The following is a 56,742-nucleotide window of genomic DNA, read 5'->3' as shown; positions in this document are numbered from 1 at the left end:
CCAGTGGCACTACGCCTTCACCAACACATTCCCGGAGGAGGAGTCCCGGGCGCTGTACGAGCGGTACGCGATCCCGGCCTCCGGCGCCATCTTCTGGGACAGCGCCCTGGCCACGCTGCGCCCCGGACACCAGAGCACGTACGTCGACTACCACAACGACGCCCGCGCACCCTTGCTGTTCATCTCCGGCGAGAAGGACCATCTGATGCCGCCGAAGGTGCAGCAGTCCAACGCCCGGCACTACAAGTCGAACACGGTCACCGAGATCCGGGAGTTCGCGGGAATGCCGCATCTGCTGCCCGCGGCCCCCGGCTGGGAGGAGGTCGCCGACCACGCCCTGGACTGGGCGCTGGCACAGGCCCGCTAGACCGTCACGCCGGGGCGGCAGGGCCTTGCCGCCCCGGCACGGGAAGGAGTTCGTGCATGACCGAGGTCCGCATCACCCACATCGGCGGTCCGACGGCGATGATCGAGGCGGCCGGCTGGCGGCTGCTGACGGACCCGACGTTCGACCCGCCCGGCCGCCGCTACTCCTTCGGCTGGGGCACCTCGTCCCGGAAGACCGCGGGCCCGGCCGTCGACGCCGCCGGACTCCCGCCGCTGGACGCCGTACTCCTCACCCACGATCACCACGCCGACAACCTGGACACGGCCGGACGGTCCCTGCTGCCCACCGCCGGCCTGGTCCTCACCACCCCGGCGGGCGCCCGCCGCCTCGGCGGCAACGCCCGTGGCCTCGTCCCGTGGACGACCCGGCGGCTGGAGCACCCGGACCGCCCCACGATCGAGGTCACCGCCACCCCCGCCCGCCACGGCCCGCCCCTGTCCCGCCCGGTCGTCGGCGATGTCACGGGCTTCGCGCTGCGCTGGGCGGGCCAGCGGCACGGCGCGCTGTGGATCTCCGGGGACACGGTCCTGTACGACGGTGTCCGCGAGGTGGGCCGGCGCCTGGACGTGGGCACGGCGCTCCTGCACCTGGGCGGCGTGCGCTTCCCGGTGACCGGCCCGCTGCGCTACACGCTCACCACGCCGAGAGCGGTGGACCTGTGCCGCGTCCTCCGCCCCCGGACAGCCCTGCCCGTCCACTACGAGGGCTGGTCCCACTTCCACGAGGGCCGCCGCACGGTCGAGGCCGAACTGGCGAAGGCCCCCGCCGACATCCGCGCACGCTTCCACTGGCTTCCGGTCGGCTCGGCCGCGGAGATCCAGGTCTGACGGCGTCCGCGGACCGCCTGCCACCTGCTGTGCCGACGGACTATTCTCCTACCGCACGAGCACGTCGGGGGCGGGGGACGCATGAGGTTCGTCTTTGTTCACGGGACCGGTGTCCGTCGGGAGCGGTTCGACGAACTGTTCCGGCAGGTCGAGGCCGGGTTGCTGATGCGGTTCCCGGAGGCGGAGGTCGAACCCTGCTACTGGGGAACCGAGTTCGGTGCCACGCTCCATGCCGGGGGCGCGTCCGTGCCGGGCCTGCGGCCCCTCGCGGCGGCGGACGTCGAGGACGATCCCGAGACCGCCGAGTGGCTGCTGCTCCTCACCGATCCGCTCTGCGAACTGAGGGTGCTGGCCGAACTCGGCGGCGGGAGCGGCGAGGACGACGAGGACGACGGCGCCGAGGTGTTCCGGCTGCCGGGACTGCGGTCCGCCGGTGAGGCGGTGCGGGACTGTCTGGGCGAACTGCCCCGCGACCTCGATCCCGGCGACGAACTCGCCGTACTGCTGCGGGAGACCGGGCTGGCCGACGGCTACCGGTACGCCCTGGACACCGTGGCGGACTCCGACGAGTTCCACGACGCGGTGCTCGCCGCCGAGGACGACGCGACGGCCGCCGAACTCGTCCGGCTCACCGGCCGGGCCGTCGTCGCGGTGCTGCTCTCCGAGGCCCGGGACACCACCCTGTGCACCGGGGACGAGCGGGACAAGCTCGTCGACGTGCTGGGCGACCGCCTGGGCGGCATCGGCCGCGGGGTACTGACGCGCACGGCGGGCGTGCTGTTCAAGCTGGCGCAGCGGCTGACGCCGCAATCCGTGCTGGACGGCAAGCGGGGCGAGGTCACCTCCGACAAGGCGTCCGAGATCGGCGACATCCTGCGCTACCAGGCCCGCGGCGAGCATCTGCGCGCCCACCTGGAGAAGGTGATCGGCCGGAGCCCGGAACCCCCCGTCCTCATCGGCCACAGCCTCGGCGGCATCGCCCTGGTCGACACCCTCGCCCTGGCGGCCCGGCGCCAACCACCGCTGCCGGTACGCCTGTTGGTCACGGTGGGCTCCCAGGCCCCGTTCCTGCACGAACTCGGCGCCCTCGCCGGACTGGAGCCGGGAGCGGCACTGCCCTCCGGCTTCCCCCCGTGGCTGAACATCTACGACCGCAGGGATCTGCTGTCCTACCTCGCCGAGCCCGTCTTCCCGGACGACGCCCGGGTCACCGACCACGAGGTCCGGAGCCGCCAGCCCTTTCCCCTCTCGCACAGCGCCTACTGGCGACTCCAGCCGGTCTTCGAGCGCATCGCGCAGGCGCTGCGGTGACGGCCCCGCCCCTCGCCGCCGAGCCACCGATCGCCCCGGAGCGCACCTTCGCCCTCGTCGTCGGCATCGAGTCCTACGAGATCAACACCGGCCTGGACCTGTCCGGCCCGGCCCGCGACGCCGTCCGCTTCGCCGACTGGCTCACCGGCACGGCCGGCGTCCCGCAGGACAACTTACGGCTGCTGCTGTCGCCGCTGGCCGGGAACCAGGCCGGCACGGCGGCGAAACCGGCCACGGGCAAGAACGTCATGGACGCACTCTTCGAGGACCTGCCGCGGTGTGACGGTGACCTGCTGTGGATCTACTGGGCGGGACACGGCTTCCTCGACCCCCAGCACCAACTGCTGCTCCCCTACGCCGACGCCACGGCCGGTGCCACCACCCCTCTCAACCTCACCTCGGCGCTGCACTGGTGGCGGTCCAGCAGAGTGCGCCGGGGGCGCTTCCGTCACCTCGTCGCCATCGGCGATGCCTGCCGGATCGACACGCGGCAGGCCAAGCTGGATTTCGTGAAGGTCGAATACCCGGTCGGCCTGCCGACGCCCCAGCGCGAGCAGTTCGTGCTGTATGCGGCACGGCCGGGCGAGACAGCGCGGAACCTCACGGAACTACAGGCCGGACTGTTCACGGACACGCTGCTCAAGCGCCTGGAGGACCGGTCGGCGGCGGAAGCGGTCCGGGATCTCGTCGGCATCGCCCAGGCCGTACAGGGCGACTTCGCCATGATGAAGGCGAACGGCACAGCGTGGCAGGAGCCGCAGTTCGAGATCGCCAGGTCCTGGGACGGATCGCCCCTGTACGGGGACCACTGGACGGACTCCACGGCACCTGTCGGCGCGCCCGCCCTCGACCACACCGCCTGGAAGGAACTCGGGCAGGTGCTGACCGGCTGTCAGACACCCTCGTACACCTACGAGGCCTACCGCTGGGCCTTCGAGGTGACCGGCTGCGTCCCGCCCGCCGAGCACAAGCTGCCGTCACCGCACCTCACGGAGATCGTGCGCGACCTCGACCACCGCCAGGGAACGAGCCGCGCCGTCCCGCTCGCGCTGCCGTTCATCCAGCACCTGGCGTCCCGCTCCCGGCGCCCCGAGTGGGCGGCGGACGCGCAGGCATGGGTCGACCGCACTCTTGAGCGCCTCGGCGCGGACCCCCTTCCTCCCGCTCCCCCGCAACCCGCCGAACGGCCCGCGCTGCACATCCGCCTCACCCCCGACGGCGACGACGACTTCTGGCTCCAACTGTGGTCGTACCAGGATCGTTTCGAGAACGTGGGCGACTACGAGGAGCCGATGGGGCTGGCAGCCGTACGCACCGTCCTCGGCAACCACCTGCTGGCCCACCGTGCGTCCATGCCGCAGCGGATCGAGTTCCACGTCCCGTACGAGCTGCTGGAGGAACCGTTCGAGACCTGGCAGGTCCCCACCGGACGCGGTGACCGCACCACACCGCTCGGCTGCCGGTACGAGGTCGTGCTGCGCTGCCCGGAGGAGCGCCTGGGACTGGCCGAGGACCCGTGGCGGACTAAATGGGAGTGGTACGAGACCCATGGCGGCCGGCACCCGGACGCCGTGCACGAGGTCGGTGACGCGGATGTGGCCGAGGGCCTCGCCGACGAACTGCAACTGGACGCGTCGCCGGTCTGCGTACTGGCCGACGTGACCGGCCCCCTGGTCATGGACGCACTGGGTGCGGTACTCGACGGCGGCATACCCATCGCCGTCTGGCCCCGCTCCTCCCCCGCCCCGGACGAATCCCTTCGCAAGGCGCTGGGCGCGGAGGAGCCGGACGTGCTCGATGTGGCGGCACTGCCGGACGCGCTCAGGCGCCTGCGCGTCAAGCGCCGCCCGCTCGCCCTGCTCTGGGACGACCCCGGGCGCGTTCCGGCGAGGCGGTCGCTGTCCTCATGAACCGGTCGTCGAGCCAGCAGTCGAATCAGTTGCCGTCGAGAGGAAGTCGGATGGAAGCCGCCAAGGACTGGTGGGTCTACCGGGGCACGGGCACGGTCGAGGACAAGCGCGCCCGTCTCGACGAACACCGTCCACCGTGGCGGGAGTTCAAGGGCGAGCCCGATCCCGAGTACACCCCGCCCACCACCTCCGGACCCGCGTGGACGGAGACGTACGAGCGCGGCGACGGATACGTTCCTGACGAGAGCGAGGTGGACGCGGTCAACACGGCGCTGTATCTGCGTCGACCGCTGCTCGTCACCGGCAAACCCGGGGTCGGCAAGTCGACCCTCGCGCACAGCATCGCCGCGGACCTGGAACTCGGCCCCGTACTGCACTGGCCGGTGACGAGCCGGAGTTCCCTGCGGGACGGGCTCTACCAGTACGACGCGATCGGGCGGCTGCACGACGCGAACCTGCGGCACCTGGAATCCGGCCGGGGCAACCCGGGCCGCCGTGAGCCGGGCCACCGGCCCCGCTCCTCGGGCAGCACCATCGCACCGTATCTGCGCCTCGGGCCGCTCGGCACCGCGCTGCTGCCGCAGGAGCGGCCCCGGGTGCTGCTCGTCGACGAGATCGACAAGAGCGACATCGATCTGCCGGGCGACCTGCTCACCGTCTTCGAGGAGGGCTCCTTCGAGATCCCCGAGCTGGCCCGGATCGCCGCCCGGCAGCCCCGGGTCAGGGTCGGCACCCAGGACGGTCCGGAGACGCGGGTCGGCATCGACGGCGGGCGCGTCCAGTGCCGCGCCTTCCCGATCGTCGTCCTCACCAGCAACGGCGAGCGCGACTTCCCGCCGCCCTTCCTGCGCCGCTGCATCCGGCTGCATGTGGAGCCGCCCGGCGAGGACAAGCTGACGCGGATCGTCCGCAAGCGGCTCAAGCTCGACGAGTCGACGGGTGAGGACCGCTACCAGGACCTCATCGAGGACTTCATCGCCCGCCGGACAGAGGGCGATCTGGCCACCGACCAGCTCCTCAACGCCGTACAGCTCCGGCTGAACGGCGCGTGGTCCGCTCCGGAGGAGCGCACTGGCTTCCTGAACACCGTGCTGCAACGGCTGACGGGGCCGCTGGCGTGATCGAGGATCTGTTCCGCGCTCTGAACGAGTCCGGCGAGAGAGCCGGACCCGAGGAGCTGGCGGACATCCTCTGGCTGGCGGCGCGCATCGGTGGCCCGGGAGTCCCGGACGTACGGGCCCTGCCGGACGCCGACGAAGAGCCCTTCGATGCCCCGCCGCTGCCCGAGCCCCCCACGACAGGTCCGGGCGGGGCGGCTGCCGAGCCGACCCAGGAGTTCTACAACGCCGCCGATGTGACGGACGCGCCCGGTCCGTCGCGCGACGGCATCGACCTGGTCCGCGTCCGCCGCGCCGCGTCGCTGCGGGATCCGCTGGCCCTGATGCGGGCGTTGCGTCCGCTGGGCCGGAGCACGGGCCGAGGGGAGACCGACTGCCACGACGTCGATCTGGAACTCGACGAGGAACTGACTGTCCGCCGAACCGTCGAACAGCGCCTGCCCGTCCCGGTGTTGCGCCCGCGCCGAGGCCGCTGGCTGGACCTCGCGCTGGTGGTGGACGCCCACCACTCGATGCTGCTCTGGCATGACCTGGTGGCCGAACTGCGGCGGGTGTTCGTACAGACGGGCATCTTCCGGGATGTCCGCACCTGGTATCTGCGCGGCACGGACCCGGACGCCGGTGACCCACTGTCCGTCTCCCGCACCCCGGCCGGTGAGTGCCGCAGTGTGCAGGAGGTGTCCGACCCGTCCGGTCACCGGCTGGTCCTGGTGGTCACGGACACGGTGGCAAGCGGCTGGGCCGGGGCCGAGGTCGCGCGGATGCTGCGGCAGTGGTCCACCCACGGTCCGGTGGCGCTGCTCAATGTGCTGCCGCGCCGGCTGTGGGACCGGGGCGCGGTGCGCCCCCGGGCGGTCCTGGTCCGTTCGGTCGGACCCGCCGCACCGAACACCTCCTGGCGGCAGGGCCCGGCCACGCGCAGCCGCCGCCGACGGCACCCCGTGCAGGAGGGCATCGCGGTTCCGGTGGTGGAGGCCGGGGCCGCGTCGGTGTCGGTCCTGGCGAAGCTGGTGGCGGGGAACGGGCAGTGGATGCGGGTGCAGTGCCTGTCGGTCCCCCGGGTTCCGGAGGAGTTCACGTCACGTGAACGGCGTGCAGGGGAGACCGAGGAGGTCGACGACGTCCTCAGGCGGTTCAGGGCCGGGGCATCACCGGTCGCCCAGCGCCTGGCCGGCTACCTGTCCGCCGTACCCCTCAGCCTCCCGGTCATGAACCTCGTCCGCCAGATCATGCTGCCGGAATCGGAGCACGGGCATCTGGCGGAGGTGGCGCTGGGTGGTCTCCTCACCTCATGGGCCCGGGAGGACACCACCGACCCGGACAGCGTTCCGTTCGACTTCCGGCCCGGGGTTCGGGCGGCCCTGCTCGGTGGGCAGCGGCGGGATGCCATCACCTCGGTGCAGGAGGTCGTGCGGCGGGAGATGGGGGCCGGGGTCAGTGAGCGGGGGGCCAGCAGCGGGGGTGACTTTCTCGCGGGGCGCGGTTCGGTGGGTGCCGGCGGCAACCGGGGGGTTGTCGAGGGGGCTTCACCGTTTGCGGCGCGAGTGGAGGCGGGAGAGGCGGGGCAGGCGGCCGAGCCGCGGTGGCATCGGATCGCGGACCTGGTGCGGGAGGTTCCGACCCTGCCGAACTATGTCGTGCGGGACCTGGATGAGCGGCTTCGCGAGGTGATCTCGCGGGCGATGGAGGGGCACAGCTCGTTCACGGTGCTGGTCGGCGAGCCCGGCGCGGGAAAGACGACGGCGATTCTGCGGGCGGTTGCCGCGTTGCCGGACGACTGGACGTGGTGGGAGCCGCGAGACGTGGCGGAACTGAACGCGCGGGTAGCCCAGTTGCCCCCTCGCTCCGTCGTGCTGCTCGACCGCTTCCCCCTCCTCGCGTCTGCCTACGCCCTGCCCCACTCGGCATCGGGACCGATCGTGGTCTTCGGTGAAACCACCGCCGCAGACCTGGAGTTGCCGCCCGCGGACAGCGGCGTCGACGTAGTACGCGTTCCCACCTGGAGCGCGGACTCCGAGACCCTGCGGCGGATCGAAGTGGCACCGCCGGTCGCCCGAGCCCTGCTCCGGGCGGCGCTGGACATCAGACGGCTGGGCCATGACCCGGACCTGAGGCGCGAGTTGCTGACGGCCGCGACGGAGGTCTATCTCCCCGAGTACGGACGGGAGGAATTGACCCCCGAGGCGATGTCGGCAGCCCTCACCTATGTGTGCCAACCCGTGGCGGGCGAACCGCTGATCATGCTCCGGACCTCACGCAGGGAGGCCTGGTACCGACTCAGTCACTTCATGGAAGACGTCGACCGGGTGGAGGTGCCGTCCATTCACCCGCCGGAGCAACTCTGGGGGGTGCTGGCGCGCTTCGCCGACCGTGACTCCCTTCCCGCACTGGCGGAGGCCGCTCGGGAGAGAGGTCTGGCCGAAGTGGGCCGGTACCTGGACAACTCCTTCGCGTTCCACGACATTTCCCCGGACTCGATTGCCGTCATCCGAGAGCTCATCAAGGACGTCGAGCAACGGCTGGTTCGTGTCTCGACCCAGAGCGGAAACCCGGTCGGCTCGGGAATCCGCCTGTCGGACGACGGGCTGGTGGTGACGGCGTTTACGCGGCCCTCCGGCGCGACCCGGGACGAGCCCTTGCGTGTGTGGCCCTATCACGGCGACTTCGTCGTGGCTGCGCGGCTCCTGCGCCCGGCCACGGAGACAGCTCTGTCCTACCTGCACATGAACCCCCGCGCGGCACTGCCGAGCGTGACGCCGGTGCCTGCCGCCTCCTCACCGGCAGCCGGAGAGCAGGTCCTGGTCGTCGGCCTCGACGGCGAGCGAGGCACCGAACTGACGGTGCTCCGCTGCCGGGTCACCGACGCCACCGCGTACGACTTCTCCCTGACACCCGTCGTCTCCGCGCTGTGGCCCACTCCTGGGGCAGCCGTCGTCAATCTGTACGGGACGGTGATCGGGGCGGTGTCGTTCGCCCACGAGCCATTGACGCTCATGGCCACGCGGATCACGTTCCCCGCGATCCCCGTCGTACCCACGTCCGAGCAGTCATCGCCCCCAGGTCTCATCGACCCACCTCGCTCTCGTGCCGTACTCATCGGAGCCGACAGCTACGAAGACCTCCCGGACCTTCCGGGCGCGGCGGATCCTGTGTTCAGTTTGGCGTCCGCCTTGGGGTCCGACGACGAGGACGGGATCTTCGCCGCCCGGAATATCAGAGTCGCTTGGAACGACTTGGTCGAGACACTCGATGTCCCACTCGCCGAAAGGGCCATGCAGGCCGAGCACACCTTCCTGATGTACTACACGGGCCATGTTCTGGAAACGACCGACGACGCCTTCCTCACCTTTCCCGACACCCGTGGCGAACGCATCCCGACAACCGCCCTCTCGATCAGGCGGCTTCGTTCCCTCCTGGACGAAAGCCCGGCCCAGTTCAAGGTGCTCCTCCTCGATGCCGACACCCACGACCCGGACCGCATTTGGTCCTGGTTCGCACCTCGCGTCAGCCCAGGTGGAAGCTGGGCGCTGCTGACCAAACGACAGCGCTCCGGGCAGACACCTCATGCCTTCACCCGCGAGATCACCAGCACCCTCACCAGGGGCATCCCCGGGGGCCCCGAATTCCTGAGCCTGGTCGACATCGCCAACCACGGCCGGGGAAGCATCTCGATCTACCGGCACTACGCCGCCGACGACCCCGTCCTCCTCGTGCGAAACCCCGCCTTCACCCCGCACACCGCCGGCGAGCAGGAAGGCACCGTCAAGTGGTTCAACTCGGAGAAGGGCTACGGCTTCATCACCCTGGACAACGGCCGCGACGTCTTCGTCCACTACTCCGTGATCGACATGCGCGGCTACCGCACACTGGACGAGGGCCAACGGGTCCGCCTCAGCGTCACCGACAGCGCGAAGGGGCCGCAGGCCGCGAACGTTCGCCCCACCCCCTCTGACCCCTGAGCCGGTGATCGTCACAGACTCACGTCGCGGTACGTCGGCCTCCCGTCGACAACGGTGAGCCGCACCGGCAGGTCCGGCAGATCGGTGGCGTCCACAGTGAGCGGATCCGCCGCGAGGACAGTCAGGTCAGCCCGGTACCCGACCTGAATCCGCCCGGCCTCCTTCTCCTCGCCCGCCGCCCAAGCCGCATTCACCGTCATCCCCTGAAGCGCCTCAAGCCCACTGAGCGCCTGCTCCGCCCCATGCGGCGCCCCCGTCAGATCCCGAGTCGGTCGCCGATGCCGCGCCCCGGCCATCACACCCAGCGGCGGACAGGGAGCGATCGGCCAGTCGGAGCCGAGGACCAGCCGCAGCGGCAGTTCCCCAGCCGTGTCGAGTTCGCCGTAGAAGGCGAGGCTGTCGCCGTTCGCGTTCGCCGCTCGCTGAGCGTCATCGCCGACGGCACCGCGCGGCCGGCCTCACCCTGTACGGGCTGCTCGTCTCCGACTTCCTCGACTCCGTCGGCAACGTCCTCCAGCTCACCGTGGTCCTCCTCGGCCCCAGCGTGGCCGTCTACGCCACCGACATCGTCCTGCGCCGCAACCGCTACGACGGCCCGGCCCTGACGGACGAGACCCGCCACAGCCGGTTCTGGTACACCGGCGGCGTCCACGTCCCCGGCGCGGTGGCCCTCGGCGGCCCGGATCTCGCGCTGCCCGTGGGCATGGCCTGTCTCGGCGGGCCTGTACACGGTCCTGGGGCGCCCGAGGGCGTAGCCCACCAGCGCCTTCACGCCCGCTCCACCCGCGCGCGAGCCCTAGATGCCATCGTCGCCGGTCGCGATGACGCCCCGAGCCGTGCCCGCGCAGGCCCGCACGTCGCCCGGAGACAACCGTCGGATCCGAAGGGACGCGCAGCCGTGAACAACAGGGAGACATCCACCGCCCCGCGGGCCCGGGCCGAGGACCAGGTCCGCGCGCTACAGCTGATCCAGGGCCATATGGCCGCCCAGGCCGTCGGCGTCGCCGCCCGCCTCGACCTCGCCGACGTCCTGGCCGCCGGCCCGATGAGCTGCGCCGAGCTGGCCGAGGCCACCGGCACCGACCCGGACGCGCTGCGCCGGCTGCTGCGGGCGCTGGAGAGCCTCGGGCTGGTGGAGCGGCCCACCGCCGCCGACCTGTTCGCGCTCACCTCCTTCGGCGAGGTGCTCCGCTCCGACGCCGACGCCCCGGCCCGCGCCATCGCCGCGTTGTTCACCTCCCCGGTGGTGTGGCGGCCGTGGGGGGAACTGCTGCACAGCGTGCGGACCGGGCGGACGGCGTTCGAGTCGGTCTTCGGCACCGCGGCGTTCGGGCACATCGGCGGGCACCCCGATCTCTCCGCCCTGTTCAACTCGGGGATGGCGGAGCTGGCCCGGGGCGCGGCCCAGTCCGTGGCCGCCGGGTACGACTTCTCCGGGTTCCGTACCGTCGTGGACGTCGGCGGCGGCAACGGCACCCTGCTCGCCGCGCTGCTGGCCGCCTCCCCCGGCAGCCGGGGCGTCCTCTTCGACACCCCGACCGGGGTGCGGGAGGCGGCGCTGGTGCTCGCCGCGGCCGGGGTCTCCGACCGCTGCACGGTCACCACCGGCGACTTCTTCACCGCCGTACCGCCCGGCGGGGACGCCTACGTCCTGAAGAACGTGCTGCACGACTGGGACGACGAGCGGGCCCACGCCTTGCTCGGCCGCTGCCGCCGGGCCATGCCGGACCACGCGCGGCTGCTGCTGATCGAGGCGGTCCTGCCGGACGACGACGGGCCCGCGGCGCGGCTGAGCGCCGTACTGAGCGATCTGAACATGCTGGTCATGGTCGGCGGCCGGGAACGCACCCGGAGGGAGTACGCCGACCTGCTGGCCGCCGCCGGTCTGGAACTGACCGACGTCAGTGAGCCGCTCGCGCCCACGCATTTCCAGGTGCTCGAAGCCGTGCCCCGCCGAGCGCACCCCTGACGCACCCTGGACGCACCGCACCGTGCCGCCGGTATGCTGCGGCGCCGCACATCGACACCGGCCCGCGCCCGTGCACAGGGGCCTTTGCGCCTCCCGGGTGCGGCGAGCGGGCCTTTTGGCGCATTCTTGCTGTGTCGCCCCGTGGGACGGCGCACGGACGAGGTAGGGGCCGATGACTGGGAGCGCCGAGCATGCTCAGCTGACACCCGGGCGGCCGACGGCGTCGCTGATCGACACCTCGCTGGAGGCGATCAGGGCCGCCGACGGCCACGCGGCCGGGGTGTATCTGCGCTCCAGCACGCCCGGACTGCTGCGCCTGTCCGCACTAGTCGGACTGCCCGGCCGGCTCTTCAGGCCCTGGTGGCGGCTGCATGTGGACCGGCCCTTCCCGGTCTCAGACGCGCACCGGCTCGGCGTGGAGGTGGTCCTCGCCAACGCGACCGAGACCATGCGCCGCTACCCCCAGTTCGCGGCCAGCCTGCCCTTCCAGTTCGGCTCCCTGTACGTGCCCGTCGCGGCCGGCACGACGGCGTACGGCGTGCTCACCGTGCTGCGCCCGTCCGCCTCGGACGCCACCGAGCTGCTGCCCGAGCGGGAGCGGCTGACACGCATCGCCGACGCGCTGGCCCGGCAACTGCGTGACGCGTCGGACGGCCCCCTGTCCTGGGACGGCGAACCGCTGTGCGTACGGCCGCCCGCGGTCCGCCCGTCCGGCCGGGCCGGAGGCTTCACCTGGGACCCCGCCACGCATGCGGTGGCCCCCGACGACCGGCTGCGCTCGGTGCTCGGGGCGATGCCCGAGGAGTGGGCCGGCAGCGAGCGCGCGTTCGCCGGCACCGTGGCCCCCGATGACACCGAACCCCTGCTGGCCGCGCTGCGGGACACCGCCGCCGGACGGCCGCCCCCGCTGCCGCTGTATGTGCGCGGCGCGGACGGCGCGCTGCGGCTGGTGGAGCTCTGGGCGTCCTACGACGGCACTCCCGGCACCCCCGGCGGCCAGGTGGTGCACGGCATCGTCCTCGACCCGGGCCCCGGCTCGGCGGCCGACACCGCCGCCGATCTGCTCCCCGAGGGGGTCTTCGCGCTGGACCGGCTCGGGACCGTCGTCTACGCCAACCCGCGCGCCGCCGAGCTGCTGGGGCGGTCCCGGCCGCAGTTGCTCGGCAAACCCTTGTGGGACGCCGTGCCGTGGCTGGCCCAGCCCGCCTGCGAGGACCATATGCGCGGGGCGCTGCTGTCGCCGGAGCCGGTGCACTTCCACGTCGGACGGCCCTCCGGAGATCTCGCCGGGGACTGGCTCGCCCTGTCCCTGCACCCCGGCCCTGACCTGCTGACCTGCACGGTCCGTCCGGCGCACCGGGTCTCCGAGGCGCCCGCCGACACCCCGGCCGAGGTCACCGAGACCGCCGAGACGGCCGCCGAGGCGTCGATGGCACCGCTGTACCGGCCCATCGTGCTGGCCATCGCGCTGACCGAGGCGGTCACCGCGCGCCAGGTGTCCGAGGTGGTCATGCGGGAGCTGCTGCCCGCGTTCGGCGGGCGCCGGCTGGCGATCTACCTGCTCCAGGAACGCCATCTGTTCCTGGCCTGGGAGAGCGGCTTCCCGCCCGGGTTCCTCGCGCCGTTCGACGGCGTGGGGCTCGACAAGCGGCTGCCCGGAGTGGAGACCCTCACCAACGGCCGCCCCCTGTTCTTCGACTCGATGCAGCAGCTCATGGACGCCTACCCCGGCATCGCCCTGGACGCCACCGAGGGCGCCCGCGCCTTCCTGCCGCTGATCGCCTCCGGGCGCCCGGTCGGCTCCTGCATCCTCGGCTTCGACCGGCCCCGCAGCTTCAGCACCGAGGAGCGGGCCGCGCTCACCGCGCTCGCCGGGCTGATCGCCCACGCCATGGAGAAGGCCCAGCGCTACGAGAGCGAGGCGACCCTCGCCCGCGGCCTCCAACAGGCCCTGCTCCCCCGGCGGCTGTCCGCGCACCCGATGATGGAGACCGCCGGGCGATACCTGCCCGCGACCCAGGGCATGGAGATCGGCGGGGACTGGTACGACGTCGTCGCCGCCGGGGACGGGCTTGCGCTGGTCATCGGCGACGTCCAGGGGCACGGGGTGCAGGCGGCGGCCACCATGGGCCAGCTGCGCACCGCCGTCCGGGCGTTCGCGCTCGGGGACCGGCCGCCCGACGAGGTGATGAGCAGCACCAACCGGCTGCTCATCGACATCGACTCCGGGCTCTTCGCGAGCTGCTGCTACATCCGCCTCGACCCCGTCACCGGCGTGGCGAGGGTGGCGCGGGCCGGACATCTGCCGCCGCTGCTGCGCCGCCCGGACGGCCGTACGCACCGCGTCGATCTGCCCGGCGGGGTGGTGCTCGGGGTGGATCCGCAGGCGCAGTACCCGGTGACGGAGCTGGTCATCGACCCGGGCGCGGTGCTGGCCCTGTACACCGACGGGCTGGTGGAGCGGCCCGGCTGGGACATCGACGACGGCATCGGCGGGCTGCGGGTGGCGCTGGCCAGGTCCGGCGCCCCGCTCGGCTGCCCCGGCGGGCAGTCGCTGGCCAAGATCGCGGACCGGCTCACCGCGACCGCCCGGCACACCGCCGACCGGCCCGACGACATCGCACTGCTGCTCGCCACCCGGCGCTCCGAACCCGGGCACGAGACCTGACGGGAAAGCGGAAACCGCCTGTCACAGTATGTGACGCCTCTCGCCTCCTGGGGTCCGGCAGTGTAGACATGGCTCATGGTCCGACTCTCGGGTCGTGGGGCCCGGTCGCTCCGTCGCCGCAGCGGTCAGCGCTCCCACCGTGCGCCCGACCGCGCCCGCGGAGTGCGCGCGGGGAGCGTGCCGGACACCGAACACCCACCGAAGCACGGCCGGCGGCCTCGGTCACCGCTGAGCCGGATCAGCGTGGCGGGCCAGGTCTTCCTGTTCCAGGTCGTCATCGTGCTGCTGCTGGTGGTCGCCGCGGTGGTGGCGCTGGTGCTCCAGGTGCGGCACGACAGCACCCGCGAGGCCCGCAACCGCTCCGTCGCCGTCGCCCAGGCCTTCGCCAACGCGCCCGGCACCGTCGAGGCCCTGGACGCCCCGGACCCGTCGTCGGTCTTCCAGCCGCGCGCGGAGGCGGCCCGCGAGGACACCAAGGTCGACTTCATCGTCGTCATGAACACCGACGGCATCCGCTACAGCCACCCCAAGCCGGACCGCATCGGCAAGCAGTTCGTCGGCACCATCGAACCCGCCCTTGAGGGCAAGGTCGTGACCGAGGAGATCATCGGCACGATCGGGCCGCTGGTGCAGGCCGTCGTGCCCATCGAGGACGACAACGGCGAGGTCGTCGGCCTGGTGTCGGCCGGGATCACCACGGCGACCGTCGGCGGCACCGCCGACCAGCAGCTGCCGCTGCTGCTGAGCGCGGCCGCGGCGGCCCTCGCCCTGTCCACGGGCGGGACCGCGCTGGTGAGCAAACGGCTGCTGCGGCAGACCCATGGCCTCGGCCCGCACGAGATGACCCGGATGTACGAGCACCACGACGCGGTGCTGCACGCCGTCCGCGAGGGCGTGATCATCGTCGGTGACGAGGGCCGGCTGCTGCTCGCCAACGACGAGGCGCACCGGCTGCTCGACCTGCCGGCCGACGCCGAGGGCCGCCATGTCGCCGACCTCGGGCTGGCCCCGGACACCGCCGAGCTGCTGGACTCCGGCCGGGTCGCCACCGACGAGGTGCACCTGGTCAAGGAGCGGCTGCTGGCGGTGAACCAGCGGCCGACGAACCTGCGCGGCGGCCCGTCCGGGAGCGTGGCGACGCTGCGCGACTCCACCGAGCTGCGGGCCCTGTCCGGCCGCGCGGAGACGGCACGCGAGCGGCTCAGCATGCTCTACGACGCCGGTGTCGGCATCGGCACCAGTCTGGATGTGACCCGAACCGCCGAGGAACTGGCGGGGCTGGCCGTGCCGAGGTTCGCGGACTTCGTCACCGTGGACCTGTTCGGCTCCGTGCTCAGCGGCGGCCAGGCCGAGACGGTGACCCCGCTGCGCCGCACCGCCTCCAGCGGCATCCGCAAGGACGCGCCGCTGTATCCGGTGGGCCAGCAGATCGCGTTCGTGGAGACCTCGCCGCAGGCCCGCGCGCTCGACAACGAACAGGCGGTGCTGGAGCCGCGGCTGGCGGAGGCGCCCGGCTGGCAGGCGCAGGACCTGGAGCGGTCCGCGCAGGTCGTGGAGTACGGCATCCACTCGCTGATCGCCGTGCCGCTGCGGGCCGGGGCGCTGGTGCTGGGCGTGGTGAGCTTCTGGCGGGCGCAGAAGCCGGAGCCGTTCGACGCCGAGGAGCTGGAGCTGGCGGAGGAGCTGGTCGCGCGGGCGGCGGTCTCCATCGACAACGCCCGCCGCTACACCCGCGAGCACAACATGGCGGTGACCCTCCAGCGCAGTCTGCTGCCGCGCACCCTGCCCGAGCAGAACGCCCTGGAGATCGCCTACCGCTATCTGCCCGCGCAGGCCGGGGTGGGCGGCGACTGGTTCGACGTGCTGCCGCTGTCCGGCGCCCGGGTCGCCCTAGTCGTGGGGGACGTGGTCGGGCACGGGCTGCACGCGGCGGCCACCATGGGGCGGCTGCGGACCGCGGTGCACAACTTCTCCGCGCTGGACCTGCCACCGGAGGAACTCCTCGCACTGCTGGACGAGTTGGTCGCCCGGATCGACCAGGACGAGGCGGCGGAGGGCAGTACGGCGCCGGTGACCGGGGCGACCTGTCTGTACGCGGTGTACGACCCGGTGTCCCGGCGCTGCACCATCGCGCGGGCCGGTCATCCGCCGCCCGCGCTGATCCGGCCGGACGGCACCGTCGAGTTCCCCGACGTGCCCGCCGGTCCCCCGCTCGGGCTCGGCGGGCTGCCGTTCGAGACGGCCGAGCTCCAACTGCCCGAGGGCAGCAGGCTCGTGCTGTACACCGACGGGCTGGTCGAGGACCGCGAGCATGACATCGACGAGGGGCTGGAGCTGCTGCGCGCGGCACTCGAGCGGGCCGGCAGCTCGCCGGAGGAGACCTGCCGGACGGTGCTGGACGCCCGCCTGCCGGACCGTCCCGGCGACGACATCGCCCTGCTCGTCGCCCGCACCCGGGCCCTGCCCACCGGCCGGATCGCGGAGTGGCAGATCCCCTCCGATCCGGCGGCCGTGGCCAAGGTACGGGCGTCGGTGAGCCGTCAGCTCGCGCACTGGGGCCTGGACGAGCTGACGTTCACCACCGAGCTGATCCTCAGTGAGCTGGTCACCAACGCGATCCGCTACGGCGGCGACCCGATCCGGGTCAGGGTGCTGCACGACCGCACCCTGATCTGCGAGGTCTTCGACAGCAGCAACACCTCACCGCATCTGCGCTACGCGGCCATGACGGACGAGGGCGGCCGGGGACTGTTCCTGGTGGCGCAGCTCTCGGAGCGCTGGGGCACCCGCTACACGTCCGCGGGCAAGGTGATCTGGGCGGAGCAGCCGCTGCCGTAGGGCGGTGGCAAGGAGTTGTGACGCGACGGGTGTGCAAGCCTCGGACTATCTGATAGTAAACCTTCCTATCAGTGCCAGGCACCTCCAACACCCCACCCCCCACCACCACTTGGAGTACTCGTGAGGCACCCCACCCGCCGCACCCTGCTCGCCGCCCTCGGCGTCTCGGCTGCCGCGATCCCCCTGCTCAACGCCCCGCGGGCGAGCGCCGTGCGCGCGCCCGGACTCGACGACCCGGCGAAGAAGGAGATCGCCATGAAGCTGGTGTCGAGCGCGGAGAACTCCTCGCTCGACTGGAAGGCCCAGTACAAGTACATCGAGGACATCGGCGACGGCCGCGGCTACACCGCCGGGATCATCGGCTTCTGCTCCGGCACCGGCGACATGCTCGACCTGGTCGAGCTGTACGCCGACCGCAGCCCCGGCAACGTGCTCGCCAAGTACCTGCCCGCGCTGCGCGCGGTCGACGGCACCGACTCGCACGCCGGTCTGGACCCCAACTACCCCCGGGACTGGCGCCGGGCGGCCCAGGACCACGCCTTCCAGCAGGCGCAGAACGACGAACGGGACCGGGTGTACTTCAACCCTGCCGTACGGCAGGGCAAGGCGGACGGGCTGCGTGTGCTCGGACAGTTCGCCTACTACGACGCCATCGTCATGCACGGCGGCGGCTCCGACCGGCTCAGCTTCGGCAGCATCCGCAGGCGGGCCCTGCAGAGCGCGCGGCCGCCCGCCCAGGGCGGCAACGAGGTGCGCTACCTGCACGCCTTCCTCGACGCCCGGGTGTGGGCGATGAAGCAGGAGGAGGCGCACAGCGACACCAGCCGGGTGGACACGGCCCAGCGCGTCTTCCTGCGCCAGGGCAACCTCGACCTGAACCCGCCGCTGGACTGGAAGGTGTACGGGGACAGCTACCACATCGGCTGAACCGCCCCTGGAATCAACCGCATCGGGGCCCGGCGACCCGGCCCCGGTGCGGCCCGGAACCGCTCATAAACCCAGCTTATGAGCTCATAGACCGGACCCGCGTACCGACTTAGGGTTGCCTTAACTTAGGCTTCCCGTCGAGTTGCTTGTCATCGCTCGAAGGGAACCTGATCATGCCCCGCCCCCTGCGGGTAGCCATTGTCGGAGCCGGCCCCGCCGGGATCTACGCCGCCGACGCGCTGCTCAAGTCCGATGTGGCCGCCGAGCCCGGTGTCTCCATCGACATCTTCGAGCGCATGCCGGCCCCGTTCGGCCTGATCCGTTACGGCGTGGCCCCCGACCACCCCCGCATCAAGGGCATCATCACGGCCCTGCACCAGGTCCTCGACAAGCCCCAGGTCCGTCTCTTCGGCAACGTGGACTACGGCACCGACGTACACCTGGACGATCTGCGCGCCTTCTACGACGGCGTCATCTTCTCCACCGGCGCCATGGCCGACCGCGAACTGCGCATCCCCGGCGTCGAACTGAACGGTTCCTTCGGCGCCGCCGACTTCGCGTCCTGGTACGACGGCCACCCGGACGTGCCGCGCACCTGGCCGCTGGAGGCGGAGAAGGTCGCCGTCCTGGGCGTGGGCAACGTGGCGCTCGATGTCTCCCGCATCCTCGCCAAGACCGCGGACGAGCTGCTGCCGACCGAGATCCCGCCGAACGTCTTCGAGGGCCTGAAGGCCAACAAGGCTGTGGAGATCCACGTCTTCGGCCGCCGTGGCCCGGCGCAGGCGAAGTTCAGCCCGATGGAGCTGCGCGAGCTGGACCACTCCCCGAACATCGAGGTCATCGTCAACCCCGAGGACATCGACTACGACGCGGGCTCCATCGACCAGCGGCGCTCCAACAAGCAGGTCGACATGGTCGCCAAGACCCTGGAGAACTGGGCGATCCGCGACACCGGCGACCGCCCGCACAAGCTGTTCCTGCACTTCTTCGAGTCGCCGGTGGAGATCCTCGGCGAGGACGGCAAGGTCGTCGGCCTGCGCACCGAGCGCACCGAGCTGGACGGCACCGGCAACGTCAAGGGCACCGGCGAGTTCACCGACTGGGACGTGAACGCGGTCTACCGCGCCGTCGGCTACCTCTCCGACAAGCTGCCCAAGCTGCCCTGGGACATCGACTCGGGCACCGTCCCGGACGCGGGCGGCCGGGTGCTGCAGGAGTCCGGCGAGCACCTGGACTCGACGTACGTCACCGGCTGGATCCGGCGCGGCCCGGTGGGTCTCATCGGCCACACCAAGGGCGACGCCAACGAGACGGTGGCGAACCTGCTGGAGGACTTCGCGGGCGGCCGGCTCCAGACGCCCGCCACACCCGAGCCCGAGGCCGTGGAGTCGTTCCTCGCCGAGCGCGAGGTCCGCTTCACCACCTGGGAGGGCTGGTACAAGCTGGACGCCGCCGAGAAGGCGCTGGGCGAGCCCCAGGGCCGGGCGCGCGTGAAGATCGTCGAGCGCGAGGACATGCTCCGCGAGAGCGGCGCCTGATCCGTACGACACGAAGGGCCCGGGGCGGTGCGCCCCGGGCCCTTCGTCGTCCATGGCTCCGACGGCGCCGAGTGGCTGGCCCACTACACGTCGTGCACGATGTGGCCGGGGGGACGTGAGAGCCCGATGGGAAGGATCAGCGGCCATGCGCACAGGCCCCCTGCGACCGAAAAGCCCGTCCCGGAAACGTTCGGCGGCCATGGCGGTGACCGGAATCCTGGTGGCCGCCCTGAGCGCGGTCTCGCTCGTGTCGTGCGGTTCGGACGACGACGACAGCGGCGACACCGCGGCCACCAGGACCCGTACGGCTCCCAACACCGCGGACTTTTCCGGCACCGCGCCGTCCGCGCTGGAGTCGCTGGCCGAGTCGGTCCAGGCGTCCCTGTCCGCGGTCGCGTCGTCTGTCTCGGCGCGCGCCTCGGAGTTCGAGGCCTCCGTCTCCGCCGAGGTGGCCCGCGCCAACGCGGCCGCGCAGGAGCAGTTGAAGGACGTCGAGGGGCGGGGCAACGCCACGGCCGACGTCTCCCTCACCGGCAAGCCCCGGGCGGACACCGGCGGACTGCTCGCCGTGGTCGTCAACATCACGAACAGCACCGACCAGACCGCCTCCTACGCCGTCCAGGTCGACTTCAAGGACTCCGACGGCAACGTCGTGGAGACCCGGTACGTCGGCGCGGAGGACCTGGAGCCCGGGGAGCGGGCCCAGCCCCTCGCCATCAGCCGCAAGCCCCCCGAGCCGCAGCTGACGGCGTCGATCGCCAAGGCGCAGCGCTACTGACCGTGCGCGGGGTGCACGGTGTTCACCCGGATGCCACCCGGCCCCAGCTCTGTCGCCGGGGCGTTCGGGGCGGCCGGGCTGGGGCTCGCCGCCCGGTCAGTGGGCGACCGTGACCACGATCTTGCCGATCTGACGGCCCTCCTCCAGCCACCGGTGCGCCTCGACGATCTCGTCCAGCGCGAAGACCCGGTCGACGGCCGGGGCGAAGGCGCCGTCGCGCAGCCCGGAGGCGATGAACGCCTCGGCCCGGCGCAGCCGTCGTGGGTCCCGGGTCGTCTCGTGGACCGTGTAGGAGCGCATGTTCAGCGCGGGCAGGCCGAGTTCGACCCCGGGGTAGGGGGTCGCCTCGCCGCTGAGCGCGCCGTAGACGAAGAGGGTCCCGTCGGGGGCGACCACCCGGGCGAGGTCCAGGACACCGGGTCCGGCGACGGCGTCGAGGACGAACTCGGCGCCCCGGCCGCCGGTGACGGCGAGCACCCGCTCGGCGACGTTCTCCTCCCCGGTGACGATCACCTCGGCCGCGCCCGCCTCCAGCAGCGCCTCGCGCTTGGCCGGGGTGCGGGTCGTCGCGACCGGCACCGCCCCCACCCGGCGGGCGACCCGGATCGCCGCCAGACCGACGCTGCTGGCGGCCGCGGTGAGGACGACCGTGTCCCCGGGCCGGGCCCGGCCGACCTCGACGAGGGCGCCGTACGCCGTCAGATACGCCATCCACACCGCGGCGCCCTCGACCGGGCCGAGTCCGGACGGGCGGTGGACGACCGCGGCGGCGGGGACGATCGCGCGCTGGGCGTAGACGGCGTGGTCGTTCATCGAGAAGGCGGGCAGCACACTCACCGGCGCACCGGGCTCGAACCCATGCACATCCGGGCCGAGCGCCTCGACGACTCCGGCGGCCTCCGCGCCGAGCCCGGCCGGGAAGGACCGGACCGGCTCGATGTAGTGGCCGCCGCGGAACAGTGCCTCCGCGCGGTTCAGGCCGATCGCGTCGATGCGCACCAGCAGCTCTCCGGGACCGGGTTCCCTCAGGTCCACGTCCTCCAGGCGCAGCACCTCGGGCCCGCCCAGCTCATGGAACCTGACCGCCTTGACCATCTCGACTCCCCCGTCCGACAGCGTGGTTGACCGGTCACCCACCCAAACCGAAAGTACGACAGCTGTCAAACTTCGACAGGTGTCGAACTTCGGTGACCTACGATGGGCGCGATGACGGCGACACGACGAGGCGGGCGGGAGCGGGTTCCCGCACATCCGGACATCCGGAAGGTCAGCCTCCAGCAGGTACTTGAGGCGCTGGTCGATCCCGTACGGCGGCGGATCGTCGCCGAGTTGTACTCCGGCCGCGAGGACCTGGCCTGCGGCACCTTCGACCTGCCGGTCAGCAAGTCGACGGCCACACACCACTTCCACGTCCTGCGCGAGGCGGGACTGATCCGGCAGTACTACGTGGGCACGTCCCGGATGAACGCCCTGCGCCGCGAGGAGATCGACGGCGCCTTCCCGGGCCTGCTGCGCGCACTGCTCCCCCCGCGCCCCGAGTGATACATATGATCGGGGTTCTTCACTGAACCTTCACAAGGGGGGACTTCGTCATGCGTATACGCATGCTCATCGGGACGGCCGCCGCCGCGGGCACGCTGGCCGCGCTCGCCGCCGTACCGGCCCAGGCCGCCGAGTACAGCTCGGCCCTGAAGATCCGCGGCGTGCAGTACGACGCCCCGGGCAGCGACTCCAACAACTGCACGACCGGCAACAGCAAGGCCGAGTACCTGGAGATCAAGAACTACTCGTCCACCAAGACGGTCAACCTCAAGGGTTACCGCGTCAAGGACGCCGCCGGGAACAAGTTCACTTTCACGGCCAACCACTATCTCCAGCCCGGTGACCAGGTGAAGCTGCGCGGCGGACACGGCAACGACTCCGACGCGAACAACGTCGTCTACCGCGACAACTGCAACTTCATCTGGAACAACGACAAGGACTCGATCTACCTGTACAAGCCCACGGGCGCGGGCGCCGACTCGCACTCGTACACCAAGAGCGGCTCCGACGCGGACGGCAACGGCTACATCAAGTACCACGGCTGAGGGATGAGCTCAGGGCCCGCCCCAATGCGGATGGCGGGCGGGCCCTGCGCACCGGCCATTGTCCTGACCACGAGCCGGACGGGACCACGTGTGAAGGCCGGTCCTCCGGGGCGGTCCACGCACACCCCGTGTGCGGCACCCCGGTGACATCCGAGGGCGCAGAGACGCTGATACTGGTACAAGCCTCTGCCCCCGTCGCCCCCAGGACTCATGCGAATCACGCCGACCGTCCGCCCCACCACTCCCCCCACGATCTGGCTGGCCCACGGCCGGCACATCGGCTCCTGCGCCGCCGAGGAGGTGATCCGGCGGTGTCTGCGGCGGCACAAGGACGACGGCCTCCTCGACGACTTCACGGAACCGCCCGAGGAGCGCCGCGAGGACGAGCGGGTCTTCGAGGCCCGCTGGCGGGTCGAGGACACGGTGACCGTACGGGCCCGGCTGACCCTCTCGGACGCGGGCGCCTGGCTGCTGGCGGCCGAGGCCGAGCGCCCCTGGGACCCCCGCTGGCCGTCGCCCGCCACGCTGTTCTGGCCGCCGGATCAGGGCGCCGACTGGGACCAGGACCCGGTCACCGGCGGACGGCTGCGCGGCCTCAACCCCCTGCCGGACGACGACAAGGCCGTACGGCGCCTGCTCAAGGACGCCGCCGGTGACGGCTGGAGCGTCCAGGTCGTCGTCCACGAGGCGATGACCACCGGCCAGCGCGGGCGGACACCGCTCGCGGGGATGCTGCCGCCGGGTCTGCGGCACCGGGTGGTCGAGCACCGCGCGGCCCCGCACCAGCTGCGCGTGGTGAACTGGGCGCTGCGGGACACCGGTGTGGAGGTGCCGCGCGGCGGTGCCGTGGTGCTGCCCGGCTCCCCGGCCCCGGCGGACTACGACGCGGCCGGGTTCTCCGTGCGCAGCGTCTTCCTCGACGGCTCCGAACCGGCCGAGCTGATCGCCGCCGTCACCCGGTTCGCGGCGCTGGAGAAGCCGCTGCCGGACGGCGCCGGGGAGGCCCTCGCCGGCCTGCGTGAACGGTGGACCCTGTTCACTCTTGAGGAGGAACTTGCCCGGGAGCGCGCGCTGGTGGCGATGTACGCCGAGGCGCTGGAGGCGATGACCAAGTCCCGGGACCTGTACCGGGAGGCCGCCGAGCAGGCCCACGAGGCGCTGGCCGCCTACCGGGAGTCGGCCGGCCCCCTGCCCGACCGCCGGCCCCCGCCCGACTCCCCGCTCCAGCAACTGACCCGGACCTTCGGGCGCCTCAAGACCAACGCGCTGGCCCTCCGCCCGGCCCCGGCCCCGGCCCCGGCCCCGGCCCCGGCCCCGGCCCCGGCCCCGGCTCCGGAGCCCGCCCGGGACGAGGAGCCCGCAGGACGCGGAAGCGGCACCGCCTGACGGTCACTCCGGCGCGGACCCCACCGCGGCCGGTTCCCGGGGTTCCGGCTGCCGGGGCTGCGCCTTGCGGGACGGGCCGGGTGCCGTCAGGTGGACCAGCAGGGCCGTCAGGGACGCCAGGGACGCGCAGACCGCCGCCGGTCCGGCCGCCCAGGCGGGGGCCAGGGTGAGGTCGAGCGCCCGGGACAGTCCCGCCGAGGGCAGCCGCCCGTCGAGGAGTTGGGCCGCGGCCAGCGCCGCCGGGACCAGGACCGCGCCCGCCAGGAACGATGCGGTGATCCGCAGCGTCAGCAGCAGCGCCACCGCCAGACACGCCACCGACATGGCGAGGGCGAGGGCGTAGAACCGCAGCGAGGATCCGTCGCGGTGCAGCGGGAAGTAGGCCACCGCGCACACCACGAGGGCGGCGACGGCGAGCCGCCCCGGCCAGGTCGGCGGCCGCGGCACGGTGGCGGGCGGGAGGCTTCTCGGGGCCGGGGCCGCCGTCGGCGGCTCCGGCAAGGGCTCGGGCGGCGCCGGGTGTTCGCGCTCCTCGGAGAGCCGCCGGATCAGTTCGACGAGTTCCTCCACCGGGCGTCCGGTGGCCGCCGCGCGGACCGCCTCCTGGCCGCAGTGCGGCTCCAGGTCGGTGCGGTGCAGCAGGGCCACCAGCCGCGTCACGTCCTCCAGCGAGCGCCGCTCGGCGGCGGCGCGGATCGTCTCGTCCGCGCTGTTCGCCGTGCGCGGCGGCCGGGTCAGCAGACCGACAAGCCGGGTCACGTCCTCCACGGACCGGTCCACGCCGACCGCGCGGAGCGCTTCGAGGGTGGCCCGGGCGTGCTCGGGCGAGCGTTCCAGCAAGGTGATGAGCTGGGCGACCTCTTCCACCGGCCGGTCGGCCACGGCGGCGTGCAGCAGCCCGCCGACCGGGTCCTGGCCGACGGGCTCGGGCGGGGCGGGAGGTATGTCGGGGTCCTGCGAGGTGGGTGTTGAAGAGCGGGTGGTCATGCTCGGCTCCAGGGGAGGAATGCGCTGCCGTTGCTTCGCCCCCGAAGCGACATGCGACTGTACGGAGTCCATTACTAAGCGTTGCCGTCCGGGCTCGCCACCCGAGTGGGCCGAGCGCATGAGAGCGCCCTCCGCGGCCCGCTCCGCGACCGCCGTGCCGGAGGGCCGACTGCTCCGGTTGACGCACTCGGGCCATAGCCGCGCCGGAGCAGGGAATCCGTCAGGAGAGGCGTGCGCGCGGCACCGCCCATGGGCGCCCGCGTGCGCCCCCGGACCGGAGGAGGGCTCGGTGGACTCGACCACAGTGGTGCTCGTCGGCGCCGCGGTGCTCGCGGCCGTTGTGCTGGCCGTGGCCGTAGCGGTGCTGGTCCGGCTGGTGCGGACCCGCCGACGGCTGCGGCGCGCGGGCCTGCCGACCGGGCCGCGCTGGGTCTTCTGGGGAGCCCTCGCGTACTTCGTACTACCGGCCGATCTGCTCCCCGATCCGGTGTACTTGGACGATATTGGCGTACTTCTGCTCGCCTTGCGCGCCCTGCGCGGGTCCGCCGAACGGCGTGTTCCCGGGGCGTCGCCCATGCCCGTACGCGCCGGTCGGCGCGGTAATGGCGGCTGAGACGGGGGTGGCCCAACGGGCCTGCCGGGAACGGCAGTCGGGGAGTCGATCCATCGATAATTACGGAGAGTAAGGAAACCAACCATCCGTTCGATTCGTATAAGAGGGTGGAAGCCGAAGGAAGTCGGCGGACCGAGCGACGTCCCAGGGTGGGTGCCGCGCTCGATCGAAGCAGCACCGGCGAGGGAGAGACGATGCAACCGTTCGCGCTCAACTACGCACGTCCGGCAGCGGACGCGCAGGTCACGACTGGCTACGCCTACGACTCCGGCCTTCAGTTGAACGTGACCCCGGACGGGCGGATCGCCGCACGCGACCACGCCTTGCTGAGAGAGCTGGGGACGACGACGTCCACGGCGGGCTCCAAGACGCACTTCGACGACTGAACGCGGAACCCGCCACGATGACCGTGTTGATTCTGACCACCGAAGAGGACGTCACCGCCGACATGGTGGTGGTGCACCTCAACGCCTGCGCGGTGCCGGTGGTCCGGCTCGATCCCGCCGACCTGACCGGTGGGGCCGCGCTGTCCGGCGAGTATGTGCACGGCACCTTCCGGGGCCATCTGTCGTCCGGGGGCCGGCTGGTGAGCCTGGACGGGCTGCGGTCGGTGTGGGTGCGCCGGCCGGGGACCCCGGCGGCCCGGGCGGAGCGGCCGTCGGCCTGGCTGACCGAGGAGTCGGCGCAGGCGCTGTACGGCATGCTGCGCGCCGGGGGCGCCCGCTGGATGAACGACCCCGATGCCGCCCACCGCGCCCGGCACAAGCCCTGGCAGCTCCGGCTGGCGCAGAGCTGCGGGCTGCCGGTGCCGGCCACCCTCATCACCACGTTCCCGCAGGCCGCCCGGGAGTTCGCCGACCGCTACCCGGACCTGGTCGTCAAGCCGGTCTCCGGCGCCCATCCGCAGGACCCGCCGCGGGCGGTGCCGACCAGCAGGGTCGCCCCGGACGCCGACTTCGCCTCGGTCGCCTTCGGCCCCACCCTGTTGCAGCGGCGGGTCGCCAAGCGGGCCGACATCCGGCTCACCGCGGTGGGTGAGCGGCTGCTGGCCGCCCGTAAGCCGGTGGCGGCGGACGCGCCCCCGGACGAGGTGGACGTCCGGTTCGCCTCCACCCTCGCGCCCTGGCAGCCGGTCGAGGTGCCGCCGCGTCTCGCCGAGAGCGTGCACGCCTATCTGCGGGGCGCCGAACTGGCCTATGGCGCCTTCGACTTCGTCGAGGACGCCGACGGGACCTGGTGGTTCCTGGAGTGCAATCAGTCGGGGCAGTTCGGGTTCGTGGAGGTGGACACCGGGCAGCCGATCGCGCGGACCATAGCCGAGTGGCTGTCCCGGCCCGCGGCGCCCCGGCCGCCGCGGCTCAACGGCGCGAACTCGGCGGTCTGCTGAGTCAGAGCTGTCCGGGCGGCAGCGCCGAGCGCTGCCAGCCGGCGCCCGGGTTCGGCGTCCGCTCGACCGGCGGGGCACCGAAGGACTGCAACGGCCGCATGACGAACTCCAGTTCCCTGCTGACGCGTTCGGCCTCCCGGCGCACCTGCGTGGGAACGTCGCCGCGCTCCGAGATCAGTCGGTCGTAAATGGGAGAATCCTGGAACACCCGTCAACGCGCCTTTCGTATCGTGGCCCACCCACATGGGCACGACCGCCGAGTGTAAGGGCCCAGGCACACGGGGGTGCTAATTCCGGGATCGGGCTTGACGAGGGACGACGAGGCGCTACGGCGGACTCAGGGGCGTGCGATCTCCGGTCACGCGCCGGTGGTGGAACCAGGCCGGACGATCATGAGCACGGTGACGGTCGCCCACAGCAGGTTGAAAATGCCGGTGAACATGGCGAGTTGGACGGTCCCGGACCGGTCGACAGCCTCCTCCGCCGCTAGCCGTTCAAGGATCTCGTCCTGACGGGGCAGGACGAAGGCGACCAGGATGCCGGCGGCCACCGCCGTGAGGGTCATGGACGCGATGAGCCATGCGTCACCCAGGACGCCCATCGCGGCGGCGGTGGCGAAGCCCAGCAGGGGAACGGCGAGGCCGACACGGGAGTAGACCCGGCAGATGCGGTGCAGCAGCCGGACGGTGCCGAGCCTGCCGTCCTGGGCGGTGCGCGCCGCCGGCGGGAACATGCTGGCGGCCGCGGTGACCGGGCCGACGGCCACGATCGCGGCCAGGACGTGCAGGGTGAGCAGGAACTTCGTCATCAGGGGGCGTCCGCCTCTGTGCCACGGGTGTGCGGGGGTACGCGGCCACGCTAGGAGCGGCCCGGGTGATCGCACAGAGGCGGAAGTGACAGCTTCCGACGGATTCCCGCCAACCGGGCTGTGCTGGGCCTCTGTGCCGGGCAAGGGCTGGACCTGCTGTCATGCCGTCGGCGGGAACCCGCCTATCGTGGCCCTCATGCACACCGTGGCGATCCTGGTCCTCGACGACGTGGTGCCGTTCGACATGGCGGCGCCCATGCAGGTGTTCGACTGGACGCGGCTGCCGGACGGCCGTCCCGCCTACCGGGTCCGCCTGTGCGCCGAGACCCCGCAGGTGCGCGCGGACTGCGGCTTCGCCCTGCGGGTGGACCGCGGCCTGGAGGCGCTGGCGGAGGCGGACACGATCATCGTGCCGGGCCGCGCCGAGGGCGCCCCGCCGCCCTCCGAGCCGGTCCTGGCCGCGCTGCGCCGGGCCGCCGAGGCCGGTACCCGGATCGCGTCGGTGTGCGTGGGCGCGTTCGTGCTGGCGGAGGCCGGACTGCTGGACGGGCTGCGCGCCACCACCCACTGGGTGGCCGCCGATCTGCTGGCCCGCGGCTATCCACGGGTGGAGGTGCAGCCGGACGTGCTCTACGTCGACAACGGGCAGATCCTCACCTCCGCCGGGGCCGCCGCCGCCCTGGACATGTGCCTGCACATGATCCGCCGCGACCACGGCTCGGCCGTCGCGGCCGACGCCGCGCGGATGTCCGTGATGCCGCTCGAACGCGAGGGCGGACAGGCCCAGTTCATCGTGCACCAGCACCCGCCCGTACCCCGGGGCTCCACCCTCGAGCCGCTGCTGGACTGGGTCGAGGACCATCTGTCCGAGGAGATCACCCTCGCGGCGCTGGCATCGCGCTCGGGGATGAGCGAGCGCACCTTCAGCCGCCGGTTCCGCGAGCAGACCGGCACCACGCCCTTGCAGTGGCTGCTGCGGGCGCGGGTGCGACGGGCCCAGTACCTGCTGGAGAACAGCGACCACTCCGTCGAACGGATCGCCGGACAGTCCGGTTTCGGCTCGGCCACCGCGTTCCGGGAGCGGTTCCGCAAGGTCGTGGGCACCACGCCGTACGCCTATCGCGCGGCCTTCCGCACAAGGACCGCGGACGTCTGACAGCAGTTCGAAGGTACCGGGCGATAAATCACCCGCGTCCCCCGGCGCCGCTCGCCGTTGGACAGGGCGCATCCCCCATCGCACGGACGGTGTACGCCCATGAACTGCTCCAGCCGCTTCCTCGCCACCCTCTACATCGCCACCAGCGCCGGGCTCGCCTGGACCGCGGTCCTCGAGTACTGGTACGGCCCGATGTGGGCCGCGTGTCTGTTCGCGGCCGCCAGCATCGTCCCGGTCATCGGGGTGGTGCGCGAGAGCGTCATCGGCGACCAGCGCCGGGCCCTGGCCGATCGGGCCCGGCGGGCGGCGGTGCCCGGCCCGTCCGGCGCCGGGCCGGACCTGGACGCCGCCGAGGACATCGTGCGCGCCGAACTCGACGGCGCCTGCTGCGAACGCTGGTGGACCAGCCTCGGCTGCGACCACGACCGCGGCTGCCCGCACCGCATCCCCCGCAGCAGCGCGGCCTGACGGCCCGCCGGGGCGGAAACGGTCCGTCAGGCGACCTGGCCGCTGTGCAGCGCGGTGTAGGCGCCGCCGCGGTGCAGGAGCTCCTCGTGGGTGCCGGTCTCCTCGATACGGCCGTCGGCCATGACCACGATGCGGTCGGCGCCGCGCACGGTGGACAGGCGGTGCGCCACGACGAACGTGGTGCGCCCGCGCATCAGCCGGGCGAGCGCCTGCTGGACCAGCGCCTCGGAGCGGGTGTCCAGCGCCGAGGTCGCCTCGTCCAGGATCAGCACCCTGGGATCCCGGATCAGGGCCCGGGCGATGGCCAGGCGCTGGCGCTGGCCGCCGGACAGGCGGGCGCCGCGCTCCCCCACCAAGGTGTCCAGACCCTGCGGCAGCCGGTCGACGAACTCCAGCGCGTTGGCGTCCCGCAGGGCCGCGCGCACGCTCTCCTCGTCGGCGTCGTCCATGCCGTAGGCGACGTTCTCGCGGACCGTGCCGTCGAACAGGATCGACTCCTGGGGGACGACCGAGACGAAGCGCCGGTAGGTGCGCAGGTCGAGGGTGCTCATGTCGGTGCCGTCGAGGAGGATGCGGCCGGTGGTCGGGCGGATGAAGCCGATGACCAGGTTCAGCACGGTGGACTTGCCCGCGCCGGAGGCGCCGACCAGGGCGACGGTCTCGCCCGGCGCGACCGCCAGGGAGAAGTCCCGGACCGCGGCCCGGCCGTCGTCGTCGTAGGCGTGCGCGACGCCCTCGAAGGCGACGGCGCCGCGCAGTGCGGTGAGTTCGGCCTTGCCCTCGTTGTCCTCCAGCTCGGGCGCCTGGAGCACCTCGCCGACGGAGCGGACCGACTCCAGGCCCTTGGTGATGACGGGCGCGAGGCCCGCGAGGGTGGTCGTGGAGTTGGTGAGGGTGGTGAGGAAAGCGCTGAGCATGACGACGTCGCCGGGGGTGACGCCCCAGACGCCGTAGTACGAGATCAGGGCCGCGCCGGCGAGGACCAGCACGCCGACCACGTTGAGGACCACCCAGGACAGCGAGCCGAACCGGCCGTTGACGAGGTCCAGGCGCATCCCGGAGGTCAGCAGGCGGTGCAGGGTGCCGTCCATCCGGCGCAGGGCCTTGCCCTCCAGACCGTGGGCGCGGGTGACCGGGATGAGCCGGGTCATCTCGGTGACGCGGGAGGAGAGGGTCTCCACTTCGTGGCGGAAGTGTTCGTTGTGAGTGCGCAGCCGGGCCCGGAGGCGGGCGACTACGAGCGCGGCGGCGGGCACCACGACGAGGAAGACGGGCAGGAACTCCGGTGTGCGGAAGCCGATGATCACCAGGCCGCCGATGAGCACGGTGGTCGCGCCGAGCCCCATCTCGGCGGTCTGCTGCACCATCTGCTCGACCGTCTCCACATCGCGTACGACCTTGGCCTGGAGCACTCCGGCGCTGACCCGGGAGTGGTAGCCGATGGAGAGCTGCTGCATCCGGGTGCAGAGCGCGGAGCGCAGGGCGGTGCCCATGCGGCGGACGCTGCCGTAGAGGAGGCGTACGTAGAGCACGTGCAGGGGGTAGTTGACCAGCAGGATGAACATGATCAGGCCGGTGCTGAGCCAGAGCCGGCTGACCGGGTGATGGGCCACCACGGTGTCGATGATCTCCGCGGTGATCAGCGGCAGCAGCCAGACCGGGCTGTGCTTGACGGTGAACACGCCGACCGCCGCGACGAGTTGACGCCGGTCGGCGCGGAGCAGGTAGGCGAGGGTGCGGACGGGGTGCTCGCCCCGATAGCGGTGGTCGAGCGGTCTTTCCAGCGGCGAGGCCACGGGCGGGGGTCCTTCCCAGGGTTCGGAGTGAGCGGGGCAAGCGCTTTCATGGGCAAGCGCTTACTCTCCATCCCGCGCGTGACTACACCGCGTCCAGCGTGGCGATCTCCTTGGCCGTGAGCGTGAGTTCGGCCGCGGCGACCGAGTCGCGGATCGTCTCCGGGCGGCTGGAGCCGGGGATCGGGACGACGACCGGCGACTTGGCGAGCATCCAGGCCAGGCAGACGCGCTGCGGGCTCACTCCGTGGGCCTCGGCGACGGCGGCGAAGGGGGCGTAGGCGGAGCCCAGTTCGCGGGCCCGGGAGATACCGCCGAGAGGGCTCCAGGGCAGGAAGGCGATGCCGAGTTCGGCGCACAGGCGCAGTTCCGGCTCGCTGGAGCCGAAGGCCGGGGAGAACTGGTTCTGCACGGAGACCAGCCGGCCGCCGAGGATGTCGTCGGCCTGCCGGATCTGACCGGGGTCGGCGTTGGAGATGCCCGCCATCCGGATCTTGCCCTCGTCGAGCAGCTCCCGGATCGCGCCGACTGAGTCCGCGTACGGCACGCGCGGGTCGGGGCGGTGGAACTGGTAGAGCCCGATGGCCTCCACGCCCAGCCGTCGCAGGGACGCCTCGCAGGCCCGCTTGAGGTGTTCGGGGCTGCCGTCGCGGGTCCAGCTGCCGTCGCCGGGGCGCAGATGGCCGCCCTTGGTGGCGACCAGGACGTCGGCGCCCCGGTCATGGGTGGCGAGGGCCTTGGCGATGAGGGTCTCGTTGTGGCCGACCTCGTGGGCGTGCAGGTGGTAGGCGTCCGCGGTGTCGATCAGGGTGACACCGGCGTCCAGCGCCGCGTGCACGGTGGCGAGGGCGCGGGCCTCGTCGGGGCGGCCCTCGATGGACAGGGGCATTCCGCCCAGTCCGATGGCGCTGACGTCGATGTCACCGATGCGGCGGGTGTGCATGGGCTCGTGACCTCTTCCGGCTCTCACGCGGGATGCGACTCGGGGTCGCTCCAGCCTGACGGCGGCTGGGGCAGAGGTCCAATAGAGGATGGAGAACGCATTCATCGGTGGCGGCACTGAATCCGGCCCGCGGCGCCTGGGCGGGCGCCGCGGGCCGGATGACGTTCCGTCAGCCCTTCGACAGGTACTCCTTCACTCCGGGCGCCTCGTGCGCCTCCTCCACGTTCACCATGGCGCCGACGGCCTTGGCGTCGGGCTTGAGCACATAGGTGGACGTGCTGGCGGGCTCGGCCACGTCGGAGAAGTTCTGCGGGCTGCCGAGCCCGGCGTCCGCGTTGCTCTGCATCCGGTGCGCGGTGACCACGTCCTGGCGGGCCAGGCTGCCGTCCTCACAGGCCTTCGTCAGGCTGACGCCCATGAGCCGGGCGGCGTTGTAGCCGGAGAGCACACCGGAGTCGACCAGGGCGCCCGGGTACTTCTTCTGGTAGGCGGCGACCATCTTCTTCACCCCGGGCACGTCCGAGCTGACGGCCGGGATCGCGCTGACCACGCTCAGCATGGCCTCCAGGGCGGCCGCCGCGGGCGTCTTCATCAACTGCGGCGCGTAGCCAGGGGCGTTGCTGACGACCGGCACCTTCAGCCCGCGCGAGGCGGCGACGCCGACCAGCGAGGCCGTCTGGGCGGGTCCGGCGCTGATCAGGATGGCCTTCACGCCTTCCTTGTTCAGTGCCGAGACCTGGGCGGACAGATCGGTGTCGGTGGCCTTGATCTTCTGGCCGACGACCTTCAGACCGGCCTTCTTCGCGGCCCATTCGGAGCCTTGGAGGGCATTGGCGCCGTAGTCGCCCTCGAAGTAGACGTGGCCGATGGTGTCGCCCTTCTTGATCCCCTTGGTGCGGGTGAGGTAGTCGACGGCGGCGATCATGTCGATGTCGTAGGTGGTGCCGAGCACCTGCACGGAGTTCTTGCCGAGCAGGGAGGCGGCCCAGGCCTGCGGGAAGGTGAGCACCTGGTCGCGCTCGATGTCGTCGAGCAGGGCGGCGACCACCGGCGAGCCGATGACCTGGGGCATGGCGACCACGTCGGGGGCGATGTCGGCGTAGGCGGTGACCGCCTTCTGGACGTCGTAGCCGTGGTCCTTGACGACGATCTCGACCTTGCGGCCGCAGATCCCGCCCTTGGCGTTGGTCTCGTCGGCCCACATCTGCTGGGCCTGCACGATGGACTTGCCGAGGGTGGCGTAGGGGCCGGTCAGGTCGGTGAGGGCACCGAGCTTGATGGCCTTGTCGGTGACGCCGGGCCCGCCCTTGACGCCGTCGGCGCCGTCGGCGGCGCTGTCGCTGTCCGCCTTGGAGCTGCATCCGGTGCCCGCGAGGAGCAGGGCTGTCAGGGCGGCGGCCAGGACCGTCCTGGTGCGGTGCGTGGGGTGGTTCACGGTGTCGGCTCCTTGGCTCGTACGGCTGAGGCGGTGGGCTGGGTCGGGGTCGCGGGGTCCGCGTCCTTGTCCTTGGTGGCGGTCCGGCGGCTGTGGATCCGGGCGCGGGTGCGCCTGAGGAGTCCGTGCAGTCCGTCGGGGGCGAAGAGCAGGATCAGCACGATCGCCGCTCCGTAGAGGTAGCGGGCCGCCTCGGTGGGGCCGACCACTCCGTCGGTGGTGCCGGGGGTGGCCACGAGGGGCAGCTGGTCGGCGTAGCGGGTCATCAGCAGGGGCAGCGCGGTGACGAAGACGGCGCCCGCGGTGGCTCCGGCGACCGAGCCGAGTCCGCCGATGACGATCATGGCGAGGTAGTCGACCGAGAGGGCCAGGGCGAAGTAGTCCGGTACCACGCGGCGGAAGGCGAGGGCGAGCATCACCCCGGCCAGGCCCGCGTACATCGAGGAGACCACGAACGCCGCCGAGCGGTAGCGGGCGACGTGCACGCCCATCACCGAGGCCGCGGTCTCGCTGTCGCGCAGCGCCACCAGGGCCCGGCCGGGGCGTCCGCGCAGCAGGCCGCGGGCGGTGAACCAGGTCAGCGCGAACAGCGCCATGCCGAGGTACCACAGGCGTTCCTCGGCGCCGAACGGCACGCCGAGCAGGGTCAGTTCGGGGTCGGCGGCGGTGAAGGAGAAGCCGCCGAGCTCCAGCGGGGGCACCGAGCGGCCGTTGAAGCCGCCGGTGACCGAGTCCGCGGTGAGCAGGACGTGGTGGCCGAGGAAGACCAGGGCGAGTGTGGCGACGCCGAGGTAGATGCCGCGCACCCGGCCCGCGACGGGGCTGAACAGTCCGCCCGCGGCCCCGGCGAGCAGCACCGCGAGGACGAGGGCGACGGCGGGCGGCAGTCCGGGACCGGGCTCTCCGGCGAGCCAGACGTAGCCGTAGGCGCCGACGGCGAGGAAGAAGGCGTGGCCGAGGGAGAGTTGGCCCGCCGTTCCGGAGAGCAGTCCGAGGCCCACGGCGCCGACGGCGGCGGCCATGGAGAACAGGCCGATGCGCAGCCAGAAGGCGTCGAGGTAGAAGGGCATCGCGCACAGGACGACGACGAGAAGGACGGTAGCGGCGCGGTAGCGGCGCAGCAGATCAGACACGAGCCGCTCCCTTCGCGCCGAACAGCCCGTTGGGCCGGACGAGAAGGACGAGGACCATCACGGCGTACGGCGCGACATCGCCGAACCCTTCGCCGAGGACGTGCAGTTCGGACTGGTATCCGGCGACCAGGGCCTCGGTCAGTCCGATCAGCATGCTGCCGGCGAGGGCGCCTGGCGGTGAGGCCATGCCGCCGAGGATGGCGGCGGGGAAGGCCTTCAGGGCGATCTGTCCGGTCGTACGCTCAAGTCCCGGGGCGGGGAAGGCGGCGAGGAAGACCGCGGCCAGCGCGGCGAGTCCGCCGGCCAGGCACCAGGCGAGGGTACGCATCCGCACCAGCCGTACGCCCATCAGCGCCGCGGCTTCCAGGTCCTCGGCCGAGGCGCGCAGCGCCAGGCCCCAGTTGGTGTACCGGAAGAGGGCGAAGACGGCGCCGATGACGACGCTGGAGACCACGATCGCGGCGAGGCGGCTGTCGGCGACGGTGATGGGGCCGAGGCCGCTGACCGAGTCGCCCCAGGGGTCGCCGAGCGAGAGGAGGTCGCCGCCGATGCGCCGGGAGAGGTCAGTGAGCAGGACGATGTCGACGCCGATGGTGACGATGGTCTGCACATGGGCGGCCTGGGGATCCTGTTCGCCGGCCTGGAGCAGGAAGCGGTCCATCAGCCCGGCCACGGCCGCGGTGGCGAGGACGGCCACCGCGAGGGCGCCCGCGAAGCCGAGGTCCTCGTGGAGCACGGCGGTGAGGTAGCCGCCGAGCAGGAGCAGGGAGCCGTGGGCGAAGTTGATGACGCCGGAGGCCTTGAAGATGATGACGAAGCCGAGGGCGACCAGGGCGTAGACCGAGCCGAGGGCCAGGCCGTTGAGGATGTTGTCGAGGAAGCCGGTCATGCCGCGTCCTCCCCGGTGGTCTCGGTGGCCTCGGTGCCGAGGTAGGCGCGCAGCACCTCGGGGTCGCTGCGGACCTCGTCGGGGGTGCCGTGGGCGATGACCCGGCCGAAGTCGAGCACGGTGACCTCGTCGGCGAGCCGCATGACCAGGCCCATGTCGTGTTCCACCAGCACCACGGAGAGGCCGAGTTCGGCGCGGACGGTGCGGATGGTGTCGGCGGTGCGGGCCCGTTCGGCCGCGTTCATGCCGGCCACCGGTTCGTCGAGCAGTAGCACTGTTGGCTCCAGACAGAGGGCGCGGGCGAACTCCACGCGTTTGCGGTCGCCGTAGGACAGCAGTGCGACCGGGGAGTCGAAGTGCGGTCCGAGGCCGGTGAGTTCGGCGATCTCGCGGGCCTTGGCCAGGTGTTCGCGCTGTTCGCGCACCGCGCTCGGCAGGCGCAGCGCGCTGGCGGCGAAACCGGCGCGGGACAGGATGTGGCGGCCGAGCATCAGGTTGTCGCCGACCGTGCCTTCGGTGGTGACGATGTTCTGGAAGGTGCGGGCGATACCGAGGGCGGCGATGCGGTGCGGGGCGAGGCTGGTGAGGTCGGTGTCGCCGAGGCGGACGGTGCCGGACGCCGGGCGGTACAGGCCCGAAAGGACGTTGAAGCAGGTGGACTTGCCCGCGCCGTTGGGTCCGATGAGGGCGTGCACGGACCCTGGGACGACCGTGAAGGACACGCTGTCCAGGGCGGTGAGCCCGGCGAACCGGACGGTGACGTCCCGTACGTCGAGGACGGGCGGCGTGGTGGTGCGGTCGTTCACGCGGCCCCCTGACCGTCGGCGGTCTCGCCCAGGTACAGCCGCCGTACGGCGTCCGTGCGGGCGAGTTCGTCGGCCGCCCCGGAGAGCCGGATCTCGCCGACCTCCAGGACGTAGGCGCTGTCCGCGAGGGAGAGCGCCATGCCGGCGTTCTGTTCGACCAGGAGCACGGCGGTGCCCTGGGTGTTGATCTCCTTCACGACGTCGGCGATCCGGGCCACCATCTGCGGGGCGAGTCCGAGGGAGGGCTCGTCGAGCAGGAGCAGCCGCGGGGCGGCCATCAGCGCGCGGCCGATGGCGAGCATCTGCTGCTCGCCGCCGGAGAGCAGACCGGCGGCCTGAGTCGTGCGCTCGGCGAGCCGGGGGAAGAGGGCGAAGACCCGGTCACGGGCCTCACGCACCTGGGCGGGGGCGCGGCGGCCGAGCCCCAGCCCTCCGGTGCGCAGGTTCTCGTCGACCGTGAGCCCGGCGAACACCCGCCTGCCCTCCGGGACTTGCACGACCCCGGCGCGTACCGCGGCAACCGGGTCGCGGCCGTCGAGTTCCGTGGCGCCGTAACGGATACGGCCCGCGGTGACCGCGCCGCGGTGCAGGCGCAGGGTGCCCGACACGGCCCGCAGCAGCGTCGTCTTGCCCGCACCATTGGCACCGAGCAGGGCGACGACGCCACCGTGCGGAACGGTCAGCGACACGGAACGCAGGGCGGACAGGGCCCGGCCATAGGTCACGTCGATCTCCTCGACATGCAGGGCCGGTTCCTCGTCCGGTGGTGCTTCGGGCATCACATCTCCTCGGGTCCGGGCCGGACGGGCACGGACGCGTTCGGGGAAGGGGAGCTCACGACAGCACGCGCGCGGGCAGGCGGAACAGGGCTGGGGCCGGGGTCGCTGCGTGGTCCCAACGGCGGTGGGCCGGGGTTGTGCGGGTGCCCAGGCTGGGGGTGGTCTGCGGATTCCGGGCCGGGAAGCGGGGAAGGCACGGGCGGTCGGGCGCCTGGACGCCGGCCACTCCCCCGAACGGCTCAGTGGGGGTGCGTCCGGGGAAGCGGGGCTCCGTTACGGATGTGACCGTCGTGGAAGGGATGTGCGCGCAGACAGATCCGAGGAACCAGGAGGCGGAATGCCCAGGGGCCTGACCGAGGGCGATACGGCGGGCGCTGTCCCCGTGGATGGCGAGGACCTGCCGGTGGTCCCCTCCCGATGCGGATTCGAGCAGCTCAGTGCCCTCGCCGACGCCGTTCTGTACGAGGGCTACCTTCTCTACCCATACCGTCGGTCCTCGGCCAAGAACCGCGTCAGATGGCAGTTCGGGGTGCTCTTCCCCCGCGACTGGGTGGAGGCGTCCGGCCCCGTCGTCCCGGGCGTGTCCGGCTCCGCTGACTCCTGGTACCAGCAGACCGAGTGTCTGCTGCGCCTCCGCCGTCCCAGTGCTGTCGTACGGGTGAAGGTGCGCTACCTCCAGATGCAGCACAAGCAGGTGGAGGAGGCCGCCCCGGACGGCGGCCACCATGCCGTCGCGTCGCTGCGGACGGACTCCGGCGCGGCGTACCTGACCTTCGACGAGGCGGTACCGCGCGAGGCCGAGGTCGCCGTCCGCCTGGACGACCTCCTCCAGGGTGAACGTACGGTCCCGGTCGGCGCGGAGGCCGGCACGGACATCGAGCCATTGCCCGGACGGGTCGGACGGGTGGTGCGCCGACGCGATGCGGTACGCGCGCACACCACGCTCGTGGTCGAGCGGCTCCATGACGACGTCTGCCGGATCCGGGTACGCACCGCGAACACCGGGCTGGCGCCCGATGCGCGGCTGCCTCGCGACGAGGCCCTGCGCGGTGCCCTGATCGCCACGCACACTCTCTTCGACGGGGACGGCGTGGACTTCGTCTCGCTGATCGATCCCCCCGCGCCACTGCTCGAACACGCTCGCGCCTGCCGGAACGCGTTCACCTTCCCCGTCCTCGGCGGACAAGCCCCGGCCGAAGGGTCCGACGTCGACGGCACCGGACACCTCCTGCTCTCCGCACCGATCATCCTTCCCGACCATCCCCAGGTGGCGCCGGAGAGCCCGGGCGATCTGCATGATGCCGCGGAGATCGACGAGATCCTCACACTGCGCACGATGCTGCTGACGGACGAGGAGAAGCGGGAGGCACGCGCCACCGACCCACGGGCCGCCGCCATCCTCGACCGGGTCGACACGATGCCCCCGGAAGTCTTCGCCCGTCTGCACGGAGCCGTCCGCTCGCTGAAGCCGGCCACCCCCGCCGCCGAGCGGCCGACCTGGTGGCAGGAGGGCGCCGACTCCGGACTGTCCCCGACCACCGACACCCTGCTCGTCGACGGCGTGTCCGTCGGCGCGGGCAGCCGCGTACGGCTCCGCCCTCGTGGCCGGGGCGCCGACGCCCAGGACATGTTCCTGGTCGGCCGAACCGCCCAGGTCGCCGCCGTGCTCCACGACGTGGACGGCAGCACGCACCTCGCCGTCACGCTCGACGACGACCCCGCAGCCGAACTGCACACCTGGTACGGCCGCTTCCACTACTTCCGCCCCGACGAACTCGAGCCGCTCACGTCCGCCGACGCAGCGGCCCCCGGCGCGCCGCGGACCGACTCCCCCACCCCCCACAGCGGAGACCGATGACATGACTACGCACAGTGGCACCACCGACGTCGGCGGCGAGCCCAGTCGTGGCGAGGACCGGCAGGGCTTCGACGAGATCCACATCCTCTGGATCTCCGAGGGCATGAGCTGCGACGGCGACACCGTCTCCCTCACCGCCGCCGACCAGCCCTCCATCGAGGACCTGGTGCTCGGTCTGATCCCGGGCCTGCCGAAGGTCAACCTGGTCAACAAGGTGCTCTCGCCGAGCCTGGGCGGCGAGGACTTCCTCGCACCGTACCGGGCTGCGGCACGCGGGGACCTGGCCCCGTTCATCCTGGTCATCGAGGGCTCGATCCCCAACCAGAACATCATCGAGGGCGACGGCTACTGGACGTCCTTCGGCAACGACCCGGAGACCGGCGAGCCGCAGACCCTGAACTCGTGGATCGACCAACTGGCCCCCAAGGCCTGGGCCGTGGTGGCGGCGGGCACCTGCGCCACCTTCGGCGGAATCCACGCGATGGCCGGGAATCCGACCGGATGCATGGGCCTCGCGGACTATCTGGGCTGGGACTTCAGGTCACAGGGCGGTTTGCCCGTAGTGAACGTGCCGGGCTGCCCGATCCAGCCCGAGAACTTCATGGAGACCCTGATCTGGGTCCTCCACCATGCGGCCGGGTCCGCTCCCCCACCCCCGCTGGACCACATGCTGCGGCCACAGTGGCTGTTCGGGAAGACAGTCCACGAGGGCTGCGACCGCGGCTCGTACTACGAGCAGGCCGGCTTCGCCCGTGACTACAACTCCCCCAAGTGCCTGGTCAAGACGGGCTGTTGGGGTCCGGTCGTCAACTGCAACGTACCCAAGCGGGGCTGGATGGCCGGGATCGGCGGCTGTCCGAACGTCGGCGGCATCTGCATCGGCTGCACGATGCCCGGCTTCCCCGACGCGTTCATGCCGTTCATGGACGAGCCCCCCGGCGGCACGCTGTCGTCGCTCGCCATCAAGCCGTACGGCGCCGTCATCCGCCGACTGCGCGGCGTCACGAACGAGTTGGTCAACCACGAACCCCGTTGGCGCCACAACAAGCGGAAGCTGACCAGCGGCTACAACCCGCGCTGGCGTCCCTGAACCCGCGCCACACACACCGACCACGACCTTGACGAACACCAGCAGCGAGGGGCACCAACAGCGATGACCACAACCGAGGCCCGGCCCACGGGACGCAAACCGCCGCAGATCGTGGACATGTCCTGGGATCCGATCACTCGGATCATCGGAAACCTGGGCATCTACACGAAGATCGACTTCGCCAACCGGGAAGTCGTGGAGTGCCACAGCACCTCCTCGCTCTTCCGCGGCTACTCGGTGTTCATGAAGGGCAAGGATCCGCGGGACGCGGGCTTCATCACGTCCCGCATCTGCGGGATCTGCGGCGACAACCACACCACCTGCTCCGACTACGCCCAGCAGATGGCCTACGGCGTCAAACCGCCCCGGCTGGCCGAGCACATCGTCAACCTCGGCGAGGCAGCCGAATACATGTTCGACCACACGATCTTCCAGGACAACCTGGTGTTCGTGGACTTCTGCGAGGCGATGGTCAAGGCCACCAATCCTGGTGTGCTGGCCCGCGCCGAACGCACCGACGCGCCCCGCGGGGACATCCACGGCTACCGCACGATCGCCGACATCATGAAGGCCTTCAACCCCTTCGAGGGCGAGGTCTACAAGGAGGCGCTGAAGGTCAGCCGGGTCACCCGCGAGATGTTCTGCCTGATGGAGGGACGCCATGTGCACCCCTCCACGCTCTACCCCGGCGGCGTCGGCACACTGCCGCAGCCGACGGTGTTCACCGACTACCTCAGCCGGCTCATGCGGGTCATCGACTTCGTCAAGAAGGCCGTCGCCATGAACGACGATGTCTTCGATTTCTTCTACGAGGCGCTGCCCGGCTACGAGGAGGTCGGCCGCCGCCGCGTTCTGCTGGGCTGCTGGGGCGCCTTCCAGGACCCCGACGTCGTGGACTACCGCTACGAGAACATGAACCACTGGGGCAAGGCGATGTACGTCACCCCGGGCATCATCGTCGACGGCGAACTGGTCACCAACAACCTCGTCGACATCAATCTCGGTCTGCGCATCATGCTGGGGAGCTCCTACTACGAGGACTGGGTCAACGAGCAGCCCTTCGTCACCCACGACCCCCTCGGCAATCCGGTCGACATGCGCCACCCGTGGAACCAGACGACGGTCCCGGTGCCGCAGAAGCGTGACTTCGATGACAAGTACAGCTGGGTGATGAGCCCCCGCTGGTACGACGGACGCACCGGGGAGCATCTTGCCCTGGACACCGGCGGCGGCCCGCTGGCCCGGCTGTGGTCCACCGCGCTGAGCGGCCTGGTCGACACCCCCTATGTCAAGGCCACCGGCAACAGCGTGCGCATCTCGCTGCCCAAGGGCGAGTCGTTGCCGGAGACGACCCTGGAATGGCGCATCCCGAAGTGGAGCAACACCATCGAACGGGATCGCGCCCGGCCGTACTTCGTCGCGTACGCGGCCGCCATGGCCCTTCAGTTCCTCGAAGAGGCGATGGGCATGGTGCGGGCCGGCGACACGAAGGTGTTCGAGAACTTCGAGGTGCCCGACGAGGCGATCGGCTGCGGCTTCCACGAGGCGGTGCGCGGTGTCCTCTCCCACCACCTGGTGATCAAGGACAAGAAGATCGCCAACTATCACCCGTACCCGCCCACCCCCTGGAACGCCAGCCCCCGTGACAAGTTCGGCACCCCCGGCCCGTACGAGGACGCCGTCCAGGGGCAGCCCATCTTCGAGGAGAACGGGCCGGACGACTTCAAGGGCGTCGACATCATGCGCACCGTGCGCAGCTTCGACCCCTGTCTGCCGTGCGGAGTGCACATGTACGTCGGAAAGGGCAAGACACTGACCACCCTGCACTCGCCGACGTACGGGGCCAACCATGGCTGAGCCCGAGGCCGCGGCCGAGCGGCTGGCCGACCCGGACGTGGAGGCCCGCCTGGCCCGGCTCGACGAGCTGCTGGAAGGGCTCGACGCGGCGCCCGGCCCGGCCACCCGCTCCGCCGTCGAAGCGGTCGGGCTCCTGACCGAGGTCTACGGCGAGGCGCTGGCCCGGGTCATGGACCAGGCCGACGGGCCGCTGGCCGAACGCCTCGCCGACGACGAGTTGCTGGGCCATCTGCTGGTGCTGCACTCCCTCCACCCGGAGCCCGTCGAGCGCCGGGCGGCCCGCGCGGTCGAGAGGTTGCGGCCCGCGGTGCGCGAACGCGGCGGCGACGTGGAGTGGGCGGGCGTGGAGGCGGGCGTGGGCCGGGTCCGGCTGACGGCGGGCAGCGGTTGCGGCTCCGGGTGCGGTACGGGGGCCGGCGACGTCACCGCCGCGGTCCGGGAGGCGGTGCTCGCCGTCGCGCCGGAGCTCACGGCGGTGGAGCCGGTGGAGGTCACGCCCCCCGCGTTCGTACCGCTGACCACGCTCACCCACCGGGGCGCACCATGACCACTCAGGGTGCCCTGGCCCGCCTCATCCGCTCCTCGGCCCGCCGCACGGCGAGCGCCGAGGCGGAGCGGTGCGACCTGTGCGCCGCGCCGGTTCCCGACGAGCACGCCCACCTGTACGACCTCTCCGAGGAGCAGGTCGCCTGTGCCTGTGGCGCCTGTTCGGTGCTGTTCGCAGACGGCAGCGCGGGGGACGGCCGCTACCGGCTCGTCCCCCGCAGGCGGATCCGGCTCCCCAAGGTGGACACTGAGGTCCTGGGCGTGCCCGTCGGCCTGGTGTTCTTCGTGCCCCGTGCCGACGGCACGGTCACGGCGGAGGGCCCGAGCCCTGCCGGTGCCATGCGTTGGGAGGTGGACGCGACTGCCTGGCGACGCCTGGTCGCAGCCCGGCCGGAGCTTGCCTCCCTGCAGCCGGACGTGGAGGCGCTGCTGGTGAACACCGTGCACGGCCTCGACCACCACTGGATCGTGCCGGTCGACGACTGCTTCCGGATGGTCGCCCTCGTCCGCCGGGAATGGCGGGGCCTGTCCGGTGGCGGCCGGGTCTGGCCGGCCGTCGAGCGGTTCTTCGCGGATCTCACCGAGCGGCCATGACCGCCGCACCCCGCGGCGCGGCGGCGAGAGGAAGAAAGGACCACCTCATGGGCAGCATCAGGGTCGGCCGACCCGCCACCAAGCCCGACGCGACCGGGCACGTGCCCGGCATGCACCAGGGCAACCGGGGTCCGTACACACACCAGACCGGGCATCACGCGGACGGCACCGCAGACGCGCGCCGCTCCACCGGGATCCATTGGAAGCGGCACGACGCCCTGCTCGACGTCATGCCGAACATCCCCCCGGGATGACGATCGACAGGGAGTTTCCGCAATGAAGGTCCAACAAGCAGATACCGGGAGAGCCACGGCGTCAGGACACCGGGTGCTGATGGCCGAGGCCGTCCTGGTGGGCGCGGTGGTGCTGGCCTTCCTGGTCAGTGAGTTCCCGAGCCTGCGCCGCGAAGTGCGGATCTGGCGGATGGCAGGCGGGCTTCGTGCGCGCCGCCGCTACCCGTGATCCGGTCGTGCACGAGCTCTCGATCGCGACCGCGATCATCGAGCAGGCCGACGAGCGCGCCCGGGCGGACGGCACGAAGGCCGTCTCGGCGGTCACCGTCCGGGTCGGCGAGCTGGCCGGTGTCGTCCCCGACGCGCTGAGCTTCGCCTTCGAGGTGGCCCGCGACGGCACCGCCCTCGCCGCGGCCCGGCTCGTGGTGGAGCAGGTCCCCGCTCATGCCTACTGCGGCCCGTGCGCCGAGGAGTTCCCCGTGGGCATGCCGCCGTTCTTCTGGTGCCCACGCTGCGATCAGCCCTCCACCGAGTTGCGCAGCGGCCGGGAGTTGGAGATCACCGGAGTCCACTGACGGACCGGGCCCCGCCACGGCAACGTGCCGTGGCGGGGCCCGGTCCGTGCGGGTCAGCAGATACGCGGCAGTTGCTCACCCAGCGGCAGGTCCACCACCCGGGTCCCGCCGAGGCCGGTCGCGACCACGACCATGCCGGGATGCTCGGCGACGCACTCCCCGATCAGGGTGGCGCCGACGCCCTGAGGGTGGGCGCGCATCGCGGCGAGGACCTCCTCCGCCGCCGATGGCGGTACGAAGGCGACCAGCCGCCCCTCGTTGGCCACGTAGAGGGGATCGAGGCCCAGGAACCCGCAGGCGTTCGCGACCGCGTCCGGCACCGGGATCGCGCGCTCCCGCAGCCGGACACCCGTGCCCGAGGCACGGGCGATCTCGTTCAGGGACGCGGCCAGTCCACCGCGGGTGGGATCGCGCAGCACATGGATGTCAGGGGTGACCGCCAGCATCGCCGCCACCAGGCCGGCCAGCGGCGCGGTGTCGCTGGCGATCTCGACGCCGAACTCCAGTCCCTCCCGCACGCTCATGACGGCAACCCCGTGCAGGCCGATCGGGCCGCTGACGATGACGGCGTCACCGGGCCGGGCGCGCTGGGGCCGGATGTCCACCCCGTCGGGAACGAGCCCCACCCCGGAGGTGGTGACATAGACGCCGTCGCCGTGCCCGGACTCCACGACCTTGGTGTCGCCCGTGGCCACGACGACTCCCGCCGCCTCGGCCGCCGCGCCCATGGCGCGCGCGATCCCTTCGACGACGCTCAGCTGCACGCCCTCCTCCAGTACGAAGGCGGCGGAAAGGAAGGCGGGCCGGGCACCGCTCATCGCCAAGTCGTTCACGGTGCCGTTGACCGCGAGGTCGCCCAGGCTGCCGCCGGGAAAGAACAGCGGCCGGACCACATAGGCGTCGGTGGAGAACGCCAGCCGGGCCCCGCCCAGTTCGAGGACGGCGGAGTCGGCCAGCGCGGCGAGCGTGGCGTTGCCGTAGGCGGGGGCGAACACCTGCTCCATCAGCTCGGCGGACAGGGCACCGCCTCCGCCGTGCCCCATCACCACCAGCGGCTGGTCGCGCAGCGGGGCGGGACAGGTCCAGTCGGCGGGGTCGACCGTCGGTTCGACGAGTTCAGACAACGGGGTTCATCTCCTCGCGGACGGCCTGGGCGGTCTGCGCTGTCGGGCCGTTCATCCGGCGGTAGAGGTAATAGGCCGCGCAGGCGCCCTCGCTGGAGACCATGGTCGCGCCGAGCGGGGAACGCGGGGTGCAGGTGGTACCGAACGCGGCGCACTCGGTCGGCTTGATCAGCCCTTGGAGCACCTCGCCGCTGCGGCACTCGGCGGGCTCCTCGGTCCGCATGCCGGTGACGTCGAAGCGATGCTCGGCGTCGTAGGCGCGGAACGCCTCGGTCAGCCGCCAGCCACTGTGCGGGATGGGCCCGATGCCGCGCCAGTTCCGGTCGGTGATCTCGAACACCTCCTCGATCATGCGTACGGCGGCCGGGTTGCCCTCCTCACGTACGGCTCGTGGGTACGCGTTCTCCACCCGGTGCTCACCGCGCTCCAGCTGACGTACCGCCCGGCGGATGCCCTCAAGAATGTCCAGCGGTTCAAAGCCGGTGACCACGAGCGGTACCCGGAACCGGTCGGCGAGCCGCGGATACTCGGCCGTGCCCATCACGCTGCACACATGCCCGGCGGCCAGGAATCCCTGCACCCGGCAGGCGGGGGCCGTCATGATGGCCTCGATCGCGGGTGGAACCCGCACATGGGACACCAGCAGGCTGAAGTTGGTCAGGCCCAGGCGACGGGCCTGGTGCACGGCCATGGCGTTGGCCGGGGCTGTGGTCTCGAAGCCGATGGCGAAGAAGACCACCTCCCGGTCCGGGTTGCGGCGGGCCAGCTCCAGGGCGTCGAGCGGCGAGTACACCACGCGTACGTCGCCGCCCTCGCCCCTGATCCGGAACAGGTCGCGGTCGGTGCCCGGGACGCGGAGCATGTCACCGAAGGAGCAGAAGATCACGCCGGGGCGTGCGGCGATCTCCAGTGCCTTGTCGATGACGTCCAGCGGGGTGACGCAGACGGGGCAGCCGGGGCCATGGATCAACTCGACCTGCTCGGGCAGCAGTTGGTCGATGCCGTGCCGGATGATGGAGTGGGTCTGCCCGCCGCACACCTCCATCAGGGCCCAGGGGCGGGTGGCGGTGGCGCGGATCTCGTCCAGCAGCAGCCGCGCCAGTTCGGGGTCGTTGAACTCGTCGATGTACTTCACCGGGCCTCACTCTCTCGGGGTTCCTCGCCCACCGCGGCGACTCCCGCGTCCCGGGCCGCCTGTTCCCAGGCGTCGCCGAACTCCTCCTCCAGCAACCCCAGTTCCTCGAAGAGCTTCAGGGAGGCCAGCGCCGACTCCTCGTCCAGGCGCTGGAGCGCGAATCCGACGTGCACGATGACGTACTCACCGACCCGCACGTCGGAGACGTACTCCAGGCAGGCTTCCTTGCGCACGCCGCCGAAATCGATCGTTCCGGTGAGCGGATCGGATCCGGTGTCGATGGACACGACCTTGCCGGGCACTGCCAAACACATGGTCACTCCGTTCGTCGTTCGTGGGCCGCGACCGCCAACTGGCCGAGGGCCAACCCGCCGTCGTTCGGCGGGACTTCGCCGTGCCTGAGCACCGCGAAGCCGTCGTCGGCCAACAGCGTCGTGCACTCCAGCTCCAGCAGCGCGTTGGCGAAGACGCCGCCGCTCAGGGCGACGACCGTGAGCCCGGTGGCCCCGCGTGCGCGTCGGCAGATCTCCAGCACAGCGCGCGCGACGCCCCGGTGGAAGCGGGCGGCGATCACCGTCGCAGGGGTGCCGCTGCGCAGGTCGGCGACGATCGAGCCGAGCAGCGGCGCCGGATCACAGCCCCGGGGGCCGACGCCGAAGGCGTACGCCGCGCTGTCGCCGCCCCAGGCCGAGGCCGCCGCGGCCTCCAGCTCCAGGGCGGCCTGGGCCTCGTATCCCGCGCGGTGGCACACCCCAGCCAGGGACGCGACGGCATCGAAGAGCCGGCCCATGCTGGAGGTCGGCACGCAGGCCACGTGGCGAGTCAGCTGCCTTTTCAGGATGGCCAGTTCATCGGGTGCGCAAGCAGTGACGCTGGGCAGGGCCGGGTCCCATGGCAGGCCGGCGGCCCACAGCCGGGCCAGCGCCAGACGGCAGGGGTTGGCGACGCCCGCGTCGCCGCCGGGGAGCGGGGCCGGGGTCAGGTGGCTGAAGCGCCGGTGGCCGAGGTAGTCGGCGAGCAGGAACTCGCCGCCCCAGACGGTGCCGTCGTCACCGTAACCGGTGCCGTCGAACGCGACGCCGATCACGGGGGTGGTGCCGTCGAGGCCGTGCTCGGCCATCGTGGAGGCGAGGTGCGCGTGATGGTGCTGGACCAGGACGGGGCTCGGTTCGGGCAGCCCCGAGGCCCGTCGGCGGGCCCACCGTGACGAGTGGTAGCCCGGGTGCCGGTCGGCGACGACGCGTTCGGGGCTCACCCCGGTCAGGGCCCGCAGGTGGGACTCCGCCCGCCGCGCGGCCTCCAGGGTCGTCAGCTCCCCCATGTCTCCGATGTGGGGGCCGAACCAGGCCTGGTCGCCCTCGCCGAGGCACAGCGCGTTCTTCAGGTCGCCGCCCACCGCGAGAGTGGGGCGCACCGAGAACGGCAGGCGCAGCGGCCTGGGCACATAGCCGCGGGAGCGGCGCAGCACCTGCTGGGTGCCGTCGGGGCGCACCCGCAGCAGTGAGTCGTCGCACGGCGCGGCGATGGGGCGGTCGTGGGCGAGCCAGGCGTCGGCCAGTCCCGCCAGCCGGGTCAGTGCCTCCTCGTCGTCGGTGACGATCGGTTCCCCGGAGCGGTTGCCGCTCGTCATGACCAGCACGCGCGGGCCCGGAGGATCGCCGGGCAGTCCGAACAGCAGGGTGTGCACGGGCGTGTAGGGCAGCATCACGCCAAGGTGCGGGCTGCCCGGGCAGACGCCGGGGGCGAGGTTCGAGGTGCGCGGCCGGAGCAGGACGATCGGGCGCCGGGGCCCGGTGAGGGCGGCGCGCTCGGCGTCGGAGATCTCGGCGAGCCGCTCCGCGGCGGCGAGGTCCGCGCACATCACCGCGAAAGGCTTGCCGCCTCGGGCCTTACGGGTGCGCAGTGCGTCTACGGCCCGTGGGTTGTCGGCGTCGCAGGCCAGGTGGTAGCCGCCGAGGCCTTTCACCGCGACGATCCGGCCGGCGGCCAGCAGCGCCCGGGCCGCCGCCGTCGCGTCGGCGCCACGGGCGGGGCGGATGCCGCTGCCGGGTGCGGGCACCAGACGCAGCCGGGGTCCGCAGTCGGGGCAGGCCACGGGCTGGGCGTGGAACCGCCGGTCACCGGGATCGCCGTACTCCCGGGCACAGGCGGGACACAGAGGGAAGCCGGTCATCGTGGTGGCCGCCCGGTCGTACGGCATCCCGGTGGCGATGGTGAACCGGGGTCCGCAGTGGGTGCAGGTGACGAAGGGGTGGCGGTGCCGGCGGTCGCCCGGATCGGCCAGCTCACGCAGGCAGTCGGCACAGGTGGCGGTGTCCGGCGGCAGCTGGGTGCGGCCCGGGGACTGCTCGGTGGTGCGGATGGTGAAGGCGTCGTCGGCGCCCGTGGCGGGTACGTCCTCGACGCCGAGGCCGGTGACGGCGGCCAGCGGCGGCGGCTCGGCGGCCAGCAGGTCGCAGAACCGGCCCACGTCCTCCGGTGTGCCCTCCACCTCGATGAGCACGCCGTACGCGGTGTTGCCGACGAATCCGGACAGCATCAGGTCGCAGGCCAGCCGGTGCACGTACGGGCGGAAGCCCACGCCCTGCACGGTGCCGTGCACGACGACGCGGCGGCGTACCGCCGGGGTGGTGGGCGCTGTCACGAGAGATGTCCGGCCGGGAGGCCGGAGTCCTCGTGCACGTGGCCGTGCGGATGCGGCGCGAGGGGCGGACGGTGCACCGGGGCCCCGTCCCGTACGGCGAGCACCCGCTCCAGGACGGTGTCGACACCGTCGCCGGTGCGCGCGCAGGACCGTACGATCTCCACCCCGGGGTTGACCTGCCGCACATGGGCGTCGAAGGCCGTGGCGTCGAAGTCGGCGGGTTCGGCCAGATCCGTCTTGGTGAGCACCACCAGATGGGCGGAGCCGAAGGCGGTGGGGTACTTGAGCGGCTTGTCCGCGCCCTCGGTCACCGCCATGAGCACGATCCGCAAGGTCTCGCCGAGGTCGTAGGAGGCCGGGCAGACCAGGTTGCCGACGTTCTCCACGAAGAGCACCGCGGTGTCCGGTGGCAGCCAGTTCTCCACATGCCCGCCCAGCTGCCGGGCCTCCAGATGGCACAGGCCGTCGGTCAGCAGTTGCTTGACCGGTGCCCCGGAGCGGGCGAGTCGGCGGGCGTCGTTCTCCGTCGCCAGGTCGGCGGTCAGCGCGGCCACCGGGATGCCCCGCTCCACCGCACGCGCCAGCAAGCCGACGAGCAGTTCCGTCTTGCCGCTGCCCGGGCTGGACAGCAGATTGACCACGCTCACCCGGCGCCGGGCCAGGTCGGCGCGCAGGCGCGCGGCCAGGCCGTCGTTCTTCGCCAGGACGGCCTGGGCGGCGTGGGTGACGTCCTCGGACTCGCACATGGGCGCAGCTCCTCACGACGGACTCGAATGAACCGGGACAGGAACGGCGTCCCGGTCATCGATCCTCGACGTCGCGGGCCGGCCGAGCGGCGAGCCCTGCCGCGGACGGGTTCGGGGATTCCTCCGGGCGGCTCAACCGGGGGCTGGACATGGGATCCGCGAGCAGCTCGGGGACCAAGGCGTGCAGGGCGTCCACAGCCCGCTCGACCGCGTCCGCCACGGGTGCGCTGATGCCGGGGAGGATGTCCTCGTCGCCGCGTGGGCGTACCTGGGGTTCGCAGGCCAGCACGAGGACGCGGGGCAGCGGTCCGTCGCCGAGATGGGCGGCCAGGGCGAGCACCTTGGCGGGGTCCATGCCGTGGGCCTCGGGCGGGGCCGTGGCGCGGGGGCCGCCGGGGAGTTCCGGCTCGATCAGGGACAGCGTGCCGGGCGGGTGGCCCCGTTCGGCCGCGTCGACCAGGACGGTGACGTCGTAGCCGTCCAGGAGTTCGTAGGCAAGGTCCAGGCCGCGGATGCCGAAGTCCCGCGCCCGCACCTCGGCCCGCAGGGGGCGCCGCTCCAGGGCGCGCAGGACCTCGGGGCCGAAGGCGTCGTCCGCGAGGAAGATGTTGCCGACGCCCGCCACCAGCAGCCGCGTACCGGAGCGGGTCATCGCGCCTCCCCGCTCAGTGGCCGGTCGGATCCGCCGGGCTGTTTTCTGACGAAGGCCGACCGCAGGGCGTGGTACGGCGCCCGGGCGTCGAAGAAGACGGCACGCATCCGGGCGAGTTCGGCCCGCCGGTAGTCCGCGAGCGGGCGTCGCGCCTCGTCGGCCCGCCGTGCCGTGGCCTTCGCGGCGATGCGCCGCGCGAGGTCCGGGTCAAGAGCGAGAGCCGTCGCCCCGCGTTCGGTCGCGGCGGCGAACTCCCCGGCCGCGACGGGCACGAGCCGGTCCACCAGACCGATGCGTGCCGCGGTGGCGGCGCTCACCGGCAGCGCCTCGCTCGTCAGCCGACGGGCCGCGTCCTCTCCGACGCGGCGCGGCAGCGTGTACGTCCAGAACTCCGAGCCGTACAGGCCCATCCTGCGGTAGTGCGGATTGAGGACGGCGCCCGTGCGGCACCACACCTCGTCGGCGGCGAGCGCGAGCATGAGGCCGCCGGCCGCCGCGTTGCCGCCGAGGGCCGCTACCACCAGCCGGTCGGTGGTGCGCAGCACCGCCTCGACCAGGTCGTCGATCGCGTGGAGATTCGCCCAGGACTCGCCGGCCGGGTCGGACGCCGCCTCGATGACGTTCAGATGGATGCCGTTGGCGAAGAAGTCGCGCGCCCCGCCGAGGACCAGTACCGAGGTGGGGCGAGTGAGCGCGTACCGGTAGGCGGCGAGGAGCCGGCCGCACTGCTCGGTGCTCATCGCCCCGCCCGGGAAGGAGAAGGTCAGGATGCCGGTGTCGCCGTGCTGCCGGTAGCGGATGTCTGTCCAGGTCCGCCGGTCGGGGGGCAGTTCGAGCGGGGCGGGGTCCTCCGGCGGTGGACTGTGCCCCGGACCGTCGGCAGCGAAGGTGGCGAGCACGTCGGCCGCCGGGCGGCGGAACGGGGCGGGGTCACCGGAGTTCTTGCGGGGGCGCAGCTCCGGGATCCACACCGCACCGTCCCGGGTGGCCCGGCAGACCGCCCCCGCGCGTGTGGCGAGCAGCTCGCCGGGCCGTCCACGCAGCCGGTCCTCGGGGTGTCCGCCGTGCAGGAACACCTCCCGGCCGAGGATCTCGTCCAGGACGCCGGGCTGCGAGTCGCCGCCGCGCAGTTTGCGCAGCACGACCTCCGTGCTGTCCGTCCCCCAGTCGATCCGCCGCCGCTCCTGCCGGAAGGCATCACGCCACACCACGCGCACCGCGGGATCGCTCTGCGGGCGCGGCTTGAACGAACCGTCGGCGCAGCGCCGTACGGCCGTGCGGACGGCCGCCGAGGCGGCGTCACCCACCTCGCTCCGGTACAGGTCGCTCTTGCCCACCGGCGGCACCGGGAACGACTCGGTCGCCCAGATGGGGCCCGCGTCCATCGCCGCCTCGGCCTGGAGCACCGTCACTCCCCAGCGCGGCGCCGCCTCGGCGATCGCCCAGTCCAGGGAGGACGGTCCGCGGTCGCCGGGCGGTCCCGGGTGGACGACGAGGCAGGTGTACTCCCGCCATACGTCCTCGGGAAGCGCCGTCCTCAGCATCGGAGCGAGGATCAGCTCCGGGCACAGCTCGCGCGCGGCGGCACGGACCGCCTCGGGGCCGTGGGAGGCGAGGACGACGTCCACGCGGTGGCCGAGGTCGGACAGTTCGGCGTACACACGCTGGGACAGGCTGTTGAACGCGCTGGCGACGAGCAAGATGTCCATGATGCCGGATGCTCGCCGGTTTCCGGAGGGCTGGAAAGAATCACCACGGCGTTTCGCCGGCCTGCGGCAGGTCTCTTCCTCCATCCGGATCGCATTCCCGGGGCGGCCACGCGTCGTGCCGCCCGTGGCGTCGGCGTCTCAGCCGCGCAGCAGCCGCCGTGCCGTCAACGCCAGGCTGATCTCCACCACGTCCAGCGGCCGGGCCAGCGAGCGGCCCGTCAGCTGCTCGCAACGCCTCAGCCGATTGAGGACCGTGTTGCGGTGGCAGTACAGGCGCTCGCCCGCGCGTTGGGCGGATCCGTCGCAGCTCAGCCAGGCGGACAGGGTGTCCAGGAGGACGTCACGGTCGGCCGGTTCCAGCCGGAGCAGGGGTCCCAGGACCTGGTCCGCGAGGGTCGCGCCGAGTTCGGGGCAGGAGATGACGAGGGCTTCGGGGAGGTGTTCGGTCAACCGGATGGTGCCGCCCGTCTGCGGGCAGATGCTCAGCGCGAGGTCGGCCAGGCGGCGGGCGTCGCCCACCGCGGCCAGGCCCGAGACCACGTTGCCGATGCCGACCTTGCCGCCCGGGGCGGTCAGCTCCAGGGCCTCCACCGGGTCCCCGTCTCCCTCCGGGTCCTCGTCGCCGACCAGGACGATGCCGTAGTCCACTTCCACTCCTGAGTGCCAGTGCACGCGGGTGCCGGGTGGTACGGCGGCGGCGCGGGCGCCCGAGGGGCCCGTCGGCCGTCCGCCGGCGATCGCGACGACCACGTACCGGCCGTGTTCCGGCAGGTCCAGGCCGTCGGCGGTCTCGGGCAGGTCGGCGATGCGGCTGGTGCCGTCGAGGAGGGCCGCCGCGAGCAGCCGGACCCGGTTCTCGCGCCGCCAGGCCAGCTGCCGCTCGGCCTGCCGGTAGGCGTCCGCCACGAGGGTGCAGTGCTCGTCGACGAAGTTCCACACGTCCGTCGCCACATGGACGAGCAGCCGTACGTCCTCGGGCGCCATCCGGGAGGTCTCCTCCACCAGGCGCTGCCACACCAGGGACCCGCCCAGCCGGAACGCGTGCAGCAGGGCGTCCAGGGGCACCCCCTGCTCCGCCCGGCGCACGCCGATCTTCCAGGAGCACCGGCGGGCCGCGTCCCGGTTGGCGCGCGGGTCGAGCAGCGAGAGCACGCTGTGCCGCAGCGAGCGGTGCACCTCCTGCCAGGTGCCCGCGTAGTCGGTCTCCAGCGCGGTCCGGTAGGCGTCCTCCTGCTCCTGGACCACCGCCACCAGCCGGTCGGTGAGGCCCGGCAGGTCCTCGATGATCACGCGCGCGGCCCGGTGCAGGACACGCAACGCGTCGGCGTCGATCAGCGACCGCCGGCGCCCGGTCCGCGGCTGCGGAACGGGCACCGGTCCGGTGCGGATCATCGCGCGTGTCCGTACGGCAGGATGCATCGCGGTCCTCCCACAACCTCGGACTCCCGGCGGTGCGCCCGTGCCGGGAGACTCTGCGGTATCCGGTCGGCCGTGTCGCCGGGGTAGCCCGTACGGCGGCGGTGGCCGCCCGACTCGTCCTGCCCCGCAGGATGACATACCGTCCGGTCGGTCCCTAGGGTCGTGCACCGTTCTTTTTTCCTCCAACCCCCCACAGAACCGCACGTCGGCCGTCATCGGCCCTGCTGATCGACCATGCGGGCCAGCTCCATCCGGGACCGCACGCCGAGCGTGGCGAAGACATTGCGCAGGTGGTAGTCGACGGTGCGGGTGCTGACCGCGAGGCGCAGGGCGACCTCCCGGTTGGTGGCCCCCTCGGCGACATGGCGGGCGATCCGCAGCTGCTGCGGGGTCAGCCGGGCCAGCTCCTCGCCGGTCGGCCGCTCGCCGCCCGCCCCGTGCCGCCCCGCGACCCCGTTGGCCCGCAGCTCCCCGCGGGTCTGCTCGGCCCAGGCCCGCGCCCCGCACCGCTCGAACCCGACCAGTGCGGCCCCGAGCCGGGCCCGCGCCTCCCGCAGCCGTCTGCGGCGCCGCAGCCATTTGCCGTGCAGCAGCTCGGTGCGGGCCCGCTCGAAGTCCCCGCCGGTCGCGTCGTGCCGGGCCAGCGCCCGCAGATACAGCTCGTCGGCCCGGTCCGCGGGCGCCAGCAGCGCTCGGCAGCGGGCCAGCTGGGCGGGTGCGTGCGGATCGGCCCCCAGCTCGGCCCACCGCGCGAAATCACCCACGACGGCCCCCGCCTCCGCCGGGCGCCCGGCGAGCACGGCGGCCTCCACGAAGCAGGGCACGGCGAGCATCCAGACCGCGAAATGGCCGCGCCGCGCCCCGGGGAGCACCAGCGGCCCGAGCCGGTCGGCGGCGTCGAGGGGGCGGCCGCAGCCGAGGTCGGTACGGGCCACCGCCCACTCCGCCAGCGTCGCCGCCTGCGCCAGGCCGTGTCTGCAGGCCGTGGTGAGCGCGCCGGCGGCGTGTGCCGTGACGGTGCCCCGGTCACCGACGAGGGACGCGGCCAGGGCCAGCATGGCCTGGTGATGGGCCGCGGTGTTGCCCCGGCCGGCGCGCCGCGCGGTCCGCACGCCTTCCTCGGCGTGGGTGCGGGCCTGGGCGTGCCGTCCGGCGCGCAGTTCGGCGTAGGCGAGGTACTCGAGGGCCCGGGACTGGAGCGCGGCGGAGTCCCGGTCCCGGGCCACGGCGAGGGCGCGGGCACCGGCGCGGCGGGCCACCACGACATCGCCGAGCAGCAGGGCCGCGACCGCGGAGCGCAGCAGATGCTCGGGCCGGTCGTCCGGGTGGGCCATGACCCGCCCCAGCGGCCCCGCCGCCCGGTCGGGCCGCTGCTCCAGCAGGGCCCGCACCCCGGCGCGGTAGTCCGCCGTGCCACCGGACCGGTCCGCACCGGGTCCGTCGAGTGCCTTGAGGCACCCCGCCAGGTCCCCCGCGGCCCACGCCGCGTCCACCGCGCCGAGCCGGGCGGCCTCCGCCTGCTCCGGCTCCTCGGCCGCGAGCAGGGAGACCGCCAGCAGCAGGGTCTCCCGGGCATCGTCGACCGGCCCGTCCCCCAACTGCACACGCCCACGGGCGAGTTCGGCCCGCCCGCGGTCCACCGCCCGCCCGCTCCCGTCATCGGTCATTCCCGCGAGGTTACTTACGCGTAACGCCCCGCGCACCGTGGGTGCACGACGAGTGTGCCGCCGCCCAGGCATGCCGGGCGGCGGCCGTGCGGGGGCACAACATCATCCGGTGTGCGGGCAGTTGCCCCGGTACTCCTCGATGGTCGAGCTCGGCCGGGGCAGCGGGCAGAGGAACTGCTCATAGCGGGTGTCGTTGTCGATGAACCGCTTGAGCCAGGACACGCTGTACTTCGCGATGGTCGTGTCGGACGAGTTGGGAGTGAAGTGGGTGGCGCCGTTCAGCTCCAGATAGGCGCGGTCCAGGCCGGCGGACAGGCTGCTGTAGAAGGGCTCGGCGTGGCTGGCGACCGGGGCGATGCTGTCGCCGTCGGCTCCGAAGATCAGTGTGGGTGTGCTGAGTTCGGGCCAGGTCTTGTCGGTGTTCCACGGCGTGAGCGGGATCGCCGCCTGGAGCGACGGCCGGGACTTCGCGGCCTCCAGGCTGCCGCCCCCGCCCATGGAGTGGCCCATGACGCCGAGCCGGCTGCTGTCGACCCGGCCGCGCACCGAGCTGCGCTCCGTCAAGTAGTCGAGAGCGGCGAGGAGTTGACGGCCCCGCGAGTCGGGCTGGTCGAGGGTGGTGAGGGTGTCGATGGTGAACACCACGAAGCCCTGCGAGGCCAGGCGCGGGCCCAGCCAGGCGATCGAGGACTCGTAGGCGGTGTACCCGGGCGAGATCGCCACGGCGCCGAAGGTGCCGTCGCTGGTGCTGGTCGGGTAGTAGATCGTGCCGCCGCCGAACCCGGTGACGGCGAGCGAGGACACGGACGTCTGCGAGACCGCGTAGGAGCCGCGCGCCGCCTCGATGCTCGCGGTGGTCGGCGCGGGGCCCCGCTCGTAGGGGTTGTCCGCGGCGTGGGCGCCGGGACCGGTGAGGGTACCGAGCCCGAGGAGCGCGGCGAGGGCCGCCGCCGCGGCGGCGAGCCGGCCGGCCCTGCGGGGCCTGGTGTGGGGGTTCCTCGTGTGGGGGTGGAGCTGCACGACGAGTCGTCCTCTCTGTCGTGGCGGACGGGGCGGCAGGGGACGTACCGCGCCGCCGGGCGCCGCCGGTGGACTGGCGGTGCCACTGTGGGCGCCCGGCGCCGCGCCGGGGACCGGCAATGTCACCGGTCTCGTGGGCCCGGTTCCGGCCGCGCTCCGGGCCGCCCGGCTTGCTCCGGGACCGGGTCGGTGTGAAACGCTCGATCGTCACCGTTACGGCAGCGTGGAGAGGCGACGGTTATGCGCATCGGACTGCTCGGCACTGGCCCGTGGGCGCAACTGGCCCATGCACCGGCCCTCGACGGGCACGCGGAAGTGGACTTCGTCGGGGTGTGGGGCCGCCGCGCGGACGCGGCGAAGGAACTCGCCGGCCGGCACGGCATTCGGGCCTACGACGACGTCGACGCGCTGTTCGCCGAGGTGGACGCGGTCGCCGTGGCGCTGCCGCCGGCCGTGCAGGCCGAGCTGGCGGTACGGGCGGCCAGAGCCGGCTGTCACCTCCTGCTGGACAAGCCGCTGGCGACGACGGTCGGACAGGGGCGGGCGGTGGCCGAGGCCGCCACGGACGCCGGAGTCGCGTCCGTGGTGTTCTTCACCACCCGGTTCCAGCCGGAGACCGAGGAGTGGATCGCCGAACAGGCCGCGGCGGGGGGCTGGTTCACCGCGCACGCGCAGTGGCTGGGCTCGGTGTTCAGCGGCGCCGACAGCCCGTTCGCGAACTCGCCGTGGCGGCGGGAGAAGGGCGCCCTTTGGGACGTGGGCCCGCACGCCCTGTCGGTGCTGCTGCCGGTGCTCGGGGAGGTCCGGCGGGTGGCGGCGGCCGCGCACGGGCCCGGGGACACCGCGCATCTGGTGCTGGAGCACGCCGGTGGCGCGTCGAGCGCGCTGACGCTGAGCCTGACCGCCCCGGCTGCCGCCGCCGGATCCGGCGTGGAGCTGCGCGGCGAGAGCGGCGTGACGCGTCTCCCGGCG

The 56,742-nt window shown here is 72.4% G+C and carries 51 protein-coding genes (2 of these 51 running past the window's edge); 29 read left to right on the top strand and 22 right to left on the bottom strand.

Going from position 1 to position 56,742, the window contains the following annotated elements; all coding sequences use genetic code 11:
- The 6 genes from STRCI_RS37755 to STRCI_RS37730 form a co-directional block, all read left to right on the top strand.
- Nucleotides 1-367: the end of an alpha/beta hydrolase gene (locus STRCI_RS37755; RefSeq protein WP_269663501.1), read on the top strand. 431 nt of this gene lie to the left of the window's left edge; only the last 367 of its 798 coding nucleotides appear in the window; the start codon falls outside the window, past its left edge; its stop codon occupies nt 365-367.
- Nucleotides 368-423: 56 nt separating this feature from the next.
- Complete coding sequence (locus STRCI_RS37750; RefSeq protein ID WP_269663500.1) at nt 424-1,215, top strand: MBL fold metallo-hydrolase; 792 nt, start codon at nt 424-426, stop codon at nt 1,213-1,215.
- Nucleotides 1,216-1,296: 81 nt separating this feature from the next.
- A complete protein-coding gene (locus STRCI_RS37745) occupies nt 1,297-2,526 on the top strand; it encodes an alpha/beta fold hydrolase (protein ID WP_269663499.1) in 1,230 nt (409 codons plus the stop codon).
- Nucleotides 2,523-4,436, top strand: a complete 1,914-nt coding sequence (locus tag STRCI_RS37740; protein WP_269663498.1) for a VMAP-C domain-containing protein — start codon at nt 2,523-2,525, stop codon at nt 4,434-4,436. The genes STRCI_RS37745 and STRCI_RS37740 overlap by 4 nt, the downstream gene beginning before the upstream one ends.
- Nucleotides 4,437-4,486: 50 nt before the next feature.
- Entirely contained in the window at nt 4,487-5,557 is a 1,071-nt protein-coding gene (locus STRCI_RS37735) for an AAA family ATPase (RefSeq protein ID WP_269663497.1), read from the top strand.
- Nucleotides 5,554-9,513: an SAV_2336 N-terminal domain-related protein gene (locus tag STRCI_RS37730; protein ID WP_269663496.1), complete on the top strand. Its 3,960-nt coding sequence runs from the start codon at nt 5,554-5,556 to the stop codon at nt 9,511-9,513. The genes STRCI_RS37735 and STRCI_RS37730 overlap by 4 nt, the downstream gene beginning before the upstream one ends.
- 11 nt (nt 9,514-9,524) lie before the next feature.
- Here STRCI_RS37730 and STRCI_RS37725 read toward each other — a convergent pair whose 3' ends face one another.
- Nucleotides 9,525-9,872: an amidohydrolase family protein gene (locus STRCI_RS37725; RefSeq protein WP_418953482.1), complete on the bottom strand. Its 348-nt coding sequence runs from the start codon at nt 9,870-9,872 to the stop codon at nt 9,525-9,527.
- Between the two features lie 164 nt (nt 9,873-10,036).
- Here STRCI_RS37725 and STRCI_RS37720 point away from each other — a divergent pair, with 164 nt between their 5' ends.
- From STRCI_RS37720 to STRCI_RS37695, 6 genes are all read left to right on the top strand, one after another.
- Nucleotides 10,037-11,482, top strand: a complete 1,446-nt coding sequence (locus tag STRCI_RS37720) for a methyltransferase (protein ID WP_269663495.1) — start codon at nt 10,037-10,039, stop codon at nt 11,480-11,482.
- Nucleotides 11,483-11,654: 172 nt separating this feature from the next.
- Nucleotides 11,655-14,150, top strand: coding sequence for a SpoIIE family protein phosphatase (locus STRCI_RS37715; protein ID WP_269663494.1), 2,496 nt, complete (start codon nt 11,655-11,657; stop codon nt 14,148-14,150).
- Nucleotides 14,151-14,225: 75 nt separating this feature from the next.
- Nucleotides 14,226-16,988: a SpoIIE family protein phosphatase gene (locus tag STRCI_RS37710; protein ID WP_269663493.1), complete on the top strand. Its 2,763-nt coding sequence runs from the start codon at nt 14,226-14,228 to the stop codon at nt 16,986-16,988.
- 120 nt (nt 16,989-17,108) lie between these two features.
- Nucleotides 17,109-17,915: a chitosanase gene (locus STRCI_RS37705; RefSeq protein ID WP_269663492.1), complete on the top strand. Its 807-nt coding sequence runs from the start codon at nt 17,109-17,111 to the stop codon at nt 17,913-17,915.
- Between the two features lie 173 nt (nt 17,916-18,088).
- Nucleotides 18,089-19,453, top strand: a complete 1,365-nt coding sequence (locus STRCI_RS37700) for an FAD-dependent oxidoreductase (RefSeq protein ID WP_269663491.1) — start codon at nt 18,089-18,091, stop codon at nt 19,451-19,453.
- A 145-nt stretch (nt 19,454-19,598) separates the two neighbouring features.
- Entirely contained in the window at nt 19,599-20,231 is a 633-nt protein-coding gene (locus STRCI_RS37695; RefSeq protein WP_418953415.1) for an FxLYD domain-containing protein, read from the top strand.
- A 96-nt stretch (nt 20,232-20,327) separates the two neighbouring features.
- Here STRCI_RS37695 and STRCI_RS37690 read toward each other — a convergent pair whose 3' ends face one another.
- Complete coding sequence (locus STRCI_RS37690; RefSeq protein ID WP_269664748.1) at nt 20,328-21,326, bottom strand: zinc-dependent alcohol dehydrogenase family protein; 999 nt, start codon at nt 21,324-21,326, stop codon at nt 20,328-20,330.
- A gap of 111 nt (nt 21,327-21,437) precedes the next feature.
- Between STRCI_RS37690 and STRCI_RS37685 the strand changes: the two genes are divergently transcribed.
- From STRCI_RS37685 to STRCI_RS37675, 3 genes are all read left to right on the top strand, one after another.
- The gene (locus tag STRCI_RS37685; RefSeq protein ID WP_269663489.1) at nt 21,438-21,773 is read left to right on the top strand and encodes an ArsR/SmtB family transcription factor; all 336 of its coding nucleotides are present in this window, start codon (nt 21,438-21,440) and stop codon (nt 21,771-21,773) included.
- A 50-nt stretch (nt 21,774-21,823) separates the two neighbouring features.
- On the top strand, nt 21,824-22,318 hold the full coding sequence (locus tag STRCI_RS37680) for a lamin tail domain-containing protein (protein ID WP_269663488.1): 495 nt from the start codon (nt 21,824-21,826) through the stop codon (nt 22,316-22,318).
- Nucleotides 22,319-22,528: 210 nt separating this feature from the next.
- Nucleotides 22,529-23,704, top strand: a complete 1,176-nt coding sequence (locus STRCI_RS37675) for a hypothetical protein (protein WP_269663487.1) — start codon at nt 22,529-22,531, stop codon at nt 23,702-23,704.
- A gap of 3 nt (nt 23,705-23,707) precedes the next feature.
- On the opposite strand, the gene STRCI_RS37670 is transcribed toward STRCI_RS37675, so the two are convergent.
- A complete protein-coding gene (locus STRCI_RS37670; RefSeq protein ID WP_269663486.1) occupies nt 23,708-24,691 on the bottom strand; it encodes a hypothetical protein in 984 nt (327 codons plus the stop codon).
- 289 nt (nt 24,692-24,980) lie between these two features.
- Here STRCI_RS37670 and STRCI_RS37665 point away from each other — a divergent pair, with 289 nt between their 5' ends.
- The 3 genes from STRCI_RS37665 to tgmB all read left to right on the top strand — a co-directional run bounded on the left by STRCI_RS37665 (nt 24,981) and on the right by tgmB (nt 26,691).
- Complete coding sequence (locus STRCI_RS37665) at nt 24,981-25,304, top strand: DUF1232 domain-containing protein (protein WP_269663485.1); 324 nt, start codon at nt 24,981-24,983, stop codon at nt 25,302-25,304.
- A gap of 194 nt (nt 25,305-25,498) precedes the next feature.
- Entirely contained in the window at nt 25,499-25,690 is a 192-nt protein-coding gene (gene tgmA / locus STRCI_RS37660; RefSeq protein WP_269663484.1) for a putative ATP-grasp-modified RiPP, read from the top strand.
- 17 nt (nt 25,691-25,707) lie between these two features.
- Nucleotides 25,708-26,691, top strand: a complete 984-nt coding sequence (gene tgmB / locus STRCI_RS37655; protein WP_269663483.1) for an ATP-grasp ribosomal peptide maturase — start codon at nt 25,708-25,710, stop codon at nt 26,689-26,691.
- Nucleotide 26,692: 1 nt separating this feature from the next.
- Here tgmB and STRCI_RS37650 read toward each other — a convergent pair whose 3' ends face one another.
- Together STRCI_RS37650 and STRCI_RS37645 are read right to left on the bottom strand one after the other, a co-directional pair.
- Nucleotides 26,693-26,899, bottom strand: a complete 207-nt coding sequence (locus tag STRCI_RS37650; protein WP_269663482.1) for a hypothetical protein — start codon at nt 26,897-26,899, stop codon at nt 26,693-26,695.
- 150 nt (nt 26,900-27,049) lie between these two features.
- Nucleotides 27,050-27,499, bottom strand: coding sequence for a hypothetical protein (locus STRCI_RS37645; protein WP_269663481.1), 450 nt, complete (start codon nt 27,497-27,499; stop codon nt 27,050-27,052).
- Nucleotides 27,500-27,695: 196 nt separating this feature from the next.
- On the opposite strand from STRCI_RS37645, the gene STRCI_RS37640 reads away from it, so the two are divergent.
- The gene (locus STRCI_RS37640; RefSeq protein WP_269663480.1) at nt 27,696-28,655 is read left to right on the top strand and encodes a GlxA family transcriptional regulator; all 960 of its coding nucleotides are present in this window, start codon (nt 27,696-27,698) and stop codon (nt 28,653-28,655) included.
- A 99-nt stretch (nt 28,656-28,754) separates the two neighbouring features.
- Nucleotides 28,755-29,123: a hypothetical protein gene (locus STRCI_RS37635; RefSeq protein ID WP_269663479.1), complete on the top strand. Its 369-nt coding sequence runs from the start codon at nt 28,755-28,757 to the stop codon at nt 29,121-29,123.
- A 26-nt stretch (nt 29,124-29,149) separates the two neighbouring features.
- Here the strand turns inward: STRCI_RS37635 and STRCI_RS37630 are convergent, their stop codons facing one another.
- From STRCI_RS37630 to STRCI_RS37600, 7 genes are all read right to left on the bottom strand, one after another.
- A complete protein-coding gene (locus STRCI_RS37630; protein ID WP_269663478.1) occupies nt 29,150-30,919 on the bottom strand; it encodes an ABC transporter ATP-binding protein in 1,770 nt (589 codons plus the stop codon).
- A gap of 82 nt (nt 30,920-31,001) precedes the next feature.
- Nucleotides 31,002-31,859: an aldo/keto reductase gene (locus STRCI_RS37625; protein WP_269663477.1), complete on the bottom strand. Its 858-nt coding sequence runs from the start codon at nt 31,857-31,859 to the stop codon at nt 31,002-31,004.
- A gap of 169 nt (nt 31,860-32,028) precedes the next feature.
- Nucleotides 32,029-33,294: an ABC transporter substrate-binding protein gene (locus STRCI_RS37620; RefSeq protein WP_269663476.1), complete on the bottom strand. Its 1,266-nt coding sequence runs from the start codon at nt 33,292-33,294 to the stop codon at nt 32,029-32,031.
- The gene (locus STRCI_RS37615) at nt 33,291-34,427 is read right to left on the bottom strand and encodes a branched-chain amino acid ABC transporter permease (protein ID WP_418953414.1); all 1,137 of its coding nucleotides are present in this window, start codon (nt 34,425-34,427) and stop codon (nt 33,291-33,293) included. The genes STRCI_RS37620 and STRCI_RS37615 overlap by 4 nt, the downstream gene beginning before the upstream one ends.
- Nucleotides 34,420-35,316, bottom strand: a complete 897-nt coding sequence (locus tag STRCI_RS37610; protein ID WP_269663475.1) for a branched-chain amino acid ABC transporter permease — start codon at nt 35,314-35,316, stop codon at nt 34,420-34,422. The genes STRCI_RS37615 and STRCI_RS37610 overlap by 8 nt, the downstream gene beginning before the upstream one ends.
- A complete protein-coding gene (locus tag STRCI_RS37605; protein WP_269663474.1) occupies nt 35,313-36,122 on the bottom strand; it encodes an ABC transporter ATP-binding protein in 810 nt (269 codons plus the stop codon). Before STRCI_RS37605 ends, STRCI_RS37610 begins: the two co-directional genes overlap by 4 nt.
- A complete protein-coding gene (locus tag STRCI_RS37600) occupies nt 36,119-36,901 on the bottom strand; it encodes an ABC transporter ATP-binding protein (protein ID WP_269663473.1) in 783 nt (260 codons plus the stop codon). The genes STRCI_RS37605 and STRCI_RS37600 overlap by 4 nt, the downstream gene beginning before the upstream one ends.
- Nucleotides 36,902-37,238: 337 nt before the next feature.
- Between STRCI_RS37600 and STRCI_RS37595 the strand changes: the two genes are divergently transcribed.
- From STRCI_RS37595 to hypA, 8 genes are all read left to right on the top strand, one after another.
- The gene (locus tag STRCI_RS37595; protein ID WP_269663472.1) at nt 37,239-38,759 is read left to right on the top strand and encodes a hypothetical protein; all 1,521 of its coding nucleotides are present in this window, start codon (nt 37,239-37,241) and stop codon (nt 38,757-38,759) included.
- A 1-nt stretch (nt 38,760) separates the two neighbouring features.
- Complete coding sequence (locus STRCI_RS37590; protein ID WP_269663471.1) at nt 38,761-39,849, top strand: NADH-quinone oxidoreductase subunit B family protein; 1,089 nt, start codon at nt 38,761-38,763, stop codon at nt 39,847-39,849.
- 63 nt (nt 39,850-39,912) lie between these two features.
- Complete coding sequence (locus STRCI_RS37585; RefSeq protein WP_269663470.1) at nt 39,913-41,706, top strand: nickel-dependent hydrogenase large subunit; 1,794 nt, start codon at nt 39,913-39,915, stop codon at nt 41,704-41,706.
- Nucleotides 41,699-42,253 carry a NifU family protein gene (locus tag STRCI_RS37580; RefSeq protein WP_269663469.1) on the top strand — a complete coding sequence of 185 codons (555 nt, stop codon included), beginning with the start codon at nt 41,699-41,701 and terminating at the stop codon, nt 42,251-42,253. Before STRCI_RS37585 ends, STRCI_RS37580 begins: the two co-directional genes overlap by 8 nt.
- The gene (locus STRCI_RS37575; RefSeq protein ID WP_269663468.1) at nt 42,250-42,846 is read left to right on the top strand and encodes a DUF5947 family protein; all 597 of its coding nucleotides are present in this window, start codon (nt 42,250-42,252) and stop codon (nt 42,844-42,846) included. Before STRCI_RS37580 ends, STRCI_RS37575 begins: the two co-directional genes overlap by 4 nt.
- A gap of 47 nt (nt 42,847-42,893) precedes the next feature.
- Nucleotides 42,894-43,100 (top strand): hypothetical protein, encoded by a 207-nt coding sequence (locus STRCI_RS37570; RefSeq protein WP_269663467.1) that lies wholly within the window; start codon nt 42,894-42,896, stop codon nt 43,098-43,100.
- 22 nt (nt 43,101-43,122) lie between these two features.
- Complete coding sequence (locus STRCI_RS37565; RefSeq protein WP_269663466.1) at nt 43,123-43,308, top strand: hypothetical protein; 186 nt, start codon at nt 43,123-43,125, stop codon at nt 43,306-43,308.
- A gap of 7 nt (nt 43,309-43,315) precedes the next feature.
- Nucleotides 43,316-43,654 (top strand): hydrogenase maturation nickel metallochaperone HypA, encoded by a 339-nt coding sequence (hypA, locus tag STRCI_RS37560; protein ID WP_269664746.1) that lies wholly within the window; start codon nt 43,316-43,318, stop codon nt 43,652-43,654.
- A gap of 53 nt (nt 43,655-43,707) precedes the next feature.
- On the opposite strand, the gene hypE is transcribed toward hypA, so the two are convergent.
- The 10 genes from hypE to bdeA all read right to left on the bottom strand — a co-directional run bounded on the left by hypE (nt 43,708) and on the right by bdeA (nt 55,770).
- Nucleotides 43,708-44,697: a hydrogenase expression/formation protein HypE gene (hypE, locus tag STRCI_RS37555; protein ID WP_418953481.1), complete on the bottom strand. Its 990-nt coding sequence runs from the start codon at nt 44,695-44,697 to the stop codon at nt 43,708-43,710.
- A 73-nt stretch (nt 44,698-44,770) separates the two neighbouring features.
- Nucleotides 44,771-45,913, bottom strand: coding sequence for a hydrogenase formation protein HypD (gene hypD, locus STRCI_RS37550; RefSeq protein WP_269663464.1), 1,143 nt, complete (start codon nt 45,911-45,913; stop codon nt 44,771-44,773).
- Entirely contained in the window at nt 45,910-46,227 is a 318-nt protein-coding gene (locus STRCI_RS37545) for a HypC/HybG/HupF family hydrogenase formation chaperone (RefSeq protein WP_269663463.1), read from the bottom strand. Before STRCI_RS37545 ends, hypD begins: the two co-directional genes overlap by 4 nt.
- 2 nt (nt 46,228-46,229) lie before the next feature.
- The gene (gene hypF / locus STRCI_RS37540; protein ID WP_269663462.1) at nt 46,230-48,557 is read right to left on the bottom strand and encodes a carbamoyltransferase HypF; all 2,328 of its coding nucleotides are present in this window, start codon (nt 48,555-48,557) and stop codon (nt 46,230-46,232) included.
- Nucleotides 48,554-49,303: a hydrogenase nickel incorporation protein HypB gene (gene hypB, locus STRCI_RS37535; RefSeq protein ID WP_269663461.1), complete on the bottom strand. Its 750-nt coding sequence runs from the start codon at nt 49,301-49,303 to the stop codon at nt 48,554-48,556. Before hypB ends, hypF begins: the two co-directional genes overlap by 4 nt.
- A 55-nt stretch (nt 49,304-49,358) precedes the next feature.
- Nucleotides 49,359-49,955 (bottom strand): hydrogenase maturation protease, encoded by a 597-nt coding sequence (locus STRCI_RS37530; RefSeq protein WP_269663460.1) that lies wholly within the window; start codon nt 49,953-49,955, stop codon nt 49,359-49,361.
- The gene (locus tag STRCI_RS37525) at nt 49,952-51,664 is read right to left on the bottom strand and encodes a hydrogenase maturation protein (RefSeq protein WP_269663459.1); all 1,713 of its coding nucleotides are present in this window, start codon (nt 51,662-51,664) and stop codon (nt 49,952-49,954) included. Before STRCI_RS37525 ends, STRCI_RS37530 begins: the two co-directional genes overlap by 4 nt.
- A gap of 138 nt (nt 51,665-51,802) precedes the next feature.
- Nucleotides 51,803-53,083: an RsbRD N-terminal domain-containing protein gene (locus STRCI_RS37520; RefSeq protein WP_269663458.1), complete on the bottom strand. Its 1,281-nt coding sequence runs from the start codon at nt 53,081-53,083 to the stop codon at nt 51,803-51,805.
- Nucleotides 53,084-53,295: 212 nt separating this feature from the next.
- Nucleotides 53,296-54,750 carry a helix-turn-helix transcriptional regulator gene (locus STRCI_RS37515; protein WP_418953412.1) on the bottom strand — a complete coding sequence of 485 codons (1,455 nt, stop codon included), beginning with the start codon at nt 54,748-54,750 and terminating at the stop codon, nt 53,296-53,298.
- Nucleotides 54,751-54,852: 102 nt separating this feature from the next.
- Entirely contained in the window at nt 54,853-55,770 is a 918-nt protein-coding gene (bdeA, locus tag STRCI_RS37510; RefSeq protein WP_269663457.1) for a bis(hydroxyethyl) terephthalate hydrolase, read from the bottom strand.
- A 240-nt stretch (nt 55,771-56,010) separates the two neighbouring features.
- Here bdeA and STRCI_RS37505 point away from each other — a divergent pair, with 240 nt between their 5' ends.
- Nucleotides 56,011-56,742: the 5' portion of a Gfo/Idh/MocA family protein gene (locus STRCI_RS37505; RefSeq protein ID WP_269663456.1), read on the top strand. It continues 156 nt past the right edge of the window; only the first 732 of its 888 coding nucleotides appear in the window; the start codon lies at nt 56,011-56,013; its stop codon lies beyond the right edge, outside the window.

The sequence above is a fragment of the Streptomyces cinnabarinus genome (genome assembly GCF_027270315.1).
GTDB lineage: Bacteria > Actinomycetota > Actinomycetes > Streptomycetales > Streptomycetaceae > Streptomyces > Streptomyces cinnabarinus.
The sequence above is the reverse complement of the archived record's forward strand: the minus strand, read 5'-3'. Positions and strand labels throughout refer to the sequence as shown.

Excerpts from the sequence above, each read along its gene's own strand:
- STRCI_RS37670 (WP_269663486.1), bottom strand. The coding sequence starts at position 24,691 with ATGACCACCCGCTCTTCAACACCCACCTCGCAGGACCCCGACATACCT.
- hypB (WP_269663461.1), bottom strand. The coding sequence starts at position 49,303 with ATGTGCGAGTCCGAGGACGTCACCCACGCCGCCCAGGCCGTCCTGGCG.
- hypE (WP_418953481.1), bottom strand. The coding sequence starts at position 44,697 with ATGGGGCACGGCGGAGGCGGTGCCCTGTCCGCCGAGCTGATGGAGCAG.
- STRCI_RS37635 (WP_269663479.1), top strand. The coding sequence starts at position 28,755 with ATGAACTGCTCCAGCCGCTTCCTCGCCACCCTCTACATCGCCACCAGC.
- STRCI_RS37680 (WP_269663488.1), top strand. The coding sequence starts at position 21,824 with ATGCGTATACGCATGCTCATCGGGACGGCCGCCGCCGCGGGCACGCTG.
- STRCI_RS37525 (WP_269663459.1), bottom strand. The coding sequence starts at position 51,664 with ATGGACATCTTGCTCGTCGCCAGCGCGTTCAACAGCCTGTCCCAGCGT.
- STRCI_RS37520 (WP_269663458.1), bottom strand. The coding sequence starts at position 53,083 with ATGCATCCTGCCGTACGGACACGCGCGATGATCCGCACCGGACCGGTG.
- STRCI_RS37715 (WP_269663494.1), top strand. The coding sequence starts at position 11,655 with ATGACTGGGAGCGCCGAGCATGCTCAGCTGACACCCGGGCGGCCGACG.
- tgmB (WP_269663483.1), top strand. The coding sequence starts at position 25,708 with ATGACCGTGTTGATTCTGACCACCGAAGAGGACGTCACCGCCGACATG.
- STRCI_RS37735 (WP_269663497.1), top strand. The coding sequence starts at position 4,487 with ATGGAAGCCGCCAAGGACTGGTGGGTCTACCGGGGCACGGGCACGGTC.
- STRCI_RS37590 (WP_269663471.1), top strand. The coding sequence starts at position 38,761 with ATGACTACGCACAGTGGCACCACCGACGTCGGCGGCGAGCCCAGTCGT.
- STRCI_RS37700 (WP_269663491.1), top strand. The coding sequence starts at position 18,089 with ATGCCCCGCCCCCTGCGGGTAGCCATTGTCGGAGCCGGCCCCGCCGGG.
- STRCI_RS37645 (WP_269663481.1), bottom strand. The coding sequence starts at position 27,499 with ATGACGAAGTTCCTGCTCACCCTGCACGTCCTGGCCGCGATCGTGGCC.
- STRCI_RS37610 (WP_269663475.1), bottom strand. The coding sequence starts at position 35,316 with ATGACCGGCTTCCTCGACAACATCCTCAACGGCCTGGCCCTCGGCTCG.
- STRCI_RS37575 (WP_269663468.1), top strand. The coding sequence starts at position 42,250 with ATGACCACTCAGGGTGCCCTGGCCCGCCTCATCCGCTCCTCGGCCCGC.
- STRCI_RS37690 (WP_269664748.1), bottom strand. The coding sequence starts at position 21,326 with ATGGTCAAGGCGGTCAGGTTCCATGAGCTGGGCGGGCCCGAGGTGCTG.
- STRCI_RS37570 (WP_269663467.1), top strand. The coding sequence starts at position 42,894 with ATGGGCAGCATCAGGGTCGGCCGACCCGCCACCAAGCCCGACGCGACC.
- STRCI_RS37580 (WP_269663469.1), top strand. The coding sequence starts at position 41,699 with ATGGCTGAGCCCGAGGCCGCGGCCGAGCGGCTGGCCGACCCGGACGTG.
- STRCI_RS37565 (WP_269663466.1), top strand. The coding sequence starts at position 43,123 with ATGAAGGTCCAACAAGCAGATACCGGGAGAGCCACGGCGTCAGGACAC.
- STRCI_RS37745 (WP_269663499.1), top strand. The coding sequence starts at position 1,297 with ATGAGGTTCGTCTTTGTTCACGGGACCGGTGTCCGTCGGGAGCGGTTC.
- STRCI_RS37710 (WP_269663493.1), top strand. The coding sequence starts at position 14,226 with ATGGTCCGACTCTCGGGTCGTGGGGCCCGGTCGCTCCGTCGCCGCAGC.
- STRCI_RS37545 (WP_269663463.1), bottom strand. The coding sequence starts at position 46,227 with ATGTGTTTGGCAGTGCCCGGCAAGGTCGTGTCCATCGACACCGGATCC.
- STRCI_RS37585 (WP_269663470.1), top strand. The coding sequence starts at position 39,913 with ATGACCACAACCGAGGCCCGGCCCACGGGACGCAAACCGCCGCAGATC.
- STRCI_RS37515 (WP_418953412.1), bottom strand. The coding sequence starts at position 54,750 with ATGACCGATGACGGGAGCGGGCGGGCGGTGGACCGCGGGCGGGCCGAA.
- STRCI_RS37685 (WP_269663489.1), top strand. The coding sequence starts at position 21,438 with ATGACGGCGACACGACGAGGCGGGCGGGAGCGGGTTCCCGCACATCCG.
- STRCI_RS37675 (WP_269663487.1), top strand. The coding sequence starts at position 22,529 with ATGCGAATCACGCCGACCGTCCGCCCCACCACTCCCCCCACGATCTGG.
- STRCI_RS37750 (WP_269663500.1), top strand. The coding sequence starts at position 424 with ATGACCGAGGTCCGCATCACCCACATCGGCGGTCCGACGGCGATGATC.
- STRCI_RS37595 (WP_269663472.1), top strand. The coding sequence starts at position 37,239 with ATGCCCAGGGGCCTGACCGAGGGCGATACGGCGGGCGCTGTCCCCGTG.
- STRCI_RS37695 (WP_418953415.1), top strand. The coding sequence starts at position 19,599 with ATGCGCACAGGCCCCCTGCGACCGAAAAGCCCGTCCCGGAAACGTTCG.
- STRCI_RS37625 (WP_269663477.1), bottom strand. The coding sequence starts at position 31,859 with ATGCACACCCGCCGCATCGGTGACATCGACGTCAGCGCCATCGGACTG.
- STRCI_RS37600 (WP_269663473.1), bottom strand. The coding sequence starts at position 36,901 with ATGCCCGAAGCACCACCGGACGAGGAACCGGCCCTGCATGTCGAGGAG.
- STRCI_RS37640 (WP_269663480.1), top strand. The coding sequence starts at position 27,696 with ATGCACACCGTGGCGATCCTGGTCCTCGACGACGTGGTGCCGTTCGAC.
- STRCI_RS37530 (WP_269663460.1), bottom strand. The coding sequence starts at position 49,955 with ATGACCCGCTCCGGTACGCGGCTGCTGGTGGCGGGCGTCGGCAACATC.
- tgmA (WP_269663484.1), top strand. The coding sequence starts at position 25,499 with ATGCAACCGTTCGCGCTCAACTACGCACGTCCGGCAGCGGACGCGCAG.